At 39.2% G+C, this 57,671-nt stretch carries 44 protein-coding genes, 2 tRNA genes and 6 pseudogenes (2 of these 52 cut by a window edge); 16 read left to right on the plus strand and 36 right to left on the minus strand.

Annotation, left to right across the window (positions count from 1 at the left end):
* The 26 genes and pseudogenes from C1192_RS26250 to C1192_RS24285 all read right to left on the minus strand — a co-directional run.
* Nucleotides 1-304: pseudogene (locus tag C1192_RS26250) on the minus strand (NEL-type E3 ubiquitin ligase domain-containing protein); its annotated part reaches 980 nt to the left of the window's first position; the annotation flags it as partial.
* A 1,766-nt stretch (nt 305-2,070) separates the two neighbouring features.
* The gene (locus tag C1192_RS24165) at nt 2,071-2,313 is read right to left on the minus strand and encodes a biofilm development regulator YmgB/AriR family protein (protein WP_103194832.1); all 243 of its coding nucleotides are present in this window, start codon (nt 2,311-2,313) and stop codon (nt 2,071-2,073) included.
* Nucleotides 2,314-2,325: 12 nt separating this feature from the next.
* The gene (locus tag C1192_RS24170; protein WP_038355821.1) at nt 2,326-3,354 is read right to left on the minus strand and encodes an EscU/YscU/HrcU family type III secretion system export apparatus switch protein; all 1,029 of its coding nucleotides are present in this window, start codon (nt 3,352-3,354) and stop codon (nt 2,326-2,328) included.
* 7 nt (nt 3,355-3,361) lie between these two features.
* Entirely contained in the window at nt 3,362-4,129 is a 768-nt protein-coding gene (gene sctT / locus C1192_RS24175; protein WP_038355822.1) for a type III secretion system export apparatus subunit SctT, read from the minus strand.
* Nucleotides 4,129-4,389, minus strand: a complete 261-nt coding sequence (gene spaQ, locus C1192_RS24180; protein ID WP_038355823.1) for a type III secretion system export apparatus protein SpaQ — start codon at nt 4,387-4,389, stop codon at nt 4,129-4,131. The genes sctT and spaQ overlap by 1 nt, the downstream gene beginning before the upstream one ends.
* A gap of 13 nt (nt 4,390-4,402) precedes the next feature.
* A complete protein-coding gene (locus tag C1192_RS24185; RefSeq protein WP_038355824.1) occupies nt 4,403-5,053 on the minus strand; it encodes an EscR/YscR/HrcR family type III secretion system export apparatus protein in 651 nt (216 codons plus the stop codon).
* Nucleotides 5,043-5,945 carry a FliM/FliN family flagellar motor switch protein gene (locus tag C1192_RS25240; RefSeq protein ID WP_038355825.1) on the minus strand — a complete coding sequence of 301 codons (903 nt, stop codon included), beginning with the start codon at nt 5,943-5,945 and terminating at the stop codon, nt 5,043-5,045. Before C1192_RS25240 ends, C1192_RS24185 begins: the two co-directional genes overlap by 11 nt.
* Entirely contained in the window at nt 5,939-6,847 is a 909-nt protein-coding gene (locus tag C1192_RS24195) for a SpaN/EivJ family type III secretion system needle length determinant (RefSeq protein ID WP_038355826.1), read from the minus strand. Before C1192_RS24195 ends, C1192_RS25240 begins: the two co-directional genes overlap by 7 nt.
* Nucleotides 6,828-7,151, minus strand: a complete 324-nt coding sequence (locus tag C1192_RS26255) for a hypothetical protein (protein WP_038355851.1) — start codon at nt 7,149-7,151, stop codon at nt 6,828-6,830. Before C1192_RS26255 ends, C1192_RS24195 begins: the two co-directional genes overlap by 20 nt.
* 116 nt (nt 7,152-7,267) lie before the next feature.
* Complete coding sequence (gene sctN, locus C1192_RS24205) at nt 7,268-8,560, minus strand: type III secretion system ATPase SctN (RefSeq protein WP_038355827.1); 1,293 nt, start codon at nt 8,558-8,560, stop codon at nt 7,268-7,270.
* 3 nt (nt 8,561-8,563) lie between these two features.
* Entirely contained in the window at nt 8,564-8,965 is a 402-nt protein-coding gene (locus tag C1192_RS24210) for an InvB/SpaK family type III secretion system chaperone (protein WP_038355852.1), read from the minus strand.
* Nucleotides 8,966-8,976: 11 nt separating this feature from the next.
* Entirely contained in the window at nt 8,977-11,037 is a 2,061-nt protein-coding gene (locus C1192_RS24215) for an EscV/YscV/HrcV family type III secretion system export apparatus protein (protein WP_038355828.1), read from the minus strand.
* 12 nt (nt 11,038-11,049) lie between these two features.
* Nucleotides 11,050-12,123 (minus strand): type III secretion system gatekeeper subunit SctW, encoded by a 1,074-nt coding sequence (sctW, locus tag C1192_RS24220; protein ID WP_038355829.1) that lies wholly within the window; start codon nt 12,121-12,123, stop codon nt 11,050-11,052.
* Between the two features lie 19 nt (nt 12,124-12,142).
* Nucleotides 12,143-13,840 carry a type III secretion system outer membrane ring subunit SctC gene (gene sctC / locus C1192_RS24225; RefSeq protein WP_038355830.1) on the minus strand — a complete coding sequence of 566 codons (1,698 nt, stop codon included), beginning with the start codon at nt 13,838-13,840 and terminating at the stop codon, nt 12,143-12,145.
* On the minus strand, nt 13,827-14,459 hold the full coding sequence (locus C1192_RS24230) for a transcriptional regulator (protein WP_038355831.1): 633 nt from the start codon (nt 14,457-14,459) through the stop codon (nt 13,827-13,829). The genes sctC and C1192_RS24230 overlap by 14 nt, the downstream gene beginning before the upstream one ends.
* Before the next feature lie 126 nt (nt 14,460-14,585).
* Nucleotides 14,586-15,008 carry an MxiM family type III secretion system pilotin gene (locus C1192_RS24235; RefSeq protein WP_038355832.1) on the minus strand — a complete coding sequence of 141 codons (423 nt, stop codon included), beginning with the start codon at nt 15,006-15,008 and terminating at the stop codon, nt 14,586-14,588.
* Nucleotides 14,992-15,399, minus strand: a complete 408-nt coding sequence (locus C1192_RS24240) for a hypothetical protein (RefSeq protein WP_038355833.1) — start codon at nt 15,397-15,399, stop codon at nt 14,992-14,994. The genes C1192_RS24235 and C1192_RS24240 overlap by 17 nt, the downstream gene beginning before the upstream one ends.
* Complete coding sequence (locus C1192_RS24245; RefSeq protein WP_038355834.1) at nt 15,374-16,072, minus strand: hypothetical protein; 699 nt, start codon at nt 16,070-16,072, stop codon at nt 15,374-15,376. Before C1192_RS24245 ends, C1192_RS24240 begins: the two co-directional genes overlap by 26 nt.
* Nucleotides 16,038-16,559, minus strand: a complete 522-nt coding sequence (locus tag C1192_RS24250; protein WP_038355835.1) for an OrgA/MxiK family T3SS sorting platform protein — start codon at nt 16,557-16,559, stop codon at nt 16,038-16,040. The genes C1192_RS24245 and C1192_RS24250 overlap by 35 nt, the downstream gene beginning before the upstream one ends.
* Nucleotides 16,547-17,280: pseudogene (gene sctJ / locus C1192_RS24255) on the minus strand (type III secretion system inner membrane ring lipoprotein SctJ). Before sctJ ends, C1192_RS24250 begins: the two are co-directional and overlap by 13 nt.
* A gap of 5 nt (nt 17,281-17,285) precedes the next feature.
* Nucleotides 17,286-17,579 carry a type III secretion system inner rod subunit SctI gene (gene sctI / locus C1192_RS24260; RefSeq protein WP_038355836.1) on the minus strand — a complete coding sequence of 98 codons (294 nt, stop codon included), beginning with the start codon at nt 17,577-17,579 and terminating at the stop codon, nt 17,286-17,288.
* Between the two features lie 13 nt (nt 17,580-17,592).
* Complete coding sequence (locus C1192_RS24265; RefSeq protein ID WP_038355837.1) at nt 17,593-17,844, minus strand: type III secretion system needle complex protein; 252 nt, start codon at nt 17,842-17,844, stop codon at nt 17,593-17,595.
* Nucleotides 17,845-17,854: 10 nt separating this feature from the next.
* Nucleotides 17,855-18,967, minus strand: coding sequence for a PrgH/EprH family type III secretion apparatus protein (locus tag C1192_RS24270; protein WP_038355838.1), 1,113 nt, complete (start codon nt 18,965-18,967; stop codon nt 17,855-17,857).
* A 16-nt stretch (nt 18,968-18,983) separates the two neighbouring features.
* Nucleotides 18,984-19,433: a lytic transglycosylase domain-containing protein gene (locus C1192_RS24275; protein WP_038355839.1), complete on the minus strand. Its 450-nt coding sequence runs from the start codon at nt 19,431-19,433 to the stop codon at nt 18,984-18,986.
* Nucleotides 19,430-19,795: a molecular chaperone gene (locus C1192_RS24280; protein WP_038355840.1), complete on the minus strand. Its 366-nt coding sequence runs from the start codon at nt 19,793-19,795 to the stop codon at nt 19,430-19,432. The genes C1192_RS24275 and C1192_RS24280 overlap by 4 nt, the downstream gene beginning before the upstream one ends.
* 9 nt (nt 19,796-19,804) lie before the next feature.
* Nucleotides 19,805-21,418, minus strand: a complete 1,614-nt coding sequence (locus tag C1192_RS24285) for a type III secretion system effector inositol phosphate phosphatase (protein ID WP_038355841.1) — start codon at nt 21,416-21,418, stop codon at nt 19,805-19,807.
* Nucleotides 21,419-21,727: 309 nt separating this feature from the next.
* On the opposite strand from C1192_RS24285, the gene C1192_RS24290 reads away from it, so the two are divergent.
* From C1192_RS24290 to C1192_RS24335, 10 genes are all read left to right on the plus strand, one after another.
* Nucleotides 21,728-23,206, plus strand: a complete 1,479-nt coding sequence (locus C1192_RS24290) for a hypothetical protein (RefSeq protein ID WP_038355842.1) — start codon at nt 21,728-21,730, stop codon at nt 23,204-23,206.
* A gap of 19 nt (nt 23,207-23,225) precedes the next feature.
* Nucleotides 23,226-23,615, plus strand: a complete 390-nt coding sequence (locus tag C1192_RS24295; protein WP_038355843.1) for a CesT family type III secretion system chaperone — start codon at nt 23,226-23,228, stop codon at nt 23,613-23,615.
* A gap of 10 nt (nt 23,616-23,625) precedes the next feature.
* Nucleotides 23,626-24,258, plus strand: coding sequence for a type III secrection system effector, WxxxE family (locus C1192_RS24300; RefSeq protein ID WP_256734208.1), 633 nt, complete (start codon nt 23,626-23,628; stop codon nt 24,256-24,258).
* Nucleotides 24,259-24,328: 70 nt separating this feature from the next.
* Nucleotides 24,329-24,796 (plus strand): type III secretion system translocator chaperone SicA, encoded by a 468-nt coding sequence (gene sicA, locus C1192_RS24305; protein WP_038355844.1) that lies wholly within the window; start codon nt 24,329-24,331, stop codon nt 24,794-24,796.
* A gap of 5 nt (nt 24,797-24,801) precedes the next feature.
* The gene (gene sctE / locus C1192_RS24310) at nt 24,802-26,538 is read left to right on the plus strand and encodes a type III secretion system translocon subunit SseC family protein (RefSeq protein ID WP_038355845.1); all 1,737 of its coding nucleotides are present in this window, start codon (nt 24,802-24,804) and stop codon (nt 26,536-26,538) included.
* 14 nt (nt 26,539-26,552) lie between these two features.
* Nucleotides 26,553-27,641 carry an IpaC/SipC family type III secretion system effector gene (locus C1192_RS24315; RefSeq protein WP_038355846.1) on the plus strand — a complete coding sequence of 363 codons (1,089 nt, stop codon included), beginning with the start codon at nt 26,553-26,555 and terminating at the stop codon, nt 27,639-27,641.
* 49 nt (nt 27,642-27,690) lie between these two features.
* Nucleotides 27,691-28,686 (plus strand): type III secretion system needle tip protein SctA, encoded by a 996-nt coding sequence (gene sctA / locus C1192_RS24320; RefSeq protein ID WP_038355847.1) that lies wholly within the window; start codon nt 27,691-27,693, stop codon nt 28,684-28,686.
* 8 nt (nt 28,687-28,694) lie between these two features.
* Complete coding sequence (locus C1192_RS25975; protein WP_103194843.1) at nt 28,695-33,020, plus strand: hypothetical protein; 4,326 nt, start codon at nt 28,695-28,697, stop codon at nt 33,018-33,020.
* A gap of 2 nt (nt 33,021-33,022) precedes the next feature.
* Nucleotides 33,023-33,247 (plus strand): acyl carrier protein, encoded by a 225-nt coding sequence (locus C1192_RS24330; RefSeq protein ID WP_038355848.1) that lies wholly within the window; start codon nt 33,023-33,025, stop codon nt 33,245-33,247.
* Between the two features lie 204 nt (nt 33,248-33,451).
* The gene (locus C1192_RS24335; RefSeq protein ID WP_038355849.1) at nt 33,452-34,378 is read left to right on the plus strand and encodes a ParB/RepB/Spo0J family partition protein; all 927 of its coding nucleotides are present in this window, start codon (nt 33,452-33,454) and stop codon (nt 34,376-34,378) included.
* 175 nt (nt 34,379-34,553) lie between these two features.
* Here the strand turns inward: C1192_RS24335 and C1192_RS25800 are convergent.
* The 4 genes and pseudogenes from C1192_RS25800 to tnpA form a co-directional block, all read right to left on the minus strand.
* A pseudogene (locus tag C1192_RS25800) lies at nt 34,554-34,783 on the minus strand (IS630 family transposase); the annotation flags it as partial.
* Between the two features lie 301 nt (nt 34,784-35,084).
* Nucleotides 35,085-36,656, minus strand: coding sequence for an IS66-like element ISCro1 family transposase (locus tag C1192_RS24345; RefSeq protein ID WP_001756948.1), 1,572 nt, complete (start codon nt 36,654-36,656; stop codon nt 35,085-35,087).
* Between the two features lie 19 nt (nt 36,657-36,675).
* Nucleotides 36,676-37,023: an IS66 family insertion sequence element accessory protein TnpB gene (tnpB, locus tag C1192_RS24350; RefSeq protein ID WP_069906977.1), complete on the minus strand. Its 348-nt coding sequence runs from the start codon at nt 37,021-37,023 to the stop codon at nt 36,676-36,678.
* Nucleotides 37,023-37,678 (minus strand): annotated as a pseudogene (gene tnpA / locus C1192_RS24355) (IS66-like element accessory protein TnpA). The gene tnpB and the pseudogene tnpA overlap by 1 nt, the downstream one beginning before the upstream one ends.
* 409 nt (nt 37,679-38,087) lie before the next feature.
* On the opposite strand from tnpA, the pseudogene C1192_RS24365 reads away from it, so the two are divergent.
* Nucleotides 38,088-38,798, plus strand: a pseudogene (locus C1192_RS24365) (DDE-type integrase/transposase/recombinase); the annotation flags it as partial.
* 112 nt (nt 38,799-38,910) lie between these two features.
* Here C1192_RS24365 and C1192_RS24370 read toward each other — a convergent pair.
* Both C1192_RS24370 and C1192_RS24375 read right to left on the minus strand, forming a co-directional pair.
* Nucleotides 38,911-39,777, minus strand: a complete 867-nt coding sequence (locus tag C1192_RS24370) for an NEL-type E3 ubiquitin ligase domain-containing protein (RefSeq protein WP_052463091.1) — start codon at nt 39,775-39,777, stop codon at nt 38,911-38,913.
* A gap of 11 nt (nt 39,778-39,788) precedes the next feature.
* Entirely contained in the window at nt 39,789-40,598 is an 810-nt protein-coding gene (locus C1192_RS24375) for a leucine-rich repeat domain-containing protein (protein WP_154663978.1), read from the minus strand.
* 880 nt (nt 40,599-41,478) lie between these two features.
* On the opposite strand from C1192_RS24375, the gene C1192_RS24380 reads away from it, so the two are divergent.
* The 4 genes from C1192_RS24380 (at nt 41,479) to C1192_RS24395 (ending at nt 42,593) form a co-directional block, all read left to right on the plus strand.
* The gene (locus C1192_RS24380) at nt 41,479-41,661 is read left to right on the plus strand and encodes an AraC family transcriptional regulator (RefSeq protein ID WP_052463090.1); all 183 of its coding nucleotides are present in this window, start codon (nt 41,479-41,481) and stop codon (nt 41,659-41,661) included.
* 53 nt (nt 41,662-41,714) lie between these two features.
* Entirely contained in the window at nt 41,715-42,134 is a 420-nt protein-coding gene (locus C1192_RS24385) for a hypothetical protein (RefSeq protein WP_158650422.1), read from the plus strand.
* A 268-nt stretch (nt 42,135-42,402) separates the two neighbouring features.
* Nucleotides 42,403-42,478 (plus strand) — tRNA-Ile (locus C1192_RS24390).
* A gap of 41 nt (nt 42,479-42,519) precedes the next feature.
* Nucleotides 42,520-42,593, plus strand: a tRNA-Arg gene (locus C1192_RS24395).
* 276 nt (nt 42,594-42,869) lie between these two features.
* Here the strand turns inward: C1192_RS24395 and C1192_RS24400 are convergent.
* The 4 genes and pseudogenes from C1192_RS24400 to C1192_RS24415 form a co-directional block, all read right to left on the minus strand.
* A pseudogene (locus C1192_RS24400) lies at nt 42,870-46,966 on the minus strand (S6 family peptidase).
* A 442-nt stretch (nt 46,967-47,408) separates the two neighbouring features.
* Nucleotides 47,409-48,272, minus strand: coding sequence for a YopJ/AvrA family T3SS effector serine/threonine acetyltransferase (locus tag C1192_RS24405; RefSeq protein WP_038355998.1), 864 nt, complete (start codon nt 48,270-48,272; stop codon nt 47,409-47,411).
* 219 nt (nt 48,273-48,491) lie between these two features.
* The gene (locus tag C1192_RS26150) at nt 48,492-48,611 is read right to left on the minus strand and encodes an IS1 family transposase (RefSeq protein ID WP_077784613.1); all 120 of its coding nucleotides are present in this window, start codon (nt 48,609-48,611) and stop codon (nt 48,492-48,494) included.
* Between the two features lie 214 nt (nt 48,612-48,825).
* Nucleotides 48,826-49,520, minus strand: a protein-coding gene (locus tag C1192_RS24415) for an IS1 family transposase (RefSeq protein ID WP_103194758.1) whose coding sequence is annotated in 2 segments (ribosomal slippage) — nt 48,826-49,274 and nt 49,274-49,520 — 696 coding nt in all. Because the reading frame shifts where the segments join, the coding sequence is not laid out codon by codon here.
* Nucleotides 49,521-50,549: 1,029 nt separating this feature from the next.
* Here C1192_RS24415 and C1192_RS24420 point away from each other — a divergent pair.
* Nucleotides 50,550-57,671, plus strand: the 5' portion of a protein-coding gene (locus C1192_RS24420; RefSeq protein ID WP_038354815.1) for a DUF3491 domain-containing protein. Its footprint extends 2,538 nt past the window's final position; 7,122 of the gene's 9,660 nt are visible here — the first part of the coding sequence; its start codon is at nt 50,550-50,552; its stop codon lies off the right edge, out of view.

Consider the following 57,671-nt stretch of genomic DNA (forward strand, 5'->3'; position numbering starts at 1 on the left):
AAGGGTTGCTTTCAAGGTCGACAAGGCTGATTTCATTGAGACCAGTGATGCTTTCCGGAATATGAGTGATCTGATTATTACGAAGCCAGAATATTCTCCTCCCTTGATTATTTTCTGCTGGGAAATCTGGCAGTATTTCCAGATGATTTACACTCGCATCAATTTTTTTCAGTGATGCAGGCAATTCGGGTAGAGTGGTCAGGTGATTAAAGTGGACATTAATATGTTCCAGTGATTCAGGCAGGCCTGGGAGTCTGGCCAGCAGATTAAAGGACGCATTAAAGCTTCTTAGTGATATCGGTAATTCAGGTAGCTCTGTCAGATGATTCTGGCATATATCAATTTTTTCCAGCGATGCGGGTAATTTAGGGAGAGCCGACAGACGATTATGATCGACATTAAGAGATTTCAGCAATTCAGGTAGACCTGGAAGTACTGCCAGTTGGTTATAGCTTGTACGTAAAGTTTCCAGCGATACAGGTAACTCGGGAATAGTGGTCAGCTCATTATGAGCTACATCAAGAGATTTCAGTGACTCAGATAGTCTGGGGAGACCTGTCAAGTGATTATGGCTTGCACTAAGGTTTTTCAGCGATGCGGGGAGTTCAGGGAGCTTTGTCAGTTTGTTATAACTCGTATCTAAAGTCACCAGCAATGCAGGTAATTCAGGAATAGTGAGCAGACGATTATTACATACATTAAGACATTCCAGAGATTCAGGAAGTCTGGGGAGTTCTGTCAGTTGATTATGGTTAGAATTAAGAGTTTCCAGCGATGCAGGTAATTCAGGAAGGACTGACAGATAATTATCTGTCACATCAAGTTTTTTGAGTGATAGCGGCAGTTCGGGGAGAGTCACTATCTTATTCCTGTTAATATGAATTTCTTCAAGAGATAATGGCAACTCAGGAAGCGTGGACAAACGATTATTACTCACACAAAGGACTTTTAATGTTCCCGGAAGTTCAGGAAGCATCGTCAGTTTATTAGCATTGACCTCGAGCCTTTCAAGGGAATGAGGTAGCAGCGGCAACGATGTTAACGCATTATTATCAATATTGAGTGAAATTACATGATGAGGTAATATAGGAAGTGATGTCAAACCTAACCAGGATAAGTCCAGCGAACATTCATTATTCTCCAGACATAGTTTTAGCTGGGAAAGAGCGACTTCCTTGTTTTCTCCCGGTACGGTAATTTCAGCCCATTCTGTCCATTCAGAAATATACTGTTTATGGAGGGAAGATTCCGATATCGACTCGGTGCAAAAAATGTTTGCTGCTGATGCATAAGGTGTTTGTATGGGAAGCATTGTAACCTCGATAAAATTAAAATTCCACCTGCATAGAAAGCGGCTCTGATCCCCCTCCAAAGAATACCCATAACAAATGCCTGCCTATTATGATTAAGTTTAAACACAATCAAAATAAGGCAATATCTGCTGTCTTCCCTTCATAGGAATGGGTGCTCAGGTAAGGGTAAAAATATTTTTTATTATATGAAATACGCAATACCAAAACTTTAAAAAAACGATTCAAAAGAAATATCACGTGCTTGTTGATATACATCAGAGAACAAATAACAGTGCCACCATCAGCCAGGAACACATTACCGCGGGAAGAAGAGGATAACCCACTGTTCGCGATAGAGTGTTTATACCAGCCAAAGGTGGCTAATTTTATCTGTTGTACAGGCTATGCCTAACCCGCCTTTATGTAAAGGAAGAATTAACTTCTCTTTCTTTTAGGAAGGTATTTCTTCGGTAGGAATTTATTATGTTCCAATGCAATATATTTAACATCTGGAATATATTCCGAAAGCAATTTTTCACTTTCTCTTAAAATCTCATAGTCATTAACAAACTTCGCATACGTTCGTATGCTCAATAATAAACGTTGTACACTATTTGAACTATAACGTTGTTCATCAATACCTAATAGTATCAAGGCACTAAGCAGCCGACTTTTTTTATTCTTCATAATAATGATGGATGTTATTTAATCTACTATTCGAAATAGCATTACTATATTATTTTAACAATTAACATCATATAAAAGCTGACGCAAAAATTTATAGGTCATCTGGTGTTTTTTCGAGAACCAACTCTAAAGCACATCGATATGCATCCTTCCGCACAGCACAACACTCGGAGGATATTTTTCTCAACAAAATGGAAATGACATCTTTGTTGTTAACAAACGATAATGATTTAGCCACTTCATTGGCAGCAGTGTTAATTATTGATGATTCAATTTCAAAAATTGAGGGATCAATACCAATTGTCTGACAAAAATTCACTCTCATGCAAAGCATACCTTCTAGCTGTTAATGTGTATTTTCAACTTGCTCAAGCCAAATAATAAGGCGCAAAACCTCATCCAAGTGCTCAAGATCAACAAAACTATATTTAGAATGTGTTTTATAAAGCTTCCTTGCCAGCCTAATATCACGTATAACAGGAACACCAACTTCTGTTGCATATTTTTTTGCAGCCAACGCACACTGATTAGTTTCTACAACAGAAATAAAAGGGGCCGGTGCGATTTTAGGGTTAAAATAGATACCTATAGCTATATGCGTAGGGTTCATAACTAACATTTTAGAACTACGTATATCGGACTTTGTTTGTTCTGAAAGGATTTCAAAGTGTAGTTCACGCCTTCTAGCCTTTGTTTCGAAATGACCTTCTTGCTCTATAAACTCCCTTTTTATTTCCTGCTTGTCCATCATCATATCTTTGATATATAAAAGAAACTCAACAACAAAATCTAAAACCAAAATAATGATAGCAAAGCCAAGGAAAAAGAATATTAAGTCCTTAAAAAGGGTACCCCATATAACATATAAGCCGTTGATTTCAGAAAAAACCTGTAAAAAAACCAACTTGCGATTCTGAAGCCAGAAAAGATATACTGTTGCAGAAAGAACAACCAAGAGAAAAACACTCTTAAATAACTCTTTTAAGGTTTTTATACTAAATATTTTCTTGAATCCTTTAACAGGATTCAAGACACTAAAATCAATTTTAATGGCCTTCGTCGCTAGCACAAACTTGGTTTGTAAGAGTGTAGGCAAAATAGCGGCCATGATACAAAAAAATAAAACAAACCCTATAACCTTGAAGAAAACAAATAAAGCAGCACGAAAAAATACACCTTCGTTGACATCAAAACCATTATATACAACATACCGATACAACTGCATTACATCATTTAAAGAAAAATATGACGTAATCGTAAATGTACCCACTAAAAGGATAACAACTGTTGTTAAATCTTTAAATTTGAAGGATTGCCCTTTTTTCGCAGCATCCTTAAGTTTTTTTTGCGTTGGCTTCTCTGTTTTATTTGCCATATTATCATTATCGCAATAACGAATTTATAAAAAAGCTTCTTTCACCAATGAAACTCTGAACCTTTGGGATATAAACTGCAGAAAAACAGATAAAGACAATAAACATAGCTAACATACTTTTTATTGTCAACGATACTGAAAAAGCATTCATTTGTGGCGCAAACCGTGATAACACACCAAGTAAAACTTCTGAAAGTAATAACACAATCATAATTGGGCTGGCAAGAATAACAGCCTGGGTTACCAATAATCTTAAATAATCCAGTATATTGGAAATGCTAAAGATGCACTGAGAAAACAGTGGACACATTTCGTAAGAGAGCTTAACAGACTCTAAAATAAAAGCCATACCTCCACAATATATAAAAATAGCAGCTGAGAAAAGATTCAAATACTTCGCTAATTCTGATGTATCGACACCATTTGCAGGATCAATTGAACTACTGAGAGTAGCTCCTCGCTGGTTATCAATAATGCTACCAATAGCATGAAAAATGAAAAAAGGAAGAGATAGCGTGAAGGCAAGAAGTAGTCCAATAATTACCTCTTTGAGCAAATAAATATATATCTCATCAATATTAAAAGCATCAACATTGATGCTATCTGAAATCAGGAGTCCCCCGGCCACAAGAAAAATCAAAGGAAGTCTAATAGCACCGGTTATCACTCCATTATTAAAAAAAGGCAAGAAAAAAAATAATGGCGCTAACCTAACGAAAATACAAATAAGGAAAAGTATAAAAATGTGAATATTTTCAAAACTTGAAATATCCATTATGCGCCACTCTTTATCAACGACATAACTTCATGGCAAAAGGATAGCAAGACCTCTCCATACCAGCCAGAAAGTAGAAGCAGAGAAATAGAAACACCGATTAGCTTTATACCAAACGGGAGAGTCTGCTCTTGTAATTGCGTTACTGTTTGCAACAATCCGATTGTAAGACCTATAATTGTAGCAATGCCAACGGGCCATAAAGAGAAAATAAGGATAAGGTACAGTGCCTTATTACCAACATATACAATATCAGACACAAAAACCTCTTTTCTAAGAAATAACTGTCATATACTGTTCAATTAAAGCCTTCGACAAGAGTCCCCAACCATCAAGAGCAACAAATAAAACTAACTTAACAGGAACGGATATAGTTATAGGACTCATCATCATCATACCAAGAGCAAGCAATATACTGGATATAACAAGATCAACCACTATAAATGGCAAATATAAGTAAAAACCTATTTTAAATGCATCCTTAATTTCACTAAGCGCATATGCGGGCAAAAGGGAAAATATAGAGTATTCTCTTTCATCATTATCTTTAGAAGATTCATTGTGCTCCTCATATTTTTGGAAAAAGCGAGCCAGATCTAAGTCAGTATGTTTTTTTAAATATTGCTTATATTCTGTAAGCCCTGACTCAGAAAAGGTAATAACATCAGAAATCGAATCAAATTTCCGAGAACTATTAATATAATTTGAGTAACCAGCCTCAATAACTGGCTTCATCACAAATAAAGCCATAATCAATGCAATGCCATTCAATGTCATATTTGAAGGGACTTGCTGCAAACCTAATGCATTTCTAACCATTACAAAAACAATAGAAAATTTGATATAACAAGTTCCTGCAGCAATCAAAAATGGTAATAATGTAAAGAATGAAAGAGTAGCTATAAGCGGCACATCACTCAGCATGAACAGTCTCCTTTACCATCCATGATGTAACTTCAATACCGTAGCCATTTTCTATCGATACAAGCTCACCGCGTCCAACTAAAGAACCATTAACTTTTATCTTCACTTCCTGAACTACATTTTCTGGTAATTTAAAAACTTCATCACCAACATATCTTTTAAGATCATTCAATGTCATTCTTTTTTCAGCGAGAAGAAACTCAACCTTAACGTTTATATCGTCATATTCCAACAATTTAACTGGGGATAATGTATCCTGAGATTCAGCTATTTCATCTGAATCACTATGAATATTCATTTGGACTTCATTATTATCATTCACAATATAGTCTCCTATGTTCTCTTGGTTGCATAAAATTAAATTGCAAAGTGTTTGAACAATTATAATATCTCCAATTGATATCTTTTTTAAAGATTCCAAACTGAGATATGAAGAACCTAAACTAAACTCAACGGTATGAAATAACGAATTAAGTTCAACAGATGCACGTGACAATGGCATTTGATTAATAAAAACAAAACCTACTTCCGATTCGAAACAGCAAAAACGTTTTCCCTCAAGAGAGGGAACTTCATCTTCTGATAAGCAAAATGATATGTCACTAGATAATTCTGGTATAATAAGCATATCAATTAATTCACTAAAAATACTTTTTGAAAGCCTTAACAGTGAATCTTTTTTAGCAAATTTAGAAAATTCTGGATATAAATTTTTCAACCATGAAAACGTATCAATATAGATAATCCAATGACCATCGGTAGATGACAAGGACATAACCCCTTCTTTCGGAGGAGGAGCTACGTAAGTTTCAATATTGAAACGATGAGATAACTGTTTAGCATATAACTTTTGTAAATTTTCATGTAGATCGAATTTTCGAAGTTTTAGCATTCTTCTTCACTCTGCTCATCATTTGCTGAACGATTGTTATTTCCTTTGTTTTCTTGGCGACTATCAAAGAGATAATTTCCATCAGAATCCTTTCCTAATAATGATTCTAATTTACTATCAACATAATTGTCAGAAGGTTTCAGAAGAAATCCAGTTGAATCCATTGATATATTTATATAATGCCCCCCACCCCATTGTTTAAAATGGTAAGTCATTTCTCCATTATTAGGCGATAAAGTTTTAGTATTTTCTGGGCTTGGTTCATTTCTAAGGTTCAAGTTTTGCTTGTCTGTCTCAATGTTCTTCTTTGCTAAATGTAATTCAATTGCTTTACTTTCTCCTGTGCTAAGTAATGGAGAGTTCCCCCCACCGATCTTATCAAAAAGCTCATCATTACCAGTATTTTCACTACTCTTCAGAAGATTGTTTAAATTAGAATAACTGACAAGATTATTTAAAGGAGCTTTATCACATGTCTGTTTATAATTCTTAGAATTTATATCTTCAGGCTGCGGAGAGGTGTCAACACCTGTCTTTTTGTCTATAATTTCAACACTGGAATTTTGTTCTGCACTCTTAATAAGACTCATCATACCATATGATGACTTAGTAGCAGACCGCGTACCATTAAACTCCTGAGAATAACCAGATAAGATGGTACCTTCCCGAAGGTTAGGCTGTTTATTATTAGCTGAAAGATTAAAGCAGATTTCATTAGGAAGAGTCTCAGGCGCCCTATCATGAGAAAAAAAATGATATATTAATGAATTGTACTGTGGAATATCAATTTTTTTCTTTTTTTTCAAAATATCATATTCAACAGTCTTATATATTACTTCATCTAAACCTTCATCTGCATATTGTACATCTCCATAAAACAAATTAACACTTTCTAACGCCATGTCTTATATCCTCCAATAATATATCATCGAACATCAATTGTCTGGTATAATGCGCCCTTTTAATATGAACTATACGCTTAGATATTTTGCATTCTTTATGGAGAAATTCATTTTTTAAGGTGACAAACTCATTGATTTCATTTTGTACCTTTTCAATTTCATTTCTCAAAATGAGAATCTCAGATTGAGAATGCAAAATATGTTTCTTTATTACACCAATCTTACGTTTCAAGTCGAAAAGCTGATTAACACTAGTGAGCCCACAGGGCTGTGTTTCTTGTTCAATTTGTTCAAAGTATGTCACTTTTTTTTCTAAAGCATCGACCTCAGCACATAGTCTACTTTTTTTTTTGGCATACTGATATCTTAGTTTCAATTGATATTATTGAACGTTGATATTTATCTCTTATCTTTAGAGCCTTATCCAAGTGCTTCATTTATAAGTTCCATTGTCTGATCATATGAGAAGCCAATTTGATAATCCTGTTTTAAAAATTTATCGACTTCTGCCATTTTATTATAAACATAATCTTGTTTAGCATTTTCTCCGGGTTTGTACTCTCCGAAGTCAATGATCGTCTTCAATTCTTCTATTTCATTTAGCAAAAGTCTAAATTTTGATGCAATCTCACGATGTTCAGCACTCACCACCTGATTAAAAACACGACTTATACTTTTTAATGGATCTATCGCTGGAAAATGCCCTTTTTGTGCCAGATTACGACTTAAATAAATATGTCCATCTAAAATCGATCTAACTTCTTCTGCTAATGGGTCCGCAAAATCCTCATCCTCCATAAGAACTGTATAAAATGCTGTTATTGATCCCCCTGATTTAAGTTTACCAGGCCGCTCAAGAAGCCGAGGTAAACTATCAAAAACAGATACAGGATAGCCTCTTCTGGCTGGAACTTCTCCAGCAGCTAGAGCTACATCACGAAGGGCACGTGCATATCTTGTTAATGAATCGATGAAGAGTGCAACCTTATATCCTTCAGATCTGAAAAACTCCGCAATAGTAGTTGAAATATAAGCCGCGTTACAACGATCGACCGAAGAATAATCGGAAGTCGCATAAACAAGAACGCATTTATTACCTTTCGGTGAATTTCTAAGATAATCAACGATTTCTGTCACCTCCCTTCCTCGTTCACCAATTAACCCGATGACACAAATATCTGCATCACTATGTTCAATCAGCATATTCATCAAGAAGGTTTTACCACAACCAGCCGAAGCAAAGATTCCCATTCGTTGACCTTCGCCACAAGTGAGCAATGAATCGATGACTTTAACTCCAGAACAGAACTGATCCTCTATCACCGCTCTCTCGTTGTATAAAGGGGGAGAAGCATCAACTGGCCGATGAAGAATTTCTTTATAGTCAGTACATAAAAACCTGTCGGTGACCTCCCCTAAAGGATTAACCACAGCGCCTAATAAACCGTGGCCAACTTGCGAATGTAAAAAATGAGCTGTCGGTTTAATTAAAGTTCTTCGTGATAATCCACGTGAATTGCCAATAAGGCTTAGTATAGTTTTTTCATCATGAAATCCTACAACCTGAGCTCTTGCTATGACTTCGTTACTGTCAATACTAGCACGAATGTTACAAATCTCTCCAATTGAAATATCCTGGAGACGAGCCTCAAGGATAGGCCCTGATATCTTATTTGGATATGAAAGCGGCGTAAGAAATCTTATTTGCTTCATCAATTATAAAGCTCCATTTAAAATCTCCATACGCTGATAAAACTCATGCATAACTTCAGCGAAAACAATCCCATCGTGAACAAAATCATCCTTAATAACTACTCTTAGTTGCAAGAACTCATCAGAGCGATGCATTTCTACAATCTCATTAATACTATATGGAAATGCCTGTAACATCAAATTCAAGATATTATATGCAGAAGACTGAAGCTGATGATCGCTTGGATGGTCAAAATTAGCCCACAACCAGACAGAGCTATCCACCATTGCTATATTAATAGCTGGCATGTCATCTAGCGATATTGTAATTGCTGAATGACTATCAAGGTCTGAAATAATACCAGGAGGACATCCAATTGCAAAAAGACTATCTCGAATCAATTGAACCAAATCAATATTACTCATAATCAACCTCATTAAATAGTTTTAATAACATTAACGGAATATACTTCATCTATTTCTGCATAAGAAATAACAGCTAAATTTCTAAATCTATTGTCAATTAGCCTTTTCACAAATCGCCGGATATCAACAGATACTAATAAAACAAAATCTTTTTGCTCTCTCCTTAATTCACTTAAGGCATGTGCCAGTGTCTCCATTATCTCATCTGAAACTTCAATGTCCATGTTTAAGAAAGCTCCTCCAGAAGTTTGTCTGACTCCCTTTCTTATAGCATCTTCAATGTAACTTGATAGCATAACCGCCTTTATTTCTCCGGCAACCGCTATTTTGCTACAAATATACCTTGATAGAGATGAACGAACATGTTCAACCAAAGTAATCACGTCTTTCTCTCTCGGAGCCCAAAGTGCAAGAGATTCCATAACAAGTTTTAAGTTTCTAACAGAAATACACTCTGCCAATAACCTCTGTAACACTTCAGAAATTCGTTGTATTGTCACATGGCGAAGTACCTCTTTAACAAGATCAGGATATCTATTTTCAAACTGATCTATCATATTCTTAGTTTCTTGTATTCCGAAAAATTCATTTATATTGTGTAACAAGCTAAGGGACAACTGATGATAAAATTCATCTTGTGAACTTTTCACTTTAACATCAATATTAGCAAGTTTTTCTGTAAATAAAACATCAATCCACGAGATTTCTCTATCATCATATACAGATGTAGTTACAGGTATATCCAAAGCTTGGACATCACTATTCTTATCCGTTATGCAAAATTTATTGAAGTAGATATTATAACTATCAGCCCTGACTTCATTAATCAAAAGAAGAATTTCATTTTCTTTAAGATCATTATTTACCCTATGGAGAATAGTCGGTAAGCGCACGCCATAATCGATAAAGAACTGACTTCTTACACGTTCAATTAAATTGTCTAAATCATTACCTTTAGTAGCATCTTCAGAAAAAAGCAATATCAATGGAACCGTTTCTGAACTAATAGAATCCAAGTTTTCTATCATTGCCAAAGACGAATCCTGAGAATTATCCACATCAAATGAACCACTAAAATTAGCCCCATCAGGTACAGTTGATGAGTCTTTATTTACAATGATTCTTTTGTAATAAAATAATGTTGTTAATGTAATAGCTATTAAGAAAAAAACAAAAAAAGGAAATCCAGGCAACATGCCAATTGCTAAGGCCAAGACAGATGTCACTATTAAAACAAATGGATTTCCAAAAATCTGGGACATAATATTACGTCCCATATTATCACTCTCACCATTAACTCTGGTTACGATAAAACCAGCACTTATTGATATTAATAATGCAGGTATCTGAGAGACTAAACCGTCACCTATAGTTAATATTGTATAAGTTGATAACGCACCTGAAACCGACATTCCATGCTGGCTCATGCCAACAGAAATCCCCCCAATTAGGTTAACAAAAATAATGATGATACCCGCTATCGCATCTCCTTTAATAAATTTCATAGCCCCATCAAATGAACCATAGAGTTGGCTTTCACGCTCCAGAACGCTACGCCGTTCTTTGGCACCTGCCGCATCAATGATCCCTGCTTTCAGATCGGCATCAATGCTCATTTGTTTGCCTGGCATACCATCAAGCGAAAAACGAGCAGCCACTTCAGCAACCCTTTCTGACCCTTTCGTAATAACAATAAACTGCACAACTGTTACAATAGAAAATATTACAAACCCCACAGCCAAGCTTTCGCCTATCACGAACTGGCCAAACGTTGTTATTATTTCCCCAGCATCTGCATCCACTAAAATGAGTCTGCTTGTACTAATTGATAAAGCAAGTCTAAATAGCGTCGTTATAAGTAATACTGAGGGAAAGGTTGAAAAACTTAGGATTCTATCAATATAGAATGATCCCATAAAAACAAGAATTGCCAGGACTATATTAAGTCCAATCAAAAAATCAACAAGATATGTGGGTAACGGTATGATTAACATCGCGATAATCATGACCATAAGCACTAGAATTATTAGCTCTGGTTTTGTACTTACATTTTTTAAAAATGTCTGGATCACTTGCTTGTCCTTTTAACGTGAAAATTCTTTCTTATATGAGCTAGTAACAAGATCTCTCAGAATATCTAGGGCCATATTTCTTTCATTTTCATTGGTAAATATATCATGTGGACTGTCGCTTATCGAAGATAAATACGTTTGGAACAGAACAGAAGGCTTATAATCACCTTTAGAGTGTTCTGCTACAGAAGTAAGAATATTTTCACTCTCTGCTGGATATTGAAAAATATACAATAACGAAAGCAGCAAATGTTCTGCATTCATCCCACCATCTTTTAGAAGACTTGATGAATCTAATCGCTTCATAAATATGATGTCTGAAGTGCGAAGCATCTTAATAGAGAGTAACTTTGATAAAACGACGCCAAACTCGTTGGAATTACAGCTAGGTTGGACAGAATCCATATCAACAATCAAAGACTGTTCCACAAAATTGACTATTGTATGTCTGTTATCAAAACCAAAGTTACCTAACCATTCCAGGTACTGATTTGCGGAAGATTTATCCTCAAGAACAAAACCACGATAACATGCGCGTAACATCTGTGGTTCAAGCTTCATTTTACTGCCAAATAACTTAGCCTGTATCGCTGAGTTTATTCCTGCATTAATGAATTTCTCATTACCAGATGTAATTTCATTAACAAATGATGTTAATGCATCAATCTGATCTATTGAAAGATTTTTCTCGCTCAACAATTCCCGTAATACGAGAACCTGGTCACTTGGGTCTTTGAAATGCCTCTTAAGTTCCTCTATAAAAGACCTATCAAGAGGGAGCTTATTTTTCAAAGACTGTTTTAAACTAAAAAGAAGCTGAGCGATCTCATCATCTTCACCTTCGAGGATACGCTCTTGCCCTTCGCTATTTGCCCCCTTCATCTTTTCAAGTTCTCTTCTATTTCTGAAAGAAGAAAGGATTGCAGCCATGTCATCTGCAGCATCAATAAATTTACTGCTGGCTAAACCAGAATCGACTTCAGCATCAGCTACATCGTCTCCAGCTGCAGACTCAGCCGTTGTTGATGCGAGCGACTTATTAATGAGTGATGAACTAAAAACACTTGTATTTTTTATATCAAGCATACGTCACCAATTAAGAAGTTTATTTATCTAAAAACGAAATTAGTGCTTGGTCATCATTTAATATCACACCTTCAGCAGAATTATTAGCTGCTGTAGTTGCAGCCATAACTTCATTTTGATTCAACAGAGGTTTATAATTTTCAGTGTCATAATAATTAGACTCACTAACTTCTCTCGGTTGTATTAAAAACACGCGAACAATGTTACTGACATTATTTTTCTTGTACCTAAATATATTACCTACAACCGGAATCGATGAAAGCAATGGTATAGATGTTACTTCATCAGAATCTGTATCATGAGTATAGCCACCAATAAGTAAGCTTTTACCTTGAGGTACTCTTGCAATTGTGCTTATTTTCGTTCTTCCAACCTCAGGAAGCACTGATACATTGTCATTATTATAGACAGAGCTTGGTTTATTATTCCCCGTTCCATCTTCAATGGTTAAAGACATTTCAATTTGTCCATGTGATGAAAAACGAGGTATCACATTGATTAATGTACCATATGTAACATGTTCTAGCGAAGAGTTACGTTCACCAACCAAAGATACATAAAACGTTCTGTTATTATCAAATACTGCTGGGATATTTTCTTGTGTCAAAATAACCGGTCTTGATACAACATTAGCTTTTTTCTTTTGATTTAGAGCCATTACTGATGCAATAAATTTATTTCCATCCAAGGTACTAATTGAGGCGGATGGGCTTACATTTAATGTTGCGCTAAATGTATCACCAAACGAAGCTGTTCCTTGCCAATTAACTCCTATATTATTTAGTTCAGATTTATCGATGTCGATTATCCATAAGGATAATTCGATATGCCTTTTAGCAACATCCAGTTGTGTTACAATATCACGGATAATCTGTATCTGCTGATCATTTCCTTTCACTAAGATAGAGTTAGTTTCTGGATAAGCAATGATTGAGACATTCTCAAGTAATGCATTATTTGCAACTGTTGTAAGTGATAAATCATCTATTGTATCAAATGCTTTTTTGGTTTCTCCAAAAGGTGGCATAGGATCTGCTCTTTTGCTCCCATCTTTAGAAGACACATTGTTGTTTAGTAAATTTTCAACAACTGTAGCAACTCCGGGAATGACTATACTTTTCCCCCGTAAATCATAAGTTCTATCGCTAACAAAAGTATTTTTCAATTTTATAACACCGAAATTAACTTTTTCAGCCCCTATTGAAGATACCTGTCTGTCAAGTAGCGATGCAGTATTAGCGATTAATTCAACTAAAGCAGGTGGTCCCGATATGTAAAATGTTTTTTCATTAAAATTACCTCTTATCGGATATCTATCATCATATAGATTCGCATCCTTCATATATCGAACAAGATAATTCGTAGAAATGTTTTCAAGAAGAATAACCTTACTTATCAGTTCACTTGAATCATATATATATAATGCATTACCATCTTTATACCAAATTAACCCGACTAAAGATGAAACACTCTCTAACATTTTCTCCGGATTAGATAAATTAAACTCTCCAGTAATTTTTTTCTTTGCAGCCTGTTTGCTAACAACAATCGGATAATTCAATTTTGCTGAAAATTTTTCAAAGAATGCAGCCAAAGAATCACTTTGAGCAACATATACAGCTACATCTTTCTTTTCTGAAAGGTTCATCTCACCACTTGCTATCTGAGGCAAAAGAACCATGCAGAACAGCAATGCTTTTTTATTAAATTGTCCCATTTTTTTTATTCACCAAAAAAAATATATTTGTCAGTTCTCTAGCAGAAAAACCCAATTGATTTTTTATTTCTGTTGAAAAATGTGATGCTGATGCGTATCCATTTTTCATCGCCGCGGATGTGATGGTTTCTTTATGTAGAAAGACATCTAATAAACCATTAACCAATCTCCAGAGGCTCAGCTCTTCTTTAACTTTTGCTCCAAGGGCTTTCTTGCATAATTTTCTAAAATAAGCCTCTGAAACTCCATATCCTTCAGTTAAATTTTTTATTTTTACACTTTCATCTCGGTCAATTGACTTCAAAAGATAAAGAACTAAATGATAGGATTCTGTCATCCTAATCAACATCAGCGCATCTTTTATCTCTTGACCGGGAGACAAAATAAAATTAAGCATTAACCCATCGACAACAGAATCTTTATCACAATGCTCGTGATGAGCATACATATAATCGAAGTAAAAATAATTTTTAGTTGAATATCTCTTAAAATCAATATTATTAAAATAATCCCAGAACGCTAAGAATTTAGCACACATATTTACATTAAAGCCACAGTGATAAATCACTTCACTTCTTATTTTTATATTTAAATCTCTGGCAAAAAAAAACCACGCCACGCCGGAGATAATTCAACGACACAACGTTCTCTATTTTTTATGAGTTCTACTGTCGTAGCAGCATGCTCACAAGTACTAATGTAAATCATACTAGTTGTGTGCAATCCTTTATATTTTATCAAAACTCTACGACTCCTTTTTTCTAAGCTGTATTTTTACTTCGCTATCTTTTTCGAGATATATAATATTGTTTACCCCCCCACCTCTTAGTACTACGCCATCTCGTAGCAGGTTGAATAAATTACCAACAGACTGTTTTTGATATATCCCTAAACAAGAGTCTGATCTTATGTTGTTAAAAGTAGCACTGAATTTACCTGAATTAAATCCGTAAACAGCATGATCACTTATACATTTCGAATGAACCTTCAATTTTTTTTCTTTTGGAATAAATGTTAATGAGAAGTCTTCTGGTAAATATGTAAATTCTTTACCGACAGGAACAATATTCCAACTTTCATTTACATTGAAAAAAGGATATTTTAATGAACAACCACTAAGAGAAAATATACACGTTAAAGCTAAGCATATTTTACCATGCCATTTCATCCTGATCCCTCCCTGTTTCAAACTCATCTCTAATAGCCTCGAATGTTGTTGTTTTTATATAAAAATCAATATTATTATATACAGCGATCGCATCATTAAATGCGCCAGGTATATCCAAGTCAATATTATTTTTTATAAAATCGTTAATAGCTGAACTTTTTTGATAAGCCGTGTAAAAGGGGAAGTGATTTTTGAACAAACTTTCTATCTCGTTAAATATCTCCTCATTATTTTTAGTTCCTAAATCGTTAGAAATAATTTTACTAAGCTCATCATTTACAATACTTATATCAGATGGAAGAGAACTTTTCACCAGATCTTCCATAATATAAATCCCTGTGTCATTTCTCCCCTGCTGAACTATATCAAGTGTCTGTACTCGTTCTATCATATTCTCCACTCTCTGCCAATAAATCATTTGCAAATTTCTTTATGATTTCTTTGTATGTTTTATTGAAAAATAATTTATCTTGTTTAGTCAGTCTTTCTGCAAACTCAGATTTTACCTGAGATATGATATCTTCTGGGCTGAATTCAACCACGCTATCACCATAACTAAACATATAATTTTCACATTCCACATAGCGATAATTTATATTCATATGCGGAGATGATTCAAATTTTTGACATTCTATTTTTTTTGCCCACGTTCGGCTTCTTACCGGTAATACAATCACCAATTCTGAGGCAGATTCATTTAATGACTCAATCCATGCATTTAGAAGGTCATCAACTATTGTTTTATTGTGCAAGTTGTCACCCAGAATACGACGAATGTAATTATCTACTTCTCTCCTATCATTATCTTGCTTTAATTTCCATTCACTTAAAAAGTTAACAACATGCCTAAATGCACATTGCATACCATCTTGATAGCCTTGCCTAATTGCATCAACTCGTAACGACTCTCCCTTTCTGGTAGCCTCAAGTAAAATTTGTTTTACCTTTTTTCGACTTTCAATTTCTCTATTTCTAATTGTTTTACATAAATCCTTTTCCTCTTTTTTTATAATGATACCATTATAGGCATTAGCTTTTGACACAGGTAAAGTATTTTCTTGCATATTGGATACCGTTGATAAGTTGCAAAGTATTTCTTTCTACCACTGTATCATTTACATTTAACAATGCAGGATTAAACAGTAATTTAATGCGTTCAAATAACCCATGTGGAATATAATTTTCCCATGCAATCATCTGATTAAATCCGCTGTTAATAATTTCGGAATTTGTATCACCCATGTTTTTTATAAAATCAAGGGCTACATCCTTCTTGCTAAAAGAAGGATGTTTTATGTTGTCAACACCTATATAGTAAGCAACCATAGGAAGCAGATGCCAGTTACTTATGAACATGACGGCGACCCCATTTAGATTTTCAATAGAACAATCTAAATCATACTCATCAATTATTAGATTATTAATTTCCCTTCTAATAATATCGTTACCCAAAAATCCATTTGGTACTTTTAGGCGCGAAGTATTTATATAGGACGCAGGATCAAAAATAATAGAAAGATATTTTTTATAAACGCCCTCTATTTTCTGCATATAACTATTTTTTCTTTGAACCAAAGACTCTAAAGATCCAAATGCCAGCCAGAATGAGTAGTGGAATAGATGCTAGAAATAAATACCAAAACTCATTATAAAAACTGCTCTTAACTTCCTTAACAGGCTGAACGTTCGTATACACGTATTCTTCTTTTGGTGTAAGAATCACTGAAATATTTTCATATTTTACCTCAGAAAAAGTGTTTTTCAAAAAACGTTTAATATTGCTAACGAGTAATTCCGAATCTTTTGGTGAATCATAGATCGCTATAACAGAAACATGCATCGGTCTAGAAGAACCATTTTTATCATCAAGGTCATAGCTTACATGTACTTTTGCAGATATGACCCCACCAATTGAAACCAATGATTGTTCAAGTCTTTGCTCAATAGCACTATACAACCTCGCTTTCTCTGCTCTTGGTGAAGAGACTAATGAGTCAGCTGGAAACATTTGCGAAATATCGACTCTCTCAGAGTTTGGAAGATGGTACATTCTCATCAAATCAACCGATGATGCAAATGCTCCCTTTTCAACTTGTACGGCAATCCCTTGTTTACCGACATCAACTTTTTTAGCCGATATATTATGCCGTTCCAAGACTGATATTATCTCATTAGCTTGATTTTGGGATAGGTTGTTGACCAACTCTTCACGTTGTTCACACCCACCCAACATAAGCATGGACAATAAGAATAGACCTTTATGCTTAAACATAACACTCATGCTTTCAATAAGGTTTCAACGGCAGTAACTGTTTTTCTCGTCAATGTGCCAATCAATGATACAGTCAAAGAGTAATTTGAAGTCATCCTTTGTAGATTGGCAAGTTCCTCCGTACTTAAGGACTTCTGACCATCAACCATATTTGTTATCTTAAAAACTGTCGCATCCGTATCCATTTTAAGCTCTCCATATTTATTGACAACAAGATCTTCAAGCGAAGACACTTCATTTGAATGTAAAGAGCCAGCTCTGATAATATCAATTTGATTAACTGGTTCAATATAACTCATAGATAATTACCTGTTAACGGAAGTTCTGAATAATTGCAGCATCTACATCTTTGATCACTTTAACAGTATTACTTTGAGCATTTCTGTATAGAGTATATTCAGAAAGCTTACTTTGATACTCCGCCAACAATTGTGGATTCGAAGGATTCACCGTCAGCTTCTCCAGCGCTGCAGTCAGTTCATCCTGTAAGGTTTTAGTGCCTTTATCAAAATCAGCAGATAATTCACTTAAAGTCCAATCACTTTCTGGTACTGCAATACTCATATCATTCCTCTTAATTTGTTTTATTTAAAAAGAACCAATGTTTATCATTCAACATTACATAGCTATCTTTACTGTTAAGATATGACTTCCCCTTAAAGTCATCATCCATCAACTGGATAACAAACTCGATATATTGATCACCATATATATCTTTAAAATCAGAAATCATTTTATTCATTAGTTCCAGTTTTTCATCTGATAGCTCTTCCATGACAGAATATGTAACTTTATTATTAGCACTTGTCTCTTTGTATCGCACATTAGCCTTCGTAAATATCCCCCTGGCAAATAATTTTGCCTTTTCATCACTTAAATAAATTAGGTCAATGCCTTTAAAGTATGGAAATTGTTTTATCAAAGAATCTTTTACCGCACTGATTTCCGCATTAGAAAGATCATTTCTCTCTTTACTTAAAAAAACAATTAAATTTGCACTGGAGCTTGTAATTTTAAAGTTAATTAAATTAATCGCAGGAAATCTTTGATTGATGTATTCTTTTATTTTATTTTTTTCCAATGCCGCCGTTATTATCTTCCGGCATTTATTAAAATTAGCTTTATTTAGGGAAACAGATGCCCACACAGCATCGTTTTGCGTCTCTGCAATAATGTAATTGCATTTGTCGATATTGACTATGCCATATTTTTTCTCATCAATAATTTGTGCAATTTCTTTTGCTTCATCATGTCTAAAAAATAAAACAATCATACTGGTGATAATGATAAAAGCCAAAGAAACAATAATCAACACATATTTTTTAAAATTATTTTCTTTTTTACCTTTCTCAACATTAGTTCCCTTCATATTCAAAACAAAGAAATCAAAATTATTATACCTGAAAGAATTAGTATCTGAGTCCAAATGAATACATTCTTCTTCGGTATTATGGATAATGATACCCCCATCGTCAGACAACTTAATATGAACAATATCATCATCACTATCGACTATCGGAATGACATTTTCAGGAACAACTCCATCAGAAAATTTTATGCTTTCTATTGCCTTCCCAAAAGCAATTAAATTATCGCCATAATATAAAGGATATTCAATTTCATCACCATTTGCTGATTTCACTAAAAGTGTAATTTGTGCAGGACCTGTTTTGTTTGTCTCAGACATACATCCTCTTATATTTTTAGATTCTTATTTTACTCTCTCTTTCAATTCTTATATACCTTTTATAAACATCTTCTGCATATTTTAATCTTTGTTTCTCCTTTTTAGAGGATGTACCTGCATTATATGCCCCTACAGCCTCCCAACCTCTTCCATACTTAAGCATAAACTCATTTAGCAATTTAGCTGCGTATAAAATTGAAAGGCATGGAGACTCAATTAAATCTTCTTTTGAATATCCCATTTCACTAAGCCTTTTAAGATGAAAATCATTTATTTGCATTATACCATAATCTTTACTCCCATTTTTATTTACATTAATGGCTGTAGTTTTAAAGCCTGATTCTTTTTCCGCTATCGCCTTTAATAAACTCGGAGGAATATTATATCTCTCACCTGCAACACCCCAGCAATCTGCGTTGCTCAAAAAAGGAATCATGAACAATAAAACTGCAGCCAAGCGAATCATACTTCCCCCAGCATACGTCGTGTAAATATTTCTTTCAACCAACGAACACGCATAACAAAATATTCTACATGCACTGATATATCTTCATATTCATAAATTGTTGATAGATCTAATCTTGCAATTAAACTTTCCCCCTCGTTATCAGTTGTTAAATATACCTTATCTGAATAATTAAGGCTTAGTGCATAAATAATATCATTTATATTTTCAGGTAATGCACAAAACGGGCTGAATAATCCTACTGTGTCTGAATCTCTTTCAATATAAATCAATATATCATCATCAAACACTATTCCTTGTTCATCGGGGTCTATTGATGGTATATCCAATATTTTACAAATATTATCAATAATATCTTCCATATTCATCCTTTATACAAACGAAGAAAAACCTTTTACCATATCCCATATTTTATTATCACCAATTCTTTTACTATATGATAAGTCTAACGATGACATCGGTAATTTTTTAATAACTTTACTACCTGGGACACCAGTATTATTCTCTTGGATTTCCATGTTGCCGCTATTAATCAAAACTTCACCAAATAAAACCTGGTCTTCTTTACTTAATTTACCGTTCACTTTTGAATATTCACCGCTTTGGTGTTTCATTATAACTTCTCTTTTTACTTCCGCATCATGCATGCCAGTTCTGTCTTTACCACTTTTACAGTTCCAGCAAGGCACTGCACCTATTTCATAGGCTAACATAGAAATTCGTTGCGATAACTTATATGGCTCCCCTCCATCGTTTTTATGTAGGTCATTTATCATTATTTCCCTAATCTGACCAGCCAATGTAAGAATATCTTTCTGTTTATGTGGGTTTAACTTAGTGTGTTCGCCAGCCCATCCACTCACAACGCCCTTCGAAAGAAAATCTTTTCCCAACAATATTTCAATCGAGGCGTTATTTAACTTATCAACCGCTTTCCAGCCAAGACCAAGTTTCAGAGCCAACTCATTAACACCACAATTAAATGGTAATATTTCTAAATGCACTTTAACACTTTTTAAAACGCCATTTTCATCCTCTATTTTTAATTCGGTTGGTTGCCCCTTTGGTGATATTAATCTCTTCAATGCTTTAACCTGATCTTTGAGCATAACATCTTCTCCTCCCGTAACCTTTGTCGGTGTTAAAAGAGCTGTAGATACCATTCTCAAATTCACAGTCTCACCTGCTAAAGCGCGATTTACTAATTCAGGTTTGCTAAATAATGCTGCGGTTGCCAACTCCCTGGCTTTACTGAAAGCAGCATCATCTCTTTCTCTGGTATTTTTTTCTAATCCATATGGAGATAATACTCCATGCCTGATACCGGAGAACAACTCTTCTCCATTATCGCCTGTGACCTTTGAAATCCACATATTTGCAATATGTGTTTTTTCTGTTGTTGAAGCACAGCAAATACCTTTCCCATTATATTTATTTTCAAAAATATCGTTTTTCCCAATTTTCATTTGTGATGCAGGCGTCAATTCAAATCGATATGATTTACCACCATGCTCAAGCGCTTTCGTTATAGTATCCCAAGGCTTGTTATTTAAATATTTTGTGAATATTTCTTTCGCTTTAATTTGAGCATCGTTTTTGTTCTTAATTCCAAACTGCTTTTGTAATTCTTGATAAACAGTCCTGTTAAGAACTCTGATATCGTTTAATTTTAATTCACTAAAACCTTTTGATTCATATTGTTTCATCAATTGATTGATGACAGATGCGTCCCCACCGGCTAACTTAATTGCAGTAGCAAATACAGTGGCTCTTTCATGCGCAAAGACAAAACTTTTACCTAAAAGTTTTGTTTGGTTTTGCAGATACAGGTTGTTAAGTCGCTCAAGAGCTTTTTCTCCCCCACCACGTTTTACCCTCGGTAAATCGACTACTTTCCCCCCAGTTGGCTTATCTCCCCCACCTACTTTATTGGATTCATTAACAGGCAGTGAAACTCTCATATGACCGAAGTTTGTTATCTGCATTTATAACACCTCTCTTATAAGTAAGGGCTGTTTCATTCAATGACATGTTCCGTTTTTACCGCAAGTAACAAAGTGGTTCAACAGCTATTATGCTTTTTTTAAAAATGTATCTTTGATACTTTCAGCTTAAGGACTAATGCGTGGGATTTCAGTATGAAATCGTCTGATAGAATCGATTTTGTAAAAAGAGAAACATATACGATACATTACTTGCATAAAGCTAAAAAATTTCTTATAGAATAGGAAAAGTAAAATACATTAACCTTTGGTGTCCAATAACTATTTCCTTCACGAAAGAGCCTGTATAGTATGAATATGAAAGTAAGCGATTTTAACATCGCCAGCAATATGACCGGTCGGATAAACATAGAAAAGAGCGAGGAAGGATATAAACTTATTTCATCACCATTCTCTCTAAAAGACTTATGCTTTAAAACATTGAGTAAAATCAATTCGAAGCTACATTCTAAGGAACTAGACTCAATGTTAAAAAATTATCATATTGATAATCAAAAGGCCGTATTACAATTCCTGAATGCTCTAGCAAAAGAAAAATCTTTTGAGAGTACTTTTTTCGCATACGAAGCAGCAAAAAGTAGATTACAACATTCTTTTACTGGAAAAGACATCAAAACAATGCTAAATGCGGCAGATCGTTTTCATGGCATTGGTACAGCGAAAAATCTTGAACGACATCTTGTATTACGGTGCTGGAATTATGAAGGAGCAGACCATTGGGGACATACGAGTGTCAGTGTAAAAAATAATATGAAGCCAGAACCTTCCCATATGTATCTCAGTTGGTACCCACTCAATAACTCAACAAAAATAACATCTACATATTTTTCAAAAAGTCTTAGTATAAGCACAAACTCTTATAGGAAAGATAAATTAAATATGTTAAGCGACCGTACAGTTCAAAGGCTTAACGCAGGTGAAGAGTACAAAAAGTCAAATGAACATGAGATAGTAAAAACCGATATCAATAGAAAAGATGCTCTTTATCCAAGAGCGAATCAGAAAAAGGACATTGATCAAGCTTCTTGGGGAGTTAGTGCTAATAAGATATACATCCCATTACAAGGAGAAAATCAATCCAGGGACGGAGGCACCGAATATAATTTATTTGGTCTTGATGAATCAAAACTTTCAAGTTTCATCTGTAAAAAAAGAGGTGGAGCTTTCAGAAGAACAGAACATTATAAACTTATTAGCAAATCTCAAAACTGCGCCGGAATGGCGCTTGATGTTCTAAAAGCAGGGGATGCGGAAACCTATGTGCCTTTTCCAAAAATCAAACTAGTAGCAAATCCTAATGATGCTTATAAATATGCATATAAAGTTATGGCTCGCATAGAAGAATTAAATAAAATCCATAAAGGCATTATAAAGAATGTCGATGAAAAAATTGACATAATGACGATGATAAAACTTCGCCGTAGTTATTTAAATAGTTTCAACAAAGTTACTTCTTCTCATAAAATAAATAAATTTAACACATTGCTTGTTATACGAAATAAAGATAACATTGAAAATGCATCTTTGGATGATTACAATAAAATAATTAACTCATGCTTCGAATCATTAAAAAAGTTAGCTCCCCACAACTCACATTCACGCATAAGTGAATTTAAGCCAACCATGACCGATACAAAAGAGCAACTCATTGAAAAATCAATAAAAATTATAGACTTTTACCAGTCTTTAAAAAATAAAAACCAAGAGCTTTTATTTTATACCCACGATTTGCTATTAGTGAACAAAACTCTGCTAGATAAATCACGATAAAAGCAGAAAGGATTATAACATGCACCAAGATATTTATAGTAAACTTAAAGACACCATCGGAGCTGAACTTGAATTTAATGACCAAGGAAAAGCTTTCATTCTTCTCGAAGAGAATGTTCCAGTTTGTATAACAGATAGTAATGACTCTGTTTTTTTGACAGGTCTACTTAGTGATGATGATATTTTTGTAGATGGCTCTCAGACCCCTGAGTACATACTTAAACTAAGCTATATATTAAACAGAGAGCACGGATGTAGCATAAGCTTAATCCCGGATAGTGATCAATGTGTTTTAACAAACAAGATCACAAAAAGCTATTTATCGCCAGATGAATTTGTTGAACACCTTTATGACTTCTTGCGCTGCCTGGAAATTACGATAAACACCCTGAAATCAAAGCAGAATTAGTATAAGTGAGATGATTATGCATATACCACCACAAATAACTTCGCAAGTCCTTAACATCAAGAACAATATATCATTAGATTCTACATCACTTAGTAAAGGACTATTTTTTAAAAAAATTATATCAGCCTTTAATTCAAATAAAAATAATATCTCCGCTACATCCACTCAGGCCACAGATATAAACAAAATTCGTAATAAAGTTATAGATAGAATTAAGGAGAATAATCAAGGAAGATATTTTTATTCATGGATGAGTCAAGAACGAACCAATTACATCTCATCGATGGTTAATAAATGTATAGATGAAATGGCCCTACAGAATAATATTGTATTATCTAAAGAAAATCGCAACAGTGTATTTGCAGCAATCGAAAGCAAGTTACCCGATACAAAACTCGATCAAAGAGCCTCCCAAACTTCGATCACCCATTCAGCACTTAATGAAATTGCTTCATCGGGACTTCAAAAAAAACTGTTAAAAAGATATAGTTGTAATATGAATGAATATAATGCTCAGATGAGGGATATATCAAATAAAGTTTCGCAATCCGTTTATGAGTCAATATTCCATGAATCGATAAAAGCATTAGATATTAATATAAAAGCGGAGGTATTAAAAGCAGTCTATCGACAAATGCAATGACATAGTTTTATCAATATATATGTTTGTTTCTTAAATAAAATACTCAGGTTAAATTTTCAAGGAAATTATTATGTCACCAAATACCGCTAACAATGAGAACATCTCCACAGCTATACTGAACGCGATTAATGAAGGTGCAACATTAAAAGACATTAACGCCATACCTGATGAAATGATGGATGATCTATACTCTTATGCATATGATTTTTATAATAAAGGTAGAATAGAAGAAGCTGAAATATTCTTTCGCTTCTTGTGCATTTACGACTTTTACAATGTAAATTACATATTAGGCCTTGCGGCTATTTATCAAATAAAAGAACAATTCCAACAAGCAGCCGACCTATACGCAGTTGCTTTTGCATTGAGTAAAAATGACTATAGCCCAGTTTTTTATACTGGACAATGCTATCTTCGTCTGAAATCCCCATTAAAAGCTAAAGAGTGCTTCCAGCTTGTGCTTCAGCACAGTAATGATGAAAAACTAAAAGCCAAAGCGCAATCTTATCTTGACGCAATTCAGGATATTAAGGAATAAATATCATGAACAATATAAATCCAGCACAATCCAACCTGCCTTTAGTAAATATACTGACATCAAAAAACATTACTGATCAGGCTATTCAGTCCGCCAATGAAGCAGCAAATAAACTTTTTGCTCTCAAAGTTGCCGATTTATCAGCTAATAGCAATCTATCTAATGCTCAGCGCTCTTCAGATCTTACTTACCCTGAGCTTACACGCCCTAAATCATTAAATCCAAGCTCACAATTAACTTTATTAATTGGCAATCTTATACAAATATTAGGAGATAACTCTTTACATGCACTGGCACAAAAGATCAGCTCATGGCAGTCGCTACTTCAAGCCAGAGAGCAAAAAAACATTGAGTATTCTGATAAAATAAATTCTCTTCACAATGAAGTGGAAAAACTAATCGACGAATATGGCTCTAAGATTGACAGCCTAAAAAGCATTGAATCTCAGATTAAAGGACTAGACGCAAATCTTGAAAAACTAGAAAAACACATTGCCACTCTCGAAAAAAACTCTCCTGATTATAATAAAGCCATACAGGAGAAACAAAAACTATTAGAGAAAAAAGAAGTCGCTCTCAAAGATAAAGAAAATCTTGAAAAGATTACCATACCTATTCACAACAACCTTACAAATAAGGCGAACAAACTTGAAGCCGAAATTAATTCATTATCCAGCTTTACAAAAGAATCTACTGCCCAGCAATTATCTACACAACATAAATCGTTAACTGGTCTCGCCAGTGTTACTCAATTGATGGCGACATTTATTCAACTTGTTGGCAAAAATAATGAAGAATCACTAAAAAATGATTTAGCACTTTTCCAATCTCTCCAGGATGCAAGAAAAGTTGAAATGGAGAAAAAATCTGACGAATATGCAGCTGAAGTTCGTAAAGCAGAAGAATTAAACAAAGTAATGGGGTGTATTGGTAAAATTTTAGGAGCACTTCTCACAGTCGTTAGTGTTATTGCTGCTGCTTTTACCGGAGGTGCCTCTTTAGCAATTGCAGCGGTTGGTTTAGCACTCATGGCCGCAGATACAATTGTCCAGGCTGCTACTGGTACCTCCTTCATGGAACAAGCCTTAAATCCATTGATGAAAGGAATTCTGGAACCATTAATGAAATTCCTTTCTGATGCATTTACCAAAATGCTTGAGGGACTTGGTGTTGATTCCAAAACAGCACAAATGGTTGGCTCCATACTCGGCGCTATCGCCGGAGCTGCAGTACTTGTTGCAGCAGTTGTCGTAGTCGCATTAGTGGGTAAACAGGCAGCAGCAAAACTTGCAGACAAGATTGGACAAATGATAGGTAAAACGATAAGCCAGCTTATTCCTAAATTCCTGAAGAACATGAGTTCACAACTTGATGACGTTGTCTCAAATGCAGTCACCAGGTTAAATAAATTCATGGGAACAACGGGTGATGATGTTATTACTAAACAACTTGTATCAACTCGATTAAATCAGGTTGTAGTCATAGGTGAGGGAGTACAGACAACCACTCAGGCAGGAGGGAATATTGCTTCTGCAACGTTCCAATACAACGCAGCCAAAGATCTATCCGAACTGACATTATCAAAAAGTCAAGTAGAACAACTTTCAAAATATATGCGAGATGCAATTGAAAAGTTTGCACAACTGCAAGAGGTAATAGCAGAGTTATTAGCGTCAATGTCTGATTCTCAAACAGAAAAAACTGAAGTCGCACGAGCTATATTGAAACAAACTACCGCTTGATAGAGGTGAACATTATGGAAATTCATAGCACTAACTTAAATAATATTGCGAAAACTCTTTCTGCTGAAGAGATTTTAAATAATCCAACAGTAAAGCCTTCTGCCGAAAATTATCAGCGCATGGCGGCACTTTTACCGCTTAATGTAGGAAATAGGCCTCTATTAACCACGCCATTGAATTTTGAACAACTGTCTAATTTCTCAAAACAAGTACAGGGTGATTCGGAGCTTATTTCTAAAGTCGCTGACAACAAATTGAAAGAACTTTCTGAAATGAGTAAGTCTATTGATTCAACCAAAACTCTGGATATTTCAAATCTTTCATCGAGTGCAGTAGCATTAATGGTTAATGCTACTGTTTTGCTGTCGGCTATGCGAATTGCAGAAACAAAACTCAGTTCACAATTGTCCGTGATCTCATTCGAAGCAACAAAGTCTGCGGCACAAAATATTGTTAATCAAGGCACTGCAGTCTTGTCATCAAGCATTACCGGAGCAGTAATGCAGGTAGGTATCACAGGCATTGGCGCAAAAAAATCTCATTCGGGAATTAGCGAACAAAAAGGTGCAATTAAAAATAACCTGACAACAGTCCAAAATCTTGAAAAAGAATTAACCGGATCTAAGCTCAGCTTAAATAAACAAATTGACATTAGCATTAATCAATCAAATAAAACAGGCTCTAAACTTATAGGCGATAATAAATTAACACCCGACAATCCTATTCTTTCTTCTGAGCATAAAGAATCATTGAGTTTTGCAGATAAGACACTTCAAGAGAAAATTAATATCCAAAGAAACTCCTATGATATAAATACACTTTCCGGTCAACAAAAACAAAACCTTGGCCGGGCTACTATGGAAAGCTCATCTCTTGCGGGCAATGTTTCCCAGGCAGGTGGACGTTATGCATCTGCCCTCGAAGAAGAAGAGCAAATGATCAACCAGGCAAGCAGCAAGCAGGCTGAAGACGCATCTCAGGTGTCCAAAGAAACGTCCCGGGCTACATCTGAATTAATAAATAAATTAATGCAGGTTATTGATAGCATTAATCAGTCACGAAACTCTGCAGCAAGTCAAATTGCTGGCAACATCCGGGCCTAAAAATTCTAAAAGAGCCATTATATATGGCTCTTTTAATGAGGAGATGAATATGAATATCACACCAACAAACAATATTACATTACTATCTTCATCTACTAATGATGGTAAAAATATTCCCAATGAGACATCTGCTTTAGAAGTACAATCAGTTTCTCAAAACAAATCAACAAGTTCACTCGAGATGCTTAGTGACACATTGAAAAACATCAGAAAGACTAATAAGTCTTTACAAGCAGAGTTAGCGCAAAAAACATTTAACAAATCATCTCTTTCTGAATTATCCTTACATTCATCTCAAATTAGCATGGATGTAAATAAAGCTTCCCAGTTTCTAACTACTCTTTCCAAAACTGACCATCCAATTAATAATCAGGCAAGAGAAATTCTACAGTCAGCCCCTAAAATGGCTAATATCAACAGCCAGGAAATGATTTCTCACAGAGAACTATGGCAAAACATCAGTGATTCTATAAATGATATTAACGACCAGTACTTAAAAGTATATGAATCTGCTGTTAGTACATATACCAGTATGTACCAAGAATTTAGTGATGTACTCTCAGATCTTGCCAGTAATATTTCACCAGGTAAAGATGGTAACAATGTAAAATTAGACTGGAGGAAAATAGTTTCTTCTTTAGAAACGATCAAAAACAATTATTCTAATAAACCCCTTTATCCGTCGTCAGGAACAGTTACTAAAGAACAAGCTGAAAAGTGGTCTGCTGAATTTGGACAAGGTGTTTCTACTGTAAAACAAAGTGGTAGCGGCTGGGTTGTGAATATAAACATGACACCTATAGAGAAAATGATCCAAAGCTTGAATAATATCGGAGGCAATTCTAGTCCAGTTGAGATCGATAATGCAAAATATCAGGCATGGAACGCAGGTTTCTCCGCAGAAGATGAATCAATGAAAAATGGTCTTCAGACCTTAGTGCAAAAATATAGTAATGCCAACAGTATTTTTGATAACCTTGTAAAGGTGTTGAGTAGTACAATAAGCTCATGCACCGATACTGATAAAATGTTTCTACACTTCTGAGGTGTTTTATGCAAAGTATTAACAATACAACTCCTCTTTCATCATTATTACCATCAAATACTTCTAATATTGAACATAGTGATTTAAAGAATAAAATATCAGATGTTACCTGTTCGACATCCTCTCCCAAAGAGACTATATCTGCATCTTTCAAAGAAAACTTTTCGACATCATTCAACAAAAAATCACTTGATTTTTTATTCTCATCATCTGGAAAAGAAGCTGCTTTAAGGGATATATTTCTTAACTCAAATAACACCTATGCTAAAAGTGAAATAACTGAGTTCTCAAACGTATTGTATTCACTGGTTCATCAAAATAATCTTCAGTTCGACAATGAGCCCGGATTACAAAAGATCGTCAATCAATATTCTGATTTAATTATTAAAGATAAATTATCAAAAGACTCTGTGTTTGGACCATGGTCAGCAAAGAATAAAAAGGCTCATGCATTAAGACAAAATATTGAGCATCGCCTAGCACAACTGGCACAAAAGCACACCTCTGGTGAAGCATTATCTCTTGGGCAAAAACTTCTTAACACAGAAGTGTCTTCATTTATTAAAAATGATATTTTAGGCGAATTAAAATTAAATAACGATGTTCTATCCTCACTTAATTTAGATGATTTAATAGATTCTCAGGCAAAACTCGCTTTTGACAGTCTCAGAGAACATCGCAGAAGTACCATTGAAAACTCTGGTTTTGGAATTGGCAAACTTTCCCGAGACTTAAATACTGTTGCAATCCTTCCCGAGCTATTGAAGAAAGTTTTTACTGATATCGCTAATGATATCAAGGAACAACATCCAACCCCTTCTTCTCAAGAACCATCGGCATCTGCACCTGCTCCAGATGAACCTGACTCTGGGCTCAAGCATGATACAAACACGCCATCTCAGCCCGTAATCCATTATCATATAAACAATGATAATAGAACTTACGACAACAGAGTCTTTGACAACAGAGTTTTTGACAATAGTTTCCATGAAGTTCCAACAAGCGAAACATCATCAAAACCATCTCAAGTAAATGATCCTTTATATACAGGTGCCCATTCCAATGTACCGAGTACATTAGCAGACAAAGTTATATCGGTGCACCCACACTCAGTTTCTGACGCAACTCAAACCTTTTCAGATAATCCAGAGTTAGATAGAAGTTCTCGTTCTGGTAAGGCCACCTCCGCGGCCCTGCAGAAACAGAACGCCGGCAATACGCCTTCCGCGAACTCCGCCACTAATGCCGCGCCCGCCGGTAACGCTGCCGCCACCGCCCCTGACGCCCAGTCCGTCAATCCCGGCAATTCTTTCTTCCGCGGACGCTGGACCCTGAACGTCCAGGACTCTGCTAATTCCGCACCCCGCTCCTCCGGACCGGCATCCGGAAAGGAGAACGCCGCGGCTCCGGCATCACTCTCCGGCTCCCCGGACGGCAGCACGAATGCCGCATCCACCACTAAAATGTCGGCAACCTCACCGGCCGGCAACAGCACAACGGCTTCCGGTGCCCTGCAGAAACAGACCGCCGGCAATACGCCTTCCGCGAACTCCGCCACTAATGCCGCGCCCGCCGGTAACGCTGCCGCCACCGCCCCTGACGCCCAGTCCGTCAATCCCGGCAATTCTTTCTTCCGCGGACGCTGGACCCTGAATGTCCAGGACTCTGCTAATTCCGCACCCCGCTCCTCCGGACCGGCATCCGGAAAGGAGAACGCCGCGGCTCCGGCATCACTCTCCGGCTCCCCGGACGGCAGCACGAATGCCGCATCCACCACTAAAATGTCGGCAACCTCACCGGCCGGCAACAGCACAACGGCTTCCGGTGCCCTGCAGAAACAGACCGCCGGCAATACGCCTTCCGCGAACTCCGCCACTAATGCCGCGCCCGCCGGTAACGCTGCCGCCACCGCCCCTGACGCCCAGTCCGTCAATCCCGGCAATTCTTTCTTCCGCGGACGCTGGACCCTGAATGTCCAGGACTCTGCTAATTCCGCACCCCGCTCCTCCGGACCGGCATCCGGAAAGGAGAACGCCGCGGCTCCGGCATCACTCTCCGGCTCCCCGGACGGCAGCACGAATGCCGCATCCACCACTAAAATGTCGGCAACCTCACCGGCCGGCAACAGCACAACGGCTTCCGGTGCCCTGCAGAAACAGACCGCCGGCAATACGCCTTCCGCGAACTCCGCCACTAATGCCGCGCCCGCCGGTAACGCTGCCGCCACCGCCCCTGACGCCCAGTCCGTCAATCCCGGCAATTCTTTCTTCCGCGGACGCTGGACCCTGAACGTCCAGGACTCTGCTAATTCCGCACCCCGCTCCTCCGGACCGGCATCCGGAAAGGAAAACGCCGCGGCTCCGGCATCACTCTCCGGCTCCCCGGACGGCAGCACGAATACCGCATCCACCGCTAAAATGTCGGCACCCTCACCGGCCGGCAACAGCACAACGGCTTCCGGTGCCCTGCAGAAACAGACCGCCGGCAATACGCCTTCCGCGAACTCCGCCACTAATGCCGCGCCCGCCGGTAACGCTGCCGCCACCGCCCCTGACGCCCAGTCCGTCAATCCCGGCAATTCTTTCTTCCGCGGACGCTGGACCCTGAACGTCCAGGACTCTGCTAATTCCGCACCCCGCTCCTCCGGACCGGCATCCGGAAAGGAAAACGCCGCGGCTCCGGCATCACTCTCCGGCTCCCCGGACGGCAGCACGAATACCGCATCCACCGCTAAAATGTCGGCACCCTCACCGGCCGGCAACAGCACAACGGCTTCCGGTGCCCTGCAGAAACAGACCGCCGGCAATACGCCTTCCGCGAACTCCGCCACTAATGCCGCGCCCGCCGGTAACGCTGCCGCCACCGCCCCTGACGCCCAGTCCGTCAATCCCGGCAATTCTTTCTTCCGCGGACGCTGGACCCTGAATGTCCAGGACTCTGCTAATTCCGCACCCCGCTCCTCCGGACCGGCATCCGGAAAGGAAAACGCCGCGGCTCCGGCATCACTCTCCGGCTCCCCGGACGGCAGCACGAATACCGCATCCACCACTAAAATGTCGGCAACCTCACCGGCCGGCAACAGCACAACGGCTTCCGGTGCCCTGCAGAAACAGACCGCCGGCAATACGCATTCCGCGAACTCCGCCACTAATGCCGCGCCCGCCGGTAACGCTGCCGCCACCGCCCCTGACGCCCAGTCCGTCAATCCCGGCAATTCTTTCTTCCGCGGACGCTGGACCCTGAACGTCCAGGACTCTGCTAATTCCGCACCCCGCTCCTCCGGACCGGCATCCGGAAAGGAAAACGCCGCGGCTCCGGCATCACTCTCCGGCTCCCCGGACGGCAGCACGAATACCGCATCCACCGCTAAAATGTCGGCACCCTCACCGGCCGGCAACAGCACAACGGCTTCCGGTGCCCTGCAGAAACAGACCGCCGGCAATACGCCTTCCGCGAACTCCGCCACTAATGCCGCGCCCGCCGGTAACGCTGCCGCCACCGCCCCTGACGCCCAGTCCGTCAATCCCGGCAATTCTTTCTTCCGCGGACGCTGGACCCTGAATGTCCAGGACTCTGCTAATTCCGCACCCCGCTCCTCCGGACCGGCATCCGGAAAGGAAAACGCCGCGGCTCCGGCATCACTCTCCGGCTCCCCGGACGGCAGCACGAATACCGCATCCACCACTAAAATGTCGGCAACCTCACCGGCCGGCAACAGCACAACGGCTTCCGGTGCCCTGCAGAAACAGACCGCCGGCAATACGCATTCCGCGAACTCCGCCACTAATGCCGCGCCCGCCGGTAACGCTGCCGCCACCGCCCCTGACGCCCAGTCCGTCAATCCCGGCAATTCTTTCTTCCGCGGACGCTGGACCCTGAATGTCCAGGACTCTGCTAATTCCGCACCCCGCACCTCCGGAGGTGCAACGAACATTCAGTCACAAAATTTAACTGGCTCAACTAATTCCACAACCAGTAGAAATGAGAGTAGTTGGTCTTCTGTATCGAATGAAGTCTCATCAACGATCAATAAATCTAATTCGGGGTCAAAAATACCACAACTTGATAGTACATTAATCAATGATGAACAACCTGTAAAAAAGGAGACTATTTATGAAGCATCAAAGAAAGTATCTGACTCATTAAGCAGCCTTCTTTCATCTGTAGAAATAAACACAACAAATCAGAACACAAACACTCAAACAGCTAATAAAAATACTCCGTCCCCTTCGATAAGCAACGCTGAAAATAAATCGACAAACAATATTTACGAGGCTGCTAAAAACGTAACCTCAGCTTTATCTCAAGTTTTAAACAAAATAAACAAGGAATAACAATGACAAAAGATAAAATCTTTTCAATAATTGCATTCTGTTATGGCATAAGTTACAAAAAACTATCTGAAGAAACGAAATTTATTGAGGACCTTTCTGCGGATTCACTTTCACTAATTGAAATGATAGATATGATTAATCTTGAATTCAACACAAAGATAAATGATTCCGCATTAGAACGTATTGTTACTATTGGAGATCTCATTTCCATCGTTAACGATAAATAAAATAATAACAACAAAAAACATCATACGTGAGGCCATTAATCATGGCCTCACAAATCTGCCATATTTATAGCAGAAAAATAAGCAAACAAACAAAGAGCTACAAAAATAACAAGAAAGCACATCTCCGTTGACTATTGTATATGCTCAAATAAAATCCCATTGCTATTTCGTTAAAACTTTAATCCATGCGAATATAGGTGTAATATGACGGAGTTATGTAAAAACCTGTTAAGTATTAAGGAAGGTCAACAGAGAGAGTTCGCTCTTCATTCAGGAAATAAAGCTTCATTTATAAGAGTTAAGATTCCTCATGATAAAATTCAAGAGGTAACTTTTATTAACCAAAAAACTAACGTACGAGATCAGCATTCTTTAACAGAAGAGTCATTATCTGACATAATTAAAACGATAAAGTTTCAACAATTTTTCCCAGTGATAGGACGGGAGGTTGATGGAAAAATAGAAATACTTGATGGCACAAGGAGAAGAGCTTCTGCCATATATGCCGGCTCAGAATTGGAGGTTTTATATTCAAAGGACTATATTTCTACACTTGATGCCAGAAAATTAGCAAGTGAAATACAAACAGCGAAAGAGCACAGCATTCGGGAGCTGGGTATAGGCCTTAATTTTCTGAAAGTATCAGGTTTATCTTATAAAGACATAGCTCAAAAGGAAAATTTATCTCGCGCCAAAGTCACAAGAGCATTTCAGGCTGCAAGCGTTCCACAAGAAATCATTGCTCTTTTCCCTATTGCATCGGAGCTTAATTTTAACGATTATAAAATATTATTCGATTATTATAAAAGTTTAGAAAAATCTAACGAGTCTTTTAGTTCTGCACTTTCAAACCTAAAAGAAGAAATTAAAGGTATTAGTGTTGAACTACCTTCAGATGTATATAAAAAAGAAATACTTAACATAATAAAGAAAAACAAAAAGAAAAAAATTGATACATCTGTAACTGTAGATGCTCTATTTATTTCTGAAGATAAAAGGACTTACATAAAAAGAAAAGAAAACAAAGTAAACAGAACATTAACATTTACCTTATCAAAAATAAACAAAAAGATTCAAAAAGAAATTGATGAAGCTATCAAGGAAATAGTTTCACGGAATCTATCAATTTGATTAACATAGGAGCGACTCACGGATAAACAGCCCCCCTGTTTATCCGTGAGTCGCATAAAAATGAAAATCTGATGGCAATCCCCAAAGCACTGGATGAATGCAGTGCATCTGGTATTTTATTTAGAAAGATGGATCTTTTCCAAAATAGATGCGAGCTTACAATCCTCGGACAGTAAGGCAGAGAAACCAGTACTTCTGTGCCATAAAATGTAAACCAGTTAATCCACTGCCTCACAGATGAACGGGCACAGCAGAGCATTCTGGCGACGGAGATTACACCGTCCCTACGGTGCAGTATCAGCATGGCAGTGAGCCTGCAGGCGTGATTATTGCCATGCGTTTTATATGGATAGTTTTCTGTATCAGACGTCGTTCGCCAAGGGATATTGGTGCTATGCTCGGCATCGCTCAGTCCGGTTAGTGATTTGTGATGTTTAGCGATTGTTCAGATCGCATAATCCGGCCTGAGCTCCCTTAAAATGCTCTATACACAATGAACCTCAAGACACTTGCTTCAGTATCTGGAAATTATCATTAATTCGGATACAACCTGCATCGCATAATCATCGGTCGTGACAAAATCAAGCATCTTCAATAATCACGGGGATAGTATTTTGCTGCCCATGGGAAGAACAGCTAAAAAGTATTTTAATATTATAAAATGTTTATATAAATAGTAAGCGGCTCGTCAGAACCGTATTGATATTTACTGAGAGCTCAGATCAACTTTCCAGGGCAACAGATCGCGTACCCGGTTTGCCGGCCAGTCCTGGATATGTTCAATGACGTAACGCAGCCACTTTTCTGGCTCCACATTGTTCAGACGGCATGTGCCGATCAGCGAGTACAACACCGCCGCATGTTCACCACCGCTGTCGGAACCCGCGAACATCCAGTTTTTCCGGCCTACGGCCACTCCCCGTAAGGCGTTCTCTGCGATGTTGTTGTCGATTTCCACCCAGCCATTACTGCAGTACACGTTCAGTGCATCCCACTGTTTCAGCAGGTATGCGAACGCTTTTGCCGTATCTGAGTGACGCGACAGTGTTTTCATCTGTTGCTGTATCCAGTCATACAGTGACTGCATCAGTGGCGCGGCTCTGGCTTTTCTTGCCGCCAGACGCTGTTCTGCTGAACAGCCCCGGACCTCTGCCTCGATAGCATACAGTTCACCGATACGCTGCAGGGCTTCCGTGGTGATGTCGGTGGGCGCTCTTGCATGCACATCGTGGATTTTTCTCCGGGCATGAGCCATACACGCGGCTTCCGTTATTCTGCCGGATTCGTATAACGCCCGGTAACCACCGTAAGCATCGGCCTGAAGCACACCGCTGTAACCGGCCAGGTGATTTTGTGGATGGATACCTTTCCGGTCCGGACTGTACGCGAACCAGACCGCCGGGGGCATCTGTGAACCGGCGTTGCGGTCATCACGGACGTAGACCCACAGCCGGGCTGTCCGGGTTTTACCGCTGCCCGGCTCCTGGACCGGGACGGGGATATCATCGGCATGGACTTTACCGGGCATCAGCACATACTGGCGCAGGACGTCATACAGCGGCTCCAGCAGTTCAGCAACGGCACCGGTCCAGCGCCCCAGTGTGGCACGGCTCAGCTCCACTCCCTGACGACGGTATATTTCTGACTGGCGGTATAACGGCAGATGGTCTGCATATTTCCCGGTGACAACATGGGCCAGAAGCCCCGCTCCGGCATAACTGCGTGCAATGGGTTTTGAAGGTACTGGTGCCTGCACGATATGGTCGCACCGGCAACAGGCCAGTTTCGGACGTTGTGTTTCGATAACCTTAAAGGCGCTACTGATAAGCTCCAGTTGCTCTGACACATCACATCCCAGAGAACTGAGTTCACCACCACAGGCAGGACAGCATTCCTCTTCCGGCCGGATAACCCGGGTTTCACGGGGAAGTGAGGCCGGTAACGGTTTACGGGCTGAAGACTGGCGCAGGGCGGATGGCAGTACCGGGTCATATTGCTCACCCAGCGTTTCCGCCATTTCTTCCTGAAGTGCGCTGATTCGCTCCTGTGCTTCCTGTATCTGTCGTTCGGTTTTTGCGCGAAGTTTTTCTGAGCTTTTACCGAACTGCATGCGCTGCAGTTTTGCAACCAGCGCCTTCAGCCGGTTGATTTCGGAAGCATAAGCCGCCACCCGCTGTGAGAGCAGGCGGTTGTATTCAGCCATCTGGCGGATGGTGTCCTGTTGCGTCTGCAACAGTGCCCGCAGGCGGGCGTTCTCATGAGCAAGTGAGGTGTCCATATCCTCACTTTACAACGGGTTATATGCGGATTCCAGCGCGTTCCGTTCGTTTCGGGTGCTTCCAGTTGATACCTTCAGGAAGCATGGATAACTGAGCCGGAGTAAGGTGCACCTTGCCGTCACGGGTGACTGGCCAGACGAAGCGGCCCCGCTCCAGGCGTTTGGTGAAGAGGCACAGTCCGTCACTGTCAGCCCACAACACTTTTATCTGGTCACCCCGGCGTCCGCGGAAGATAAACAGGTGTCCGGAGAACGGGTCATCCTTCAGGACGTTCTGAACTTTTGATGCCAGGCCGTTAAAGCCATTCCGCATGTCGGTGATACCGGCAACCAGCCAGATACGCGAACCGGCAGGGAGAGATATCATCAGTGACTGCTCCCTTTCATTTCACGGATAAGTGTCTGTAATAACGCCGGCGTCAGTTTACCTTTAAGCCTGAGAGTTCCGGCCGGCAGAACCAGCTCACAACACAGACTGTCGGACGGTGTATTTATCTGCTCTGGTTCCTGTGCGGGGGCCGGGATTTTATTATCCGGCTCCGGCGTTAACGTCACGGGAAGCAGTGCCGGCATATTTTTTCCGGAAGGCCGCAGGCCACCTTTCCGGTATTGATGGCGCCAGTTGAAGAGCAGGTTATCGTTGATTCCGTTTTCCCGGGCGATCTGCGCCACACAGGCTCCGGGCTGCAGTGACTGCTCCACTAAGGCGATTTTAAACTCATAAGGGAAGTTGGGCCGCCGGGGTCGGATATAACGGTGCTTTCAGGACGTACGACTGGTACCGTGGAAAATTGTCCGTAAAGGCAGGCATCAAGTTCCTGCTCCGACATGCCTGCGGGCAAAGGCCACGAAAGGCCAGCTCTCCGAAAGCGCACGAACATACTACAAACTGTTGATTTTGGTACACCCAGGCGACGCCCGGCCACAACCCGGGGTAAATGTTCTTCAAAGTGAAGACGTAAAGCTTCAGTGATCCAGGTCCGGTGTTTCATACGATAGTGTCCATTAAAAATGATGGACATTATTTTTGTAGAGCCGGAGGAAACAGACCAGACGGTTTAAATGAGCCGGTTACTATAAATATATCCATTTGAGTTGAAATTAATAATAGGATAGAAGGGTAGGTACTGTGTTGTGTGGTGTCTATTTTGTAGCTTCTATTGCCCGCTTTTCTCTGGCGGGCTTTTTTAATGTATTTGGCACGTTCTACGATGCAGAATTAACACACTTCGTCATCACTTGCCTTACAGTGCCGTAATGTACTCACCCCTATCCTGATGACCTTACCCAGCAATAGTAGACACGCGGCTAAGTGAGTAAACTCTCGGTCAGAGATGACTCAAGTGTCAAAATAGTATCTACCAGCAAAAAGCCCCGTAAACGGCATTCACCTGAATTTCGCAGTGAAACCCTGAAGCCAGGGAGCACACGGCGGGTATATATACGTGGTGTAAGCAGCGGACAAGGTTAAGCACACATCAGCAGTTCGGTCAGCGTTATGATAATGTTTTTCGTGGGGCTAAAACAACGTCACGGTGCCCCACGCCTGACAGATGAACTGCGTCCACTTCAACGTAAAAGCCGTGGCAGCATGCCTGCGCCGCCAGGAGCAGAGGGCAAAAGCCACCTGGAAGCTCAGCCCGGTCAGTTACCGCGCACACGGCCGGCCTGTATCAGAAAATCTGCTGGAGCAGGATGTCTACGCCTGTGGTCCGAACCAGAGGCGGGCGGGGGACATCACTTACTTACGCACAGATGAAAGCTGGCTGTACCTGGCAGTGGAAATTGACCTGTGGTCACGTGCGGTTACTGGCTGGTCGATGTCGCCGCGCATGATGTAACTCCCTACAGATGGCGCTGTGGCGGCGTAAGGCCCACCAGAACGTTATCGTTGACACGGACCTGGGAGGTCAGTACTGTTCAGCAGAGTATCAGACAGCAGCTGAAGCGGCATAGTCTGCGTGGAAAGCTTCTTTCATTCATTGGCTGAAAGTGGAATGTCTCCACGGAGAACACGTTACCCGTCAGGAAATAATGCGGGCAACGGTATTTAATTATATAGAGTCTGACTACAATCGCTGGCGACGGCACAGTTGTTGTAGCGGTCTCAGTCCGGAACAATTAAAAAAACAAGAACCTCGCTTAGGCCTGTGCAATATTACGTGGACAGGCCCTCTTCGGGATATGCCAGGAACGCTTTGCCATTACATATCAACAACAAAGTGCCTCTTATTCTTTTCAATTTTTTGTATTCTTACAAGAACATACCTGCAAAATCAGGAGCATAATCGTTAAGCACATCAAAAGTAAGATTTTTATAAAGGGCATCTTCAAATTTTGACATAAGATATACTCCATATTGCCTTTCAGCATCTGCGTCCCCCAATAAATCTTGTTTAGATAGCTGATATGACAGTTGTGATGGGAAATCTTTCTCCAAAAATGTATATAACTCTTCCATGGTTCGCTCATAGCGTTTTGGGGCTATTCGTTTAATTACTGAATGCCAAGGCTGCCATTTTGAAAACCATGATGGAAAATCATTTTTCTCTCTGGCTTTAACAATATTTTCTGCATTATCAATATCGTCTTGCGTAATATTAGACACATTAAAGTATCTCATATCCTTTACAGCAGTTGAAAGTTTCAACACATCTGAAAGTTTGCACTGCAATGCCAGCCAAACCTCAATTTCATCCTCAGCATTTAGCTCTTTAACTTTAGCATGTGATATTTCTTCCAAAACCTCAATTCTGAACATTTCTTTAGCTAAGTTAAAGAATGAGGGTATACTATCGTCATATTCCCCATTTTCAGCTTTGTAAACTTTTAAAGCTCTTTGCATATGGTTCCAGGTTAAACTTACGCGATCCTCACAGGTCTCTGTTGCGTCATATGCAATACAGAAAGATTGTTTCTTTAATTCTGACGCCTTGTCAATTTCAGAAAGCCAGCTTGAGACTTTTAGTGAGAACTCATCATCATTCAACGAGTTTACCGTATCATATAACCTTAAAATAAAGCTTTTAAATACATCTGCATACTCAACATTATTTTCTTTTTCCCAGCGAATTGCAACGGAAACTCTTTCTTTCGGAGGATACCATCCGGCAACCAACACATTTAACGGTCTTACCCCCTGTCACTAATTATACATACGTCATTTGATAAATGATAATATATAGTAGATCCCTTGTAACTTAGCTCAAAAGAGTTTTTATTCAACAGTGATAATGAGTCTTCGCTCAGCGAGTTATTTTTTATATACACCACCGACTCTGGATTAAGGCTAAAAATGTGATCAGTTATATTCCTTATGTTATTTTTAGAAAATGAAACCTTGCTAATTCCGGGTGGAATGTTTTGTGGTAAACAATGTATTTTATTTTCGGCAGCATAAAATGCAACTAAACCAGAAGGAAGATTATCCTCAATTATTTCTATCTGATTTCTACAAACAGATATCACCTCTATGCATTCAGGTAATTTAGGTAATGCGACCAGTTGATTATCTTCAACGATCAATCTTTTCATGGCCCCCGGAAGAGGTGGTAAATGAGTCAATTTATTATTGCACAATTCGACACACTCCAGGCGGGCAGGAAAATACTCTATCTCGTTAATACTATTGTTATTTGCATGTATAATGCGTAAGTTTTCAGGAAGCCCACCTAAATAAGATATATTATTATCATTTATGTTGAGATATTCTATTGAAGAAGGCAATTCAGGTAATGACTTTAACCCTAACGCACTTAAATCAACACTTCCAGCCCTCCTGTTAAGACAATCTGTTAATATGCCAATCGCTATATCCCTATGCTCTCCTGGCTCATACTGCCTTTCCCATAAATTCCACTTAGAAAGCAGCATCTCTTTATTTTCATCAGGACAACAAACCATTGGCTTGTAGACAGGAGATAATACATTTAATTTATTCATTTAATTTCATCTACGCGTAAAATATGACACATACTCTTTACTAAAAGAATATAAAAAATAATCAAACATTAAGCATATCATTAATAACAACTATTCACCAACACTCCAACAAAAATCAATTTTTCAGGTTGTCGATATAACATTACGATAATATTTTACACAATATCGCTTTCCCCATTGGTATTAACTGCACGTTTTCAAGATTAAAATCTTAGCCCCGGACATTGGCTGCACACCATAGTTCCTTCTCGCCCGACTTCACCAGTATGAGTGGACAAAAGTATAAGACTGTAATGCCTATACCTGTCATAGGTTATCACGCTGTAAAATTAATGTGGTGACTTCTGACTGCCGGGTATTGAGATGTCAGGGCAATCTGAACTTATCCGCAGCATCTTAAAGGTTATCAAACCTCTACTCCCGGACGAACCAGTTACCGGTGCGACCACTTCATGTAGGTTCCAGTGCCGTAAAAACCATCATGCGCTGTTATACATGAGCGAGACTACCTGCCCACGTCATCACTGAAAATATATGGGCCTCAGCCGTTATACCGTCAGTCAGAAAGGTTCGTGTTCTGTGCATTATTGATATTTTAAATTTATCACACCAAACAATTCTTGCACGAAATAGAGCCTGTACATTATATTTTCATTGGTCAAATTTTGGCATATTTAGTCCAGCATCTAATGTAAGCCTATGAATAAAAACCAAAACACATCTATCAAGATGAGCGCTTGATTGAATTTTCTTTATAATTCCCATGAAACAACAACAATTATTTTGACAAACCATGCTATAATCGTATCACCAGATACTTTATAAGTATAAAAAACATTATTTAGTTTGTTATGCTTACTATTATATCAAGGAAAACGGCATGACAAAAAAAGAGATAGTTATGAGTGTTATCAAAAGGATTGAAACTAAACTACAACAAATGGAAAATATTAGTGTTGATGAGGTTGCCACCATTTCAGGTTATAGCAAAAGATATATGCAAAAAATATTTCAGGAAGTTGTTGGCATGAGAATTAGCAAGTACATAAAAAAAGAAAGTTAACTCAAGCGGCTATTTTAATAAAGTTAACAAAAAAGAGCATTTATCATATTGCAATGGATTTAAACTATTCAACACAACAATCTTTCACAAGAGCATTTTGTCAAGAATTCAAAGTGTCGCCATTGCAATATAGACTCAAAGATGAATTTGATTGTTCGGCACTATTTCCAAATTATGCATTGAACTTACCACCGCTTAGCATAAAAAAGGGAAATATAAACCAGTTAAAATTAAAAGTTGACAATTTTCAGCTTCAAGATTCTTTATTAAAAAACGAATACAAATTCCGTGCCAATAAAATTAGGTTCAATAGAATAACGGAAATTTTGTCATCAAAGGATGAAGCTATTGTGGTTTCAAAGTTTGAACCCAAGAGCCTTCTTGATTTGAATGTGGATTTAAATGTCATGATCGGCTACAAAGACGAAAAAAGTTATAATTATGAAATTAAAGAAAAAAATGTTGGATTGTAGAATACAATGGGACATGGGACGATTATATTAAATTTGGTCGTTTTTTTGTATGCTATTGCGATATATCATTCGATAGTTTTATCGTAGAAAAAATAAAATTTAAAGGTAATAATGATAGCTGTGAACAAATATATAATTCAACAATATATTTACCCATCCCCCCCGCTGAGCAAGCCTTTACTTAAAATTACACTCCTTGACGATTTCAGGTATTGAAAGTCATTTCATTTTCAGTATTATGCAAATCAACTTTTCATGAGCCACTTTAGGCCCTTTAGCTCAGTGGTTAGAGCTAGCGGCTCATAACCGCTTGGTCGTCGGTTCGAATCCGGCAAGGGCCACCAAAAATTACAATCGCAAATAAAGCAGTATATTTATTAGTTATGCGCTGTTAGCTCAGTAGGATAGAGCAATTGCCTTCTAAGCATTTGGTCACTGGTTCGACTCCAGTACAGCGCGCTCATTTCATTATATTTTTTAAATGTTATTTCATATTGAAAGAGATAAATAATAATAAAGAATAAACTGTTCCGGTGCAGATATCCTAACTGCTCGCACAAAGCATGGGGGACTAATTGCCCCTTACCTTAAACAGATAAATCCCGGGTAACATAGACGAATGAATTGTACATTCGTTAATGCTCAGCCCCAGCCTCTCCATCAGATACTCCCTTCTTTTCCTGGGAACAAAGTCAGGGGAATCAGCAGACTGAAGGGGACATAAGCCCCCTTTTCTCAGAAGGAGTAACGGAAGTTGGCGTTGATGGCATTATCAATGTTGTACTTACCAAAGGCGGATTTCTCAACCCCCAGACCAGCATGAATGTTATTATGGACTTCTGCATTCAGACCGACAGACATCAGCATTCGCTCATCTTTTTCCCCCTTAATGCGCTTCTCCCCGGAGGCATCACGCAGCCTGGTATCTCTGTTGGTCAACAGGTCAAACTGGTACCCCAGACCAGCCCGTGCAGTCACTCTCCAGTCCTTACCGGAGAAAGATTTACCCACATCCATTCCAGTACGGCCAATCAGTGGATTATAATCCTTGCCCTTCATGAGCAGACTCATCCCCTGGTCATTCCAGGTGAACTGCTTACCAGATATGCTCCCATATACAAGTTCAAACTGTGGCTCAATCCAGGCATCTTCCGTAATATAACAACGATAGCCCATTTCTGTCCCCGCATACCAGGAGTGAGATCTGTAGTCTTTCGTTCCGAGTCCGGCAAAGGTGACCGTGTACTCGTTATCATGGTGAACATACTTACCAATCAGGTCGATATACGCACCAGAATCAAACATGGCTGATGCATACAGACCCGCACCTACTGACTTCGTTTTACCGCTGAAGCTATCGCTGCCAGCATTGCTGTTTGTATACGTCATGGTTACACCGGTGAAAAGGTTCAAACCATCAAGTTCATGTTTTTTATCAGCACCCACCTGAACGTGCGTATAGTTGTCACTGAAGCCACCACCGGCAGAGCCGGTTCCGCTCATGATACGGGCCCACGCGCCGGCCTCACCGTTGATGTCATGGAGATCACCCATTCGTTTGTTCAGGTTGTTGACCTCAGCAAGGAAGTTTTTATAGTCGGCAGACATGAAGTGTTCGGCTTTCTGTACAGATTGCTGATTTGCTACTACCTTAAAGCCTTTAAGAGTCCAAATGACTTTCTCTCCGTTACTGTTTTCCTCGATAATCGGTGTTATATCACTGAAACCAACATTCTGTATCTGCGGATTAAACACATCTGTGGAGGTTCCTTTTGGAGCACTCACCAGATCAAGATTCAGTTTTTTCTCTTTTCCATCTTTCGCTACGTAATCAACAAGAAGATTATTGTGTTTACCTTCAAGTTTATTATTAACAATCAGTTTGTCAGATGTTGTTGCGTTTGAACGCAACACAAAGGTGCTGCCATTGGTCGTCAGCTCATTAACGGTCAGCGTGGAGAACTTATCGTTATTACTGCTGAATACAGTCAGCGATTTATTGATGTTAAGGCTGTTCAGTCTGGAATCATCGGTCATACGCCATACAGTATTAACCATAGAAGCATCCCCCCTGAGTGCAGAAACAGAGCCGTTCCATGATGTGTTGTAATCACCAAACATCACGCTGGACAAAGCCGGATTAGGGTCATACTCAGAAAGTTTTGTTTCTTCTGAGCCTAATTTCAGTTTAACTGCACTATCTTCTTCTGCCTTAATATCGCCGCTGAACATGGTATAATTATCCGCCTCCAGTTTTGAGCCTGTTCCGGTCATATTGACATTCCCCAGTTCATGAAGTGTTGGAACAAATGCGTCAAAGACAGGGTATCCTTGTAACCTGAGGCTGGCATTTTCACCAATTTCAAGAATGCCTTTGTTAACCAAGTTGTTTATGTCAACCGTAAGCTTTGAATCTTTTTGCAGTATTAGCTTACTGTCTTCGGTAATGTCACTCCACATGCTAATAACAGCTTGCTGACTCTTTATATTAAATACACTCTTATTGGTGGCAGAGAATCCACCGTGAAACTTATTGTTAATAGTTACAGTTGAATTATCTGCAGTAATCTCTCCACTAAATTTACTTATATCCTGCTCATTCCTGACTGAAGATGTCCCCGCTACGGGTTCAACTGAATCACCAGTGCCATCATTGCTATCGGTATAAACAGTATCGCTACCTAGTGTTATCGTACTCGCATTAGTTGCACGAATGTTAGCGTTCATGATTGCATTGCGGGATAAATGGAAATCACTGCCCTCCAGTTTCAGTGTGCCGAGGATAAAATTTCGGTTTTCCCAATCATCCTGTTCTGCTGAAACTGTTTGACCCGCGTGGATAACGGGATGCCCCTGGAATATAAGCACTCCTGCTTTTTTCGTTACAGTGCCATCAGGGAGATAAACAGAGCCATCAATAGAAAATGTATCTTTCCCTGACGCCTGTTGAATATTAACATCCATATTGCCGTTCAGCTGCCCGTGGTAGATATAAGGTCTACTGCTGGATTCAATTTTTTGTGACTTCGCAATTTCTAAGGCTTTATTACGGTCTGCGCCTATATTTTGCCAGATATCAAGATTATTAAGATCCTGAAACAATGGAGCATAGGCATTTGATTTCAGAATGAGATATCTACCACGCCCCCTGTCATAATATAAATCACCGGGAGATGCCTTATCTTCTCCCAATAAATTAATTTCCTTAACAGGAACAGAAATATCACTATCTTTTAGTAGATTCAGGTTCAGCATTGATTTATTATTATTATAATTAGCGATTATTGCTCCATAATCAGCTGCCTGAAGACGGGAAAAAGACAGATTATTTCCATTTAAGTCCAGCGTCCCCCCTCTGTATCCCCAGGATATACGGTCCGGGTTAACCTGTTTATCATCAGCCAGAATAACTGTAGGGCGCCCACTGGATATATTCACAGAACTGAAAGCCTGAACATTCCCTTTAGTATCTTTCCGTTGATTCAGAATCACAGTACCATCACCGGCTTTCAACCCCCCTGGATTGGTACCAGTACCATTAATTGTTAGTGTTCCTTTCCCTAGTTTATGGAGGTTATCACCTTCGACACCATTAACCCGCCAAACCACATGAGCATCGTTATCTGTAATAATCCCTCCCCCTACCCAGGTTTGATTACGCACTGGTGAAACATTATAATTATTGGCAAACTCAAGATATCCTGCGCCCTGATTAACTGAATCAAACAGAACAATCTCGCCATTATCTCCGGTAAACAACAGGTTTTTACCAGCATTCAGGTTATTATTATTTTTACCATGCATATCAAAAACAATATTTCCTTGGGTCAGACACCCAACACTATTTACGGAGTCATATTGCCATTTCAATATCCCCTTACCAGATCTATAATTGATAATTTTGTCAAAGTCATTTTTTGGTTGTTGATTTAAAATATTTTCAGAAGTTACAACCCAACTATTTCCTGATATTGTCCTTGTCGATGTTACACCAATCAGCACCCATTTTTTATAGAGAGTATCATATGCAAAAAGTGGAGACCCGCTATCCCCCATAATAAGATAGTTTGCCAGCATCCCTTGTGACGTTGAATATATATTGGCGCTCGGCGCTGTGATCATTTTCCCGTTATTATACGGTTCTAATCCACCGACCGTGCCACCTGTAAGAAAACTACCTCTTGTAGCTACATGATAGAGTTTCCCATTTTTATCTTTGGTAAATTGCTGTCCCCCCCCCAAACGATAAAACTCAGAAAAACGCCCATCTGAACGATATCCACCATTAACATCTCCAATATCAGACAGTTCAGCAGGAGCAACTTCTGTAACTATTTTACTCAAACGGCGAGTTTGTAGATCCAGATTACCACTTTTGTTTGTACCTACAGCGGTATATATATTATTTTTATATCCAAAACTCATGGTGTCGGAACCATTAACGTGTTTAGCTGTAACAACATACTGTGGAGAATAAAGAGTATGGTCTCCCGGAGGAAGTATTCCTGTTGCTATAGTTGCGCTACTAAAATCAATCATCGGTGCTTTATCAAGAGTGCCAAGATGATTGCCTTGTTTATCATATATTTCAAGGTTAGTAGCCCCAGGAATGAAACTACCTTTATTTTCAGCAAAATCTCTGAATGTTTGATATGGTATATCTGATCTGACTATTGCAGATTATGATGGGAAAGATAAACATGTAGAGAACAACACAAGACCTGTTACGGGTATTTTTTTTGCATTTTTTTATTAAAATTTTTTGTCAACTCAGATGCAGCAATAAGAGCCCCCGCTATATTACTGTATTTTAGTGCATATCTCTTATCCACTATTCCCCCCTATCCAAATGAAATATTTTAAAAACATCACTCTCTCCATATCACTTATAATATAAGGGATATTTTTAAACTATTACTCACTCGACATGAGTTGCAATACAAAAAGAAGATAAAATTTTAATGAATAATTACCAATTCCTGTAGAGTCCCCCCAGATCATTACTTCGTCTCCCTGTGACTATTTTTGGGTCTTGTTCAACTAATCAAAGCTGTAGTACAGGTAACGGCTAGCAATTAACAGTGAAATCCCCGCTCATTGTGGCATGCCAATAGTGCCCGTTTTCATCCTGCACGCATGCCATTATCCAATTTATGATTAGGCTCAATATGCGCAGCCCCCCCCCCCCTATCAAACTGAAGTAGCCACTCTATCAATATCCTATATTTCATTTTGATACTTAGTTCCTTCAAAGATTTATATTCCCGAAGTACACTATAGATCAAGAAGTGTTTTATATTCAGTTATTCTCTTTTTATGCACTGAAACAGAGAACTCCTTTCCGTCTATGACGGATTTATAATTATCAATTCTGTTAAGGATGGTTTCATTTTTTTTGTTTATAATTTTATCGGCTTCGTGTGGATTAGAATTTAAATATTTATTAAGGCGTCTTTTACTCTGAGTATGCTTATAAAAAGTTACCGGGAGATACAAATCCAACTTGTCATGTGGTAAAGGTACTTCACTATCATTTAATGTACCTTTGATATTATCTTCATGCATTTTCAATACAATATCTCTCTCGATGTAAAGTTTCTTTGCTAATGCAAGACAAAAAATACCGCATTCAGATGAACTTCGTTGAATATCCAATTCCACCATGGATAAATAGCAATCAGGTAATTGAGAACGTTGAACGACCATTTTTACTCTTAATGCCAGCATTGCTGGTCCCATACTGTTAAAGTTTGCTGGCTCAAACAGTATCAGAGATGTTTTTCCATTTATATATTTACAGTCAATCACACTAAAATGTATTCCATCTTCTCCCATGTTAATTATGAATCGGAAAGATCTATTTCCATGGTATACTTTTTTTATTTCCATCTCGAAGTCCTGTGGAGATGACAAAAATTTAAGATTCATCTCTGGATATTTATTGTTAGCTTGGATTATCAATGCAGGCATGATTTTTTTATCCACACTTGAATAATCTTTATGATGCCACGAACCATCTGCTATATCCGTTTCCAACTGCGTTATAATATTATTGAGTTCTTCATTACTGATTAAAGAAGTAGTTTCTATTTTTGATGCGCAACCGAAAGTTTTTAGTTGTGATGTTGATTTAATCATGCTTTGATTCTCCCTCAGGGAATTAACAGTGATATGATTTTATAATCCTGATAAACAGGATTTTCTCCAGAGACATGAGTTAATATTTAAGAGAGCAGAAAAAACACTCCAGCTCCATGCGCTCGCCTAATCATCTTTGCGCATTGTCACAACAGTCATTGAATCGCGGGGCGTTCCCATCATTAACTCGATGTTCTTTCCTAATTAGCTGCGCCTGTTTTACAGGTGTATGAGAGTTGAAAGACACGGGGAACTATCACGACCAGGAACTGATCGCATCCTGTCGGGTTCCGTCTGAGCAGACTGACAGCGGGGACAATGAATATTAACGCGGGCCATAAACAAACCTCAAAAGCGAGTAATACACCACATTCAATCAATTAAATTGTCAGTACCATATTTCTGATGTTAACAAAAAACAATATTAACACACAAATAAAAAAACCATTTCCATCAAAAGTAGTATCGTTTTTTTATAGTTGAATCCATTCTGTTTTTTATACTATGAAAATAATCGCTTTTATAAGAGTAACTTACCAGGTGGTGACTCCAATTAGTAGAACATATATTTTTCGATAAAGGCACCGATGACTTTTTCATGAAGTTCTACAGAGCGCGAGAAACAGATAGTTCTGCGGGCCAGACGTTTGATTCGGGTTCTCAGGGTCAGATTGTTGCGCTCAATGCGCTGAGTAAAAATCTTACCAGTCAGATGCTTCTCCTTCGGTAACTCTCTGGTATAACTACCCCATTCGTCAGTGGTCAACATACCGATGGTAAAAGGGGCAAGCAGCGCCAGCAATTCACGACAGGTTTCATCAGTCCGGGGGCCAAAAGTGTAGGCCAGAACGCCACCAGTTTTCGTGTTGTACGCGTACCAGAGCCAGTACTGTCGCGCTTTACTGCCGACAAAACTCCATTGCTCATCAAGTTCGCAGATGAGTGCCATATCAGCATGAGCGACCGGGGATGACGTTATTCTTCGTGGCGAGAGTTTTTTAAAGTCCGGATGACTGTATTAATGCCGATTTTCAGCGTACGGGCAGTATCGCGAACTCCGGCACCGTTGAAAGCCATTTCAGTGATTTGGTCTTTAACTCCCGGTTTACGGGCCTCGTAACGGTAAGTGAGCTGAAACACTCGATGACAGTCACGGCAGCGAAATCGATCATGTCCTTTTGGGTTCTTCCCGTGACGGTAAACCTGAACGGACTGGCAACGGGGGCAATGAAGGTTAACTGTGACCATGAAAGAACCTTAAAAGTGACTATTATACCCCTAATTCAACTAATTGGAGGCATTACCACTTACCAAATATAACTGAACAGGTATTATATTATCAATAAATTGCAATCTTTCATTATATAATGAAAGATTTTTATAAGAATATTTCCGGTACATATGCTGTTTCCTTTACTGCATGGGGTCAATGGGTAAATAAGCGCTTCCCAGAGAATACAAGGAGGCAGCAGTCCCTACAACTTATAACCATGGTGTTGGCCTGCAACCACCTGAATCTTATCGATGGTCATGGTTATCGCTGGATGGTTGTTTGACATTCCCTATCGCCCCGGGCAAAAAACCGACAGACCAGGGAAAGCAAGAAGTAAAATGTAGTCTCATGACTGGTGCTGACGTACTTCCGCACTCACTTGTTGTCGCAAGGAGGGAAATACTCACGACGTCAGACTGGCTGCTGATACGCTTGACGCGCTACAGACGAATAACCCGGCAGGAAAATTATTCTTCGTCTGGATATGAGTTACGACACCGAATGGTTGAAAAGGTTCGACGCGATGACCCCCATATTCAGTCGAGAACAGAGGAGTCAGATACCAGCAGGAATATCGATTTCAAAGCCCGCCGATAGGTAGTAGAGAGGACTCAACGCGGAATGAATCGTTTTCGTAGAGTATTGATCCGGCGGGAAAAGAAAGCCGAAAATTATGAGGTTCTGTTGCATTTTACCCACAGATTTATCATCTGGATAAAATCCTATTGGAATAGGCTCATAGAAGTTTAATTACTCTCTAGTTTATTTAGTGCTGACTGGAAGATAGTAATTTGGAACTCGAGACTACGTTGTCTATACGGTTGATATAAGTTAAAAAGGCATCAGACGATATGGAGGTATTAAAAATAAACATATGACATGACATGTCATTGTTTTTATAGAATATTTAAATTCACCCCTTCTCAGGGGAAGATTTTAAACACTTTAACGATTAAAGATTTCATTATTCGTTAATTAATAAAATGTTTTATAGAGATATTATTATGAGATTACCAGAAAAAAATCCTTTTTCCCCAATAAATAATTCCCCCACAGCGCAAGAAATACAAAAAGAAACGAAAGACACAACACCTCCACAACAAAACTCTCGTCACATTAAACCAATCAAAACAGTATCAGAAGCGCAGTTGCGCTTCTTTGACAAAATAGTTTTGAAAGAAAACTCTGTGGAAGATGTTGTTACTATTGGAAAACTGATCCAGAAAGAAATTCAGCAACAAGAGCACAGAACATACTCACCATCCTATCATTCAGGCAACTGGAAATCATCGTTGTTGCACAACTTCCTACTTAGTCTTTCGAATCTTTATAATGGCCGACAGCCGATAGAGGATGATCTCTCCTCAGATATAGGCGACATAAAAAGCACAAACATATTTAGAAGTAAAACCTCAGTAAAAACAAGCAGTTTCAGACACACCCCTGTTGCAGCAATCAAATATTTTGAACAGGTAATAACATCAACTAATAATATGGATACAAATACCCCCCTGGAAATAAACAAAACAGTCAGTAAAAATCTACTGAAAGAAAGAAAAAATACATCAAAAAACGACAGTTCGCTTTCCCATTCATATGGTAAAACGAAAAGAAAAAAACGCTCTCCTATAGTTGAGAAAAATACTCAACAAATGCTAACACCAGAAACTTTTGACCAGAAGCTTCAACTTAGCGACGAACAGAAAAACAGCCATAAAACAGAAATCATAGGAATAAAGAAAGCCATTACGGGCTACAATCAATTAAAGGAAAAAAATAGTCGTGAAGGTTTAAATTTTCTACAGGCGCAAGCTGACTTATTAACAAGTCTCAAGGAGAAAATTTCCACATCAGAAACTGCCTCTAAAAATATAGAGGCATTGATAGCAGATATAAAAAAAGAATACTATTCACATACCGTAGATATTGAGAAAAACATTCATGCTATATGGGTAGCAGGTTCCCCACCTGAAAGTATAACTGACTATATCAAAGCTTTTCTGAAAACCTATGATGACTTTAATTACTATCTTTGGGTTGATGAAAATGCTTTTGGTGCGGCAAAATTCACCAGCATTTTAAAACAAATAGCTTTTGATTTAGCATGTAAAGATATTCAACAGAACACTCAGAAAAAAAACATAGATTTTATTAATAAATACAATGAAATAAGAGAAAAATACAACAATAGCCCATCAGGGCAACAGGAGTATTTGAATCAACTTAGAGAAATTTATGATGATTATCAAAAAATAGCCACTCCACTGAAGCACTGGTTTAACGCACTTTTTTTAAAAAACATGATCAAACTCCAGGATGATTTCTTCAACCACTGTATTGTGAAAGGAGTTACAGAAATCAATGATGAATCACGAATAAATTATCTCCAGAATGTAATTAAGTTATCTGAAGATGATATTAATAGCTTTTACAAAACTATTAATAGCAATAAAGAAACAGTAACAAAAATCATTCATAACTTACAGCGTGAGTTTGGTGAAAATCGCATTTCGATTAAAGACGTTAATACGTTAACTTCTTTATCAAAGGCAGAAAATAATCATAACTATCAAACGGAAATGCTTCTTCGCTGGAACTATCCTGCCGCCTCAGACCTGCTCAGAATGTATATTCTTAAAGAGCATGGTGGCATCTATACTGATACTGATATGATGCCGGCATATTCTAAACAAGTGATTTTTAAAATCATGATGGAAACAAAAGGAGATAATCGTTTCCTGGAAGACTTAAAGCTACGCCGTGCAATATCTGATGGTGTGTTAAAGCATGTTAATAAGCAAAGTCTGGATGATGTCAACTATGATGGAATCGTTGATGCAGATAAAAAAGTTATTAGCAATATATTAGCGTCAATATCTAAACTACCTGAAGATAATATTTTCACTAAGATCGACACAACTATCCCACGCGATACAATGCCCATTCTTCGTCGCTACCATCTATGGCCCAACGGATGGAATATTCGTGGACTCAATGGGTTTATGCTATCACATAAAGGTAGTGAAGTTGTTGAGGCTGTTATCGCTGGCCAGAATCAGGCTTATAGAGAACTAAGAAGGATAAGAGATAATGTTCTGAGTGAACTATACTTCAAACAGACTGATGACATATCTTCACTCCCATATACAGACAAAGTGGGAGGGATACTGGTAAAAAAATACCTTTCCGGTAGTCTTTTTTCCAATTTCAGACAAGATACTATTATTCCGGAAGCGCTGAGTACCCTTCAGATATCCGGTCCGGATTTGATTCAAAGAAAAATGCTGCAATTTTTCCGTGGCAGAGGTGTGTTAGGAGAAGACTTCATCAATGAAAAAAAATTAGGTGATAAAGCTTATATTGGCGTATACAAAACAACAGGTACAGGAAAATATGACTGGTTAAATCCTGTGTCTGTCGGTGTTAATGATGTCACTCCTGCGGATGAAAGCACCTGGTGCATAGGAAAAAGCAGGTGTGTCGATGACTTCCTGTACAAAGATGTTTCAAAAATAAAAACAGAAAATCTTCCTGAACTGTTTTTAACCCAAATAGATACTGATAAATTTATCTCACAATGGGCCACTAAGACTAAGAAAGACTTTAAAAAAGAAATACAAAGTCTTACTGAGCGCTATAATGATTTAATTGAGGCATCTGGCATCGACTTTAAAACTCTTTTTGAAACAGACCAAATGATCTATATGCTCATGCTAGAAATAAATGATGACATAGCAAAAAGGTCTTTGTTTTCACTTCAGGTACAGATTGCCGAAAAAATTCGGAGGATGAACAACCCTGTAGAAAACAAAATAAATCTTTATCCTGATTTATATAAAAATATTGATAACGACCTTAGATTATCTATAAAATCATTCCTTGCAAGCAACCCTCACACTCATATAAACATTTTTTATAGTGACAAAGCAGAGCATAATCTTTTCATAAAAGAATTATTCTCCCTCGCCATTATGGAAAGGGAATTAAGAAATATTCTTAATGATATGAGTAAACATAAGACACCTGAAAACTGGGAAGGGAGGGTAATGCTAGAACGATATCTTGAGTTAACAATGAAAGATCATCTTGGCCTACTATCATCTCAGGAAGCTAATGCTCTTCTTGAAACATCCAGCTTCATTTATGAAAATAATGAGTTGAATGAGAAAGTAGAGTCAGTTAAAAATAAAATAAATTCAAATGAACTCTATTTTGATATAATAAAAGAAGATTATAATATATGGCAGGATCTTTCCACAAGTTCAAATAAAGCCGAACTTATTAAAACATTAAAAAAAATATCAGGTAATACTGAGAGCAAAATTCAGTATGATATCTTTCTTGATAAATTTGAAAGAAGGTATATAGATAGTATTCATGGAAAATTACGGAAAATTATCAAGGAGTTCAATGGCAATCCCCGTATAGCTATCCAGAACATTGATAAAGTACTCTTCAGTGGACAGGTACTTGATCGTCTGCATAGTGAAGGATATGTATTTTCTGATTTAAACACCTTATCTCGTTACACTATGACCGGACTAGGAATTACAGGTGTGCATACCTCTGAGAATGTGCTACCAGGGCCCTCCTCTGCCTTAATTAATATATTAAAAGAACATTATGGCACAGATGATATTAGTGATAAGTTGTCACTGGTGTATAATTATATTTTGGATAAAAAAAAACCAGAATTAATCCCTGTTGAACTTACAAACAAACTATCACAATTATCTCTAAATGAATTGTTGACCCCTGTAGCCGGTCAAAGTGTCAATCTCTTGGGGATGGGGTATTCATCCAATAATGGCAAAATTACTGAGCAGGTAATGCTCAGTGCTGCTGATGGATTTGAGAATCCAGTATCTGACTTTATGAATGCCTATCTTGAAGATTTATATAAGATCCATGTAAGCATGCGGGAAAAAACACTCAATGAGCAGAATCTTCGCCAACTCATGGAAAACTCTGTGTCTTCATGTTTCTTAAGCGAACAAAATATTAATAAATTACTCAACGAAGCGAAAAAAAGACCTTACCAATCTTTAACTGAAATACACCAGCATCTCTCTGGCCTACAAACTTTTGCCGATGCAGCCCTTCCCTTACTCTCTGCCGCATTACCCGGAACCAGTAAGCTATTGCGCCGTGAGCAAGACTATGGACGTCCACCAGTTATAGCAATTCAGGATTCCACGTTTGTGGTTCCTTATAATTTCAAAGGTATTGGCTTTAATGAGAACCTTATATCTTCTGCACCTGTAGTAACTTCATTACATTTTATTGCTGAACACGCTAAATACACCCTGCTCTCCTGGCCCGAATTTTACCGTCACCATGCACAGAGATGGTTCGAAATGGCTAAAGGATATGGTAGCCAAAATATCGACTTTCACCCTCAGTCACTTTTGATCTCCCCTGAAGGACGCTGTATGGGAATAGCCTTACTTTATCTCCATACTGAAAATACTGATCATTATGGTATTCTACAGGAAAACCTCATGACAGTCAGTGCACTCCATCAGACCTATAATCGTGATAAGCTGCCTCTAACTAAAGATGATAATACCCTACTGACCAGAACTCAGCGTCTGATTGAAATGCTGCAGTATCAGGGAAATAGACATATTACCGACGAATCGCTACTTCAAAAGACCGCATGGAAACCACAAAACCTATCCCGATTGTTTCTTGAAAAAGGTGTTAAGCGTGCTCTGATAACCACGCCTACCCATACCCTGGTACTGCAACAACTGGAAGATATTTTCCGGATCACTGATCCAAACTTTGGACACGCAGATTTCCGTTCTCTTCTGGATGCTCTGAAGTTTATTGAGGCTAGCATACAATTAACCCCAACACTTCAGGAGCATTATGGCCTATTAAACAAAAAGATTAGTGAAAATATACAAGTACATTATGCCGATTCAGATATGATCTGGAACAAGCTGTTACCAGTTAATGATGCAGGACTGAGCACCCGCCCTCAGCGCACCACCGCAGACCGCCTGGCGGCTCTGGCTGAACCGGTCGCCGTTGCTGGTATCTCCCTGCCTGTAAAAACACTCTATGATATCGGCGCCACCCTCGACGGCCGGCGCATCACTGCGCTCCCCGCTCCGGAGCACATCCCCTCCCTGCGCCTGAATGGTGATGTACTGCATGATTATCTCTCCCGCACCGTCCTCACTCCGGAACAGGCGGATAACATTCGAAAAATTCTGCAGACTCAGGGACTGTATAGCGGCACCCGGCCCATCGACCCGGATATGATTAACGGGACACCCGATGATATGGTCTCATCACTGGTTCGCCTGCAACGGCAGGCGACACGGATAAAACAGCAACTCGCCGGCGTACTGGATACCCTGCAGCAGCGCTTCCGGCGTATTACCCCCTCATCCGGTCGTCCTCTTTCTGTTGAACAGATTGAGCTGACTGATATCGGGAGCGGGCGATTCAGTCTTCAGGTCAGTGATGGTGAAAAGCAACACACTGTTTCTGTGGAAGCGCCGGAAGTGGTGTCCCGTTTTCAGAAACTTTCTTCCATGCTTTCGGCACTCCCTGCCAGTGGGGTCATGGATTTCGATCTCGGCATGAGTGTGGTCGGTATTGTTCAGTATGCCCGCATGCTGCAGCAGGGGCAGGAAAGCAGTATTCTGGCCCATGTCAACCTGGCCATGGACGCCAAACAGTTAGCCGAGGCCACTCTCGGTAGCATGATCCAGATTGCCGGGAATAAATTTCTCAATACAGAGGGGATCCAGGGATTCCGGCTGGAAAGTGCCGTCGCTGAAGGTCTGCGCTCAGCGGCGACCCGTACCGGAGGCACAATGGGCAAGGCGCTCTCCGCCAGTGCCCGCGTTCTTGAACTGCCCGTACTGGAAACCGCTCTTGGTACCTGGAATCTGTACAACAGTGTCACCCAGCTCCGGCAGGCCACACGCCATTCTGATATTATGGCGGCCCGGGTACAGGTCGCCTTTGACTCCATCTCTCTGGGACTGACGGTGGCTTCTGCGGTCTTTCCTCCTCTTATTATTGCCGCCGGGCCTGTGGCCGCTATTGGGATGGGGGCTCCCGCTATTGCCCGCAATGTGGCACTGAAAGAAGAGCGCTATGAACAATGGCTGAAATATAAAAAATTCCTGACTGACGGCAGTAAACACATTGTCGTGGCCTCTCCGGAAAGAGGTGTGCTGGATTTCTCCGGAAACCAGGTACTGGGAAAAATGGAGCTGGATCTGCGACAGTCTCCCCCCGTCCTGCGGGGAGAACGCTCTTTTAACGCTGACCGGAAAATCGGTCATCGTCCTGACCTGGGGGACTGGCAAATTCGTGAGAAGGTGGGTTATGCCTACAGCATCAGCCCCTACCACGCCCTGGCACACGGCTACGCCAACAGTAAATGGCCCCGGACCCTGCCGGAAATCCCGGCGGGAGAGTATGACACCATTATTCTGGGCTACGGTCACCAGTATAAGGCCAGTACAGAAATAGAATATCTGTCCAACAAAGTGGTCTGGCGGGAAGCGGTCGCGGACAGCAATTCCCGCGACTGGCGTCCTCCACTGGAAGTGCTTAACAGTCAGTGTTCCGTGACCGCAGGAGAGCGGAAGACCACCATACTTCCCCTGAGGGTGCTCAGCGACCTGACACCGGAACGCACAGCACAGGCAATATCACTGAAAGATTACAGGTTCATACTGAAAGGGGGAACCGGTGGCCTGACGGTTCAGGTCGGCGGAGCGGGATATTATGATATTGATGCGATGCCGGCGGCAAAAGAGAATACGCTCTCCTTTCGCGGACTGCCGGAAGCGTTTCCGCTCACCTTTGATTTATCAAAACAAACGCAGTCTGTCATGCTGAAAACAACGGACGGTGACGTGCCGGTAATGACCATCACCCAGAAGGGAATAAACACCCTGGTCGGTACCACTGCCGGCGAAAACTGGCTGACGGGTAACGATAAGGACAATACCTTCCATACGAGTTCCGGCGGAGGTACTGTCATCTCCGGTGGCGGGAATAACCGCTATATTGTCCCCCGCGATTTAAAAAAACCGCTGACCCTGATGCTGTCCGGTAACTCGGTCTCTCACGAAATCCTTCTGCCAGAAACA

The sequence above is a fragment of the Escherichia marmotae genome, assembly GCF_002900365.1.
In the GTDB taxonomy this organism is placed as follows: domain Bacteria; phylum Pseudomonadota; class Gammaproteobacteria; order Enterobacterales; family Enterobacteriaceae; genus Escherichia; species Escherichia marmotae.

Excerpts from the sequence above, each read along its gene's own strand:
- C1192_RS24165 (WP_103194832.1), bottom strand. The coding sequence starts at position 2,313 with ATGCTTTGCATGAGAGTGAATTTTTGTCAGACAATTGGTATTGATCCC.
- C1192_RS24170 (WP_038355821.1), bottom strand. The coding sequence starts at position 3,354 with ATGGCAAATAAAACAGAGAAGCCAACGCAAAAAAAACTTAAGGATGCT.
- sctT (WP_038355822.1), bottom strand. The coding sequence starts at position 4,129 with ATGGATATTTCAAGTTTTGAAAATATTCACATTTTTATACTTTTCCTT.
- C1192_RS24185 (WP_038355824.1), bottom strand. The coding sequence starts at position 5,053 with ATGCTGAGTGATGTGCCGCTTATAGCTACTCTTTCATTCTTTACATTA.
- C1192_RS25240 (WP_038355825.1), bottom strand. The coding sequence starts at position 5,945 with ATGCTAAAACTTCGAAAATTCGATCTACATGAAAATTTACAAAAGTTA.
- C1192_RS24195 (WP_038355826.1), bottom strand. The coding sequence starts at position 6,847 with ATGGCGTTAGAAAGTGTTAATTTGTTTTATGGAGATGTACAATATGCA.
- sctN (WP_038355827.1), bottom strand. The coding sequence starts at position 8,560 with ATGAAGCAAATAAGATTTCTTACGCCGCTTTCATATCCAAATAAGATA.
- C1192_RS24210 (WP_038355852.1), bottom strand. The coding sequence starts at position 8,965 with ATGAGTAATATTGATTTGGTTCAATTGATTCGAGATAGTCTTTTTGCA.
- sctW (WP_038355829.1), bottom strand. The coding sequence starts at position 12,123 with ATGCTTGATATAAAAAATACAAGTGTTTTTAGTTCATCACTCATTAAT.
- sctC (WP_038355830.1), bottom strand. The coding sequence starts at position 13,840 with ATGGGACAATTTAATAAAAAAGCATTGCTGTTCTGCATGGTTCTTTTG.
- C1192_RS24235 (WP_038355832.1), bottom strand. The coding sequence starts at position 15,008 with ATGAAATGGCATGGTAAAATATGCTTAGCTTTAACGTGTATATTTTCT.
- C1192_RS24240 (WP_038355833.1), bottom strand. The coding sequence starts at position 15,399 with ATGATAGAACGAGTACAGACACTTGATATAGTTCAGCAGGGGAGAAAT.
- C1192_RS24245 (WP_038355834.1), bottom strand. The coding sequence starts at position 16,072 with ATGCAAGAAAATACTTTACCTGTGTCAAAAGCTAATGCCTATAATGGT.
- C1192_RS24250 (WP_038355835.1), bottom strand. The coding sequence starts at position 16,559 with ATGCAGAAAATAGAGGGCGTTTATAAAAAATATCTTTCTATTATTTTT.
- sctI (WP_038355836.1), bottom strand. The coding sequence starts at position 17,579 with ATGAGTTATATTGAACCAGTTAATCAAATTGATATTATCAGAGCTGGC.
- C1192_RS24265 (WP_038355837.1), bottom strand. The coding sequence starts at position 17,844 with ATGAGTATTGCAGTACCAGAAAGTGATTGGACTTTAAGTGAATTATCT.
- C1192_RS24270 (WP_038355838.1), bottom strand. The coding sequence starts at position 18,967 with ATGTCTGAGACAAACAAAACAGGTCCTGCACAAATTACACTTTTAGTG.
- C1192_RS24275 (WP_038355839.1), bottom strand. The coding sequence starts at position 19,433 with ATGATTCGCTTGGCTGCAGTTTTATTGTTCATGATTCCTTTTTTGAGC.
- C1192_RS24280 (WP_038355840.1), bottom strand. The coding sequence starts at position 19,795 with ATGGAAGATATTATTGATAATATTTGTAAAATATTGGATATACCATCA.
- C1192_RS24285 (WP_038355841.1), bottom strand. The coding sequence starts at position 21,418 with ATGCAGATAACAAACTTCGGTCATATGAGAGTTTCACTGCCTGTTAAT.
- C1192_RS24290 (WP_038355842.1), top strand. The coding sequence starts at position 21,728 with ATGAATATGAAAGTAAGCGATTTTAACATCGCCAGCAATATGACCGGT.
- C1192_RS24295 (WP_038355843.1), top strand. The coding sequence starts at position 23,226 with ATGCACCAAGATATTTATAGTAAACTTAAAGACACCATCGGAGCTGAA.
- C1192_RS24300 (WP_256734208.1), top strand. The coding sequence starts at position 23,626 with ATGATTATGCATATACCACCACAAATAACTTCGCAAGTCCTTAACATC.
- sicA (WP_038355844.1), top strand. The coding sequence starts at position 24,329 with ATGTCACCAAATACCGCTAACAATGAGAACATCTCCACAGCTATACTG.
- sctE (WP_038355845.1), top strand. The coding sequence starts at position 24,802 with ATGAACAATATAAATCCAGCACAATCCAACCTGCCTTTAGTAAATATA.
- C1192_RS24315 (WP_038355846.1), top strand. The coding sequence starts at position 26,553 with ATGGAAATTCATAGCACTAACTTAAATAATATTGCGAAAACTCTTTCT.
- sctA (WP_038355847.1), top strand. The coding sequence starts at position 27,691 with ATGAATATCACACCAACAAACAATATTACATTACTATCTTCATCTACT.
- C1192_RS25975 (WP_103194843.1), top strand. The coding sequence starts at position 28,695 with ATGCAAAGTATTAACAATACAACTCCTCTTTCATCATTATTACCATCA.
- C1192_RS24330 (WP_038355848.1), top strand. The coding sequence starts at position 33,023 with ATGACAAAAGATAAAATCTTTTCAATAATTGCATTCTGTTATGGCATA.
- C1192_RS24335 (WP_038355849.1), top strand. The coding sequence starts at position 33,452 with ATGACGGAGTTATGTAAAAACCTGTTAAGTATTAAGGAAGGTCAACAG.
- C1192_RS24345 (WP_001756948.1), bottom strand. The coding sequence starts at position 36,656 with ATGGACACCTCACTTGCTCATGAGAACGCCCGCCTGCGGGCACTGTTG.
- tnpB (WP_069906977.1), bottom strand. The coding sequence starts at position 37,023 with ATGATATCTCTCCCTGCCGGTTCGCGTATCTGGCTGGTTGCCGGTATC.
- C1192_RS24375 (WP_154663978.1), bottom strand. The coding sequence starts at position 40,598 with ATGAATAAATTAAATGTATTATCTCCTGTCTACAAGCCAATGGTTTGT.
- C1192_RS24380 (WP_052463090.1), top strand. The coding sequence starts at position 41,479 with ATGACAAAAAAAGAGATAGTTATGAGTGTTATCAAAAGGATTGAAACT.
- C1192_RS24385 (WP_158650422.1), top strand. The coding sequence starts at position 41,715 with ATGGATTTAAACTATTCAACACAACAATCTTTCACAAGAGCATTTTGT.
- C1192_RS24405 (WP_038355998.1), bottom strand. The coding sequence starts at position 48,272 with ATGATTAAATCAACATCACAACTAAAAACTTTCGGTTGCGCATCAAAA.
- C1192_RS26150 (WP_077784613.1), bottom strand. The coding sequence starts at position 48,611 with ATGGCCCGCGTTAATATTCATTGTCCCCGCTGTCAGTCTGCTCAGACG.